The following is a 55,465-nucleotide window of genomic DNA, read 5'->3' on the forward strand; positions in this document are numbered from 1 at the left end:
ACGGTGAGCGGCACACTGAATCGCTGCCCGAGCTGGACACCCTGGGTCTTGGAGCCCTCGGTGAGCGACGCCTTGTAGACCTCGGGCGTGACCGTGCCGTCCTTGAGGACCTGGGGGAGGTACTGGTCGAGCCATTTCTGGTCGACTTCCTTGGAGAGGTCTTCCAGCAGCCCCGCCCCGCCGAACGCGAGGTCGTCGCCGTTGGAGTGCACTTCGAGCACATCGGGCAGATCGTTGGTGCGGGCCGCGGCCTGAACCTTGGTCAGAAAGGCATCATCCGGCGTCACCGCCTGAATGTTCACCTTTGTTCCGGTCTCGGCGGTGAATTTTTCCGCTGCCGCCTGCAAGGCGGCCACATGGGACTGCTTGAAGGTCCACATGGAGAGTTCGTCGCGTCCGGAACCGTCTCCGCCGTTCGAACCGCAACCCGCGATCAGCACACCCATGGCGGCGACCGAAGCGAGTATCGAGGTACGACGCGCGGCTGGGAGAAGTCGTATCACGTTCCCAGCGCCTTTCTTCGGGGCTGTTCGTCCAGCTCCTCTATGACGCAGCGAATCTAAATCGACTTGATGTACGGTGTCAACAGTTGTAACACCCGGAAAACACGGACGTGCCATCACCTCGGAGGGAACCCATGACGGCAGCGAAGACACGGGGTACGACGGAGAGCGCGGAGACGACGGAGAGCGCGGGGGCCGCGGAGGGTGCGGGGGCGGCGGACGGTGCGGGGGCCGCGGAGGTGCTGGCCCCGGCTCCCTGGGCACGACCCGGCTCCGACTCCCTGCGGGTGACGGCGGTCCGTACCTTCCTGTGCGCCCCGCAGGGCTGCCCGTACGTGATCGTGCGCGTGGAGACCAATCAGCCCGGGCTGTACGGGCTCGGCTGCGCCAGCGACCCGCAGCGCACCCTGGCGATCCGATCGGTCGTCGACGACTATTTCGGTCCGATGCTGCTGGGCCGCGACCCCCACGACATCGAGGACCTGCACCGACTGCTGCTCAACAGCGGCTACTGGCGGGGCGGTTCGATCGCGCAGAACGCCCTGGCGGGCGTCGACGTGGCGCTCTGGGACATCAAGGGCAAGGCGGCTGGACTGCCGGTGCACCAGCTGCTGGGCGGCCGGGCCCGGGAGGCCGCGGAGGCGTACACGCACGTGGACGGCCACGAGGCGGGCGAGATCGCCGAGCGGGTGCTCGCCGCCGCCGAGCGCGGCTACCGCCATGTCCGCGTCCAGGTCGCGGTCCCGGGTACGGACACCTACGGCACGGCCCCGCGCGACGAGGCCGAAGCCCGCCGGCGCCGGCTGCGCGCCGGGAGCTGGGACTCCCTGGGCTATCTGCGTCATGTCCCGCCCGTGCTGCGCGAGATCCGTGAGCGGGTCGGCACGGGAGTGGAACTGCTGCACGACGCGCACGAGCGGCTGACCCCCTCGCAGGCCCGTGAGCTGGTGCACGAGGTGGAGGACGCGCGGCTGTTCTTCCTGGAGGACGCCCTCGCCCCCGAGGACGCGGCCCACTTCGGGCAGCTACGGCAGGCCGGCTCGGTCCCGCTCGCGGTGGGCGAGCTGTACCACGACATCACGATGTACCTGCCGCTGCTGGAGCAGCGGGTCATCGACTTCGCCCGGATCCGTATCCCCACGCTGGGCGGCCTGACACCCACCCGCAAACTCGTCGCGGCCTGCGAACTGTTCGGCGTACGGACGGCGCCGCACGGCCCCGGCGATGTCAGCCCCGTCGGCATGGCCGCCAATGTGGCCCTCGACATCAGCTCGCCCGCGTTCGGCGTCCAGGAGGCCGCCGCCTTCAAGCAAGCGACCCTGGAGGTCTTCCCCGGTGCGCCCGTGCCGCGCGAGGGGCGGCTGTACCCCTCCGAACAGCCCGGCCTGGGAGTCGACTTCGACGAGTCGGCCGCACGCGGGTATCCGGTGACCGAGCCGCTGGAGCACGACCGCTGGGCGCTGCTGCGCAACACGGACGGCAGTGTGCAGCGGCCCTGACCATCGCCGTGGACGCGTGAGGCCCCGCCGACCGGCGGGGCCTCACCCGTGTCCGCGGCTCACCGCAGGGTCCGCGGTTCACCCCAGCAGCAGGGATTTCGGCTGCGCGGAGAGCGTACGGTCCAGCACCAGCGACGCCGCTCCCACGGCCGCGACGTTCTCGCCGACGGCGGTCGTGATGACCAGCGTGGGGTGGATCGGCTTCACGAACAGGGACTGCGCGACCATCGGCTCGATGAGGGCGAGGAGCCGGTCGGCGAGAAGGTGCCATATCGGTCCGCCGAAGACGATGGTGTCCACGTCCAGGAGCGTCGCCGCCGCGCAGACACCCCGGCCGATCCGGATGCCCCAGCGGTCGATGATGCTGCCGGCCCGCTCGTCGCCGCGTGCGGCGAGGGCGGCCAGCTGTTCAAGGCCGCGCTGGGCGTCCCCGGGATCCATGGGGGTGAACTCGCCGCCGAGCGCACCGAGCGCGATGGCCTCGTCGACCAGGACCCGGGTCGAGCAGGCCGCGCCGAGGCCGCCCACCTCGCCGACGTTGCCCGAGACGCCGCGCAGCACGGTGTCGTCGATGACCAGCCCCATGCCGGAGCCCGTGCCGAGGTAGAAGAAGAGGAAGTTACGGCTCTCGGTGGCCGCCCCGGACCAGCGCTCCGCGACGACGGCGGCGATCACGTCCTTGTCCAGCAGCGCCGGATAGCCGGTCGCCTCGCTGAGCTGGTCGCGCAGCGGAACGCTGCCCCAGCCGGGCAGTTCGGGCGGGTCCACGACCAGCCCGGCCGCCGCGTCGATCGGTCCTGGCGCGGCGATCCCCAGGCCCAGTACGCGGTCCCTGTCCACCCCCGACTCGGCCACCAGCGCGGTCACCGAGGCGGCCATGCCCGCCACGACCTCATCGGTGTCGCCGCCGCGCGGGGTCCGCTCGCTGCGCTGGGCGACGACCGTACCGAGCAGGTCGAGCAGTACGTAGGTGATGACGGCCGGGTCGAGATGCACACCCACGGCGTACCGGGCCCCGGGAGCGATCCGCAGGAGCGTACGGGGTTTGCCACTGCCGGTGCTCTGCTTCCCGGACTCGCGGGCCACGCCCTGGTCGAGCAGCCTGCGGGTGATGTTGGAGACGGTCTGCGCCGACAGTCCGGTGGCCTGGGCGAGTTCGACCCGGCTCAGGCCCGCGGAGTGGCGCCGGATCGCGTCCAGGACGACGGATTCGTTGAAGTCACCCATGCGAGGCAGGTTGGTGCCACGTCTGATCGACGCCTTCCCGGCGCTCGCCTTCTTGCTCGTCAAAGTCCTTCTCCCGGCCCCGGAAAGGGACGGCGGCCAGATGCCGCCGATCCCTGGGTGCGTCAAATCGATGGAATCGTACCGGCTGGGGTGTGTGCCGTGTCGGCGAAGCCCGCCCGCGCCGGTGTCAGCCCAACTGCTCGACGAGGACGAGCGACCAGGGACTGACGGCCGTATCGAGCCGCAGCACCCCGTCCGCACCGGCGGCGGCGGTCCGTACCTCGGTGGCACGGGCCAGCCGGTCGAGATGGGCGAGCTGTTCGCGGGTGGGCGCGGCCGGTGAGCCGAGGGCCCGCCAGCCCCCGATGGCGTCGCCGTGCGTGGAGTCCAGCACCTCGACGCGGAAGGGCGCGCCGGGCGCGAGCGCGCCGATCTCCAGCGTCAGCCGCCGGGGCCGGCCCTTGGCCTGGGTGGCCTCGGCCGTCGACCGGTCGTCGAAGGAGGCCGGTACGGACTTGGGCTCCTCCCGCGGGTAGTGGTGGACGAGAGCGGTGATCCGGCCGGTGGCGGCCGAGCGGGTCACGACATGGTCCTCGCCGCGCTCGATCAGCTCGTCACCGAGGGCGTGCAGCATGCGGTACGCGTGGAATGTCGGCTTCGGAATGCCGGGCAGCGTGATCATGCCGAAGCCGCCGTGGAACAGCTCGTCGCCGGCCCCGCCCTCCTCGAAGACATCCGTGAACGTCCAGTACGCGAGCGAGTCGACCGTACCGAGCGAGTGCAGGATGGAGCGCGTGACGTAGGTGGCGGCCGGCAGCGTGTCATGGGTGTGGTCGCGCGGCGAGGAGGACGAGGACCACTCGGTGAGATGGATCTCGGCGTCCGGAAACGGGCTCTTGGCGATCAGATCGCGCAGCAGGGCCAGGTCGACCGGGGTGGCGTCCTTGCCGCGGGTGAGCTTCTCGCCCTGTCCGTGCTCGTCCAGCGCCCAGTCCGTGGGGTACGGGTGGGTGGAGACGAAGTCGACGGGCAGCCCTTCCTCGGCGCAGTAGTCCAGGAAGGCCGCCATCCACACCGGGCGCCATTCCAGGTCGTCGATGTCGTCGCGGCCCGCGACGATGCGCCGGGAGACATCCTCGGACTCCCCGCCGAAGCGCTCGTCGGGGACGAAGTTGGAGGTGGCGGGTCCGCCGACGCGCAGCCGCTGGTCGACGTTCTTCACCGCGCCCGCCGTGACCTTGTACAGCTCGAAGTACTCGGAGCGGGTGCCGTGGAAGAAACCCCAGAGGTTGGCCTCGTTCCACACCTCGAAGTACCACCGGCGCACTTCCTCGATCCCGTACCGGGTGATCCAGTGGCGGGTGATGGCGTCGATCAGCGCGGCCCACTTGTCGAGGTCCACGGGCGGGGCTCCGTGCGCTCCCCACCAGAAGACGGTGTTGGTCTCCCGGGCGAGGGCACGCGGGCTGAAGCCGAACTCCACGAACGGCCGTACCCCGAGATCGAGGAGGAAGTCGAAGAGCGCGTCGACGTACTGGAAGTTGTGTACGGCGGTGCCGTCCGCACGCTCCGTGTACACGAACATGTCGTCGTGGAAGAGCCCGTGGAAGCGGATGTACTCGAAGCCGCACGCGTCGTGGGCCTCACGGAGCTGGCGCTGCCAGTCGGCGCGCAGCCCCTCGTTGGCGCGTCCCGCGCCGACGACGCGGCTCCAGAAGTGCGGCAGCGGGGTCGCGGGGGCGTTCGCGAGGGCGCTGACCAAGATGTCGCCCGACATGGTGGTTCCTTCCGTCCCGGTACGGCAGGCAGTGGTGCTGTGCGAGTGCTGTGGGACAGACGATAAATCAAAATGATTGATATATCCATCCCGTCTCGGGGAACCAGGACCAGGTCGCCGAATCTCGGCGTGCCACCACCGCCCCCACCGCGAAGGCCACCGGCGATACGTTGAGGGCCATGTATTCGACGCGAGTCTCCCGACGCGTGAACGCGCCCCGCGCCGCCGTCTACCGAGCGCTTCTCGACGCGGACGCGATCGCGCGATGGCGGGTGCCTGATGGCATGACCAGTCACGTACACACGTTCGATCCTCGCGAAGGCGGCACGTTCCGCGTCTCACTCACCTACGACGAGCCCACGGGGAGCGGCAAGTCGGGCGCGCACACCGATACGTACCACGGTCACTTCGCGCGGCTGGTGCCCGACGAGCGGGTGACCGAGGTGTTCGCGTTCGAGACGGCGGAGCCCGGCCTCGGCGGGACGATGACGATGACGACCACCCTCACCGACGCGGACGTGGACGGCGCGACGGATGTTCTGATCGTGCACGAGGGAATTCCCGACGATGTGCCCGCCGCCGACAACGAGCTGGGCACCCGCATGGCCTTGGCGAATCTCGCCCGGCTGGTCGAGACGGACGAGCGCCCGGAAGGCGGGAACGCGAGGCCCGAGTAGGCGGGCGGCGAGAGGTGATCGCGCTCGGGTCCGCGCCTCGCCGTCCCGCCCGTCCCGCGACCGCGCCTCGCCGGCCCGCGCCCGCCGCCTCACGGACGCGGCTCACGGGACTCGGCTCACGGACGCGGCTCATCGACTCGGGTCACCGGAGTCACCGCGCCAGGCAGGGACGCTTGCTGTCGAAGGTCCAGTCGCTCACCAGGTAGCGCATCCCGACGGCGTCGTCACGTCCCGAGAGCCCCTTCGCCAGGTAGAGCTCATGGGCAGCGAGCAGCCGGTCCATGTCGAGGCGGACACCGAGTCCCGGGGTGTCGTCGACGGTGACCGCGCCGTCGACGATCCGCGGGGCTTCGACGGTCAGGCGTTCCAGGCCCTCCTGCCAGATCCAGTGCGTGTCCAGCGCGTTGTAGTCACCGGGGGCCGCGGCTCCGCAGTGGGCCATCATGGCGAGGGAGATGTCGAAGTGGTTGTTGGAGTGGCACCCCCAGGTCAGCCCCGTCGCATCGCACAGCTGGGCCACCCGCACCGACCCCTGCATGGTCCAGAAGTGCGGGTCCGCGAGCGGGATGTCCACGGACCGGAGCGCCAGCGCGTGGCCGAGCTGGCGCCAGTCGGTCGCGATCATGTTGGTCGCGGTGGGCAGCGCGGTGGCGCGGCGGAACTCCGCGAGGATCTCCCGGCCCGAGTAGCCGCTCTCGGCTCCGCAGGGGTCCTCGGCGTAGGCGAGCGTCCCGACCAGGGGCCGGCACAGCTCGACGGCTTCCCGCAGTGACCAGGCTCCGTTGGGATCGAGGGTGATCCTCGCCTCGGGGAAGCGTTCCTTGAGCGCCCGTACCGCCTTGACCTCCTCCGCACCCGCCAGCACACCGCCCTTGAGCTTGAAGTCGCGAAAGCCGTAGCGCGCGTACGTGGCCTCCGCCTGGCGGACGATCGCTTCCGGGGTCAGCGCCTCCTCGCGGCGGATCCGGTACCACTCCACGGCGGATTCGGGCTCGCGGACGTACTCCAGGTCGGTCCGGCCGGGGTCGCCCACGTAGAACAGATAGCCGAGCACCCGCACGGAATCACGCTGCTTGCCATCGCCGAGCAGTGCGGCGACCGGTACGTCCAGGTGCTGGCCCAGCAGATCGAGCAGTCCGGATTCGACGGCCGTGACGGCGTGCACCGCGGTACGCAGGTCGAAGGTCTGCTCGCCTCGCCCGCGCTCGTCACGGCCGCCGAACCGCTCCCCCACGGCACGCAGGACGCGCTTGTAGTCGCCCACCCGGGCACCGACGACGAGGGACTCCGCCTCGCGCAGGGTCCGGGTGATCTCCTCGCCTCCCGGCACCTCGCCCAGCCCCGTCCGGCCCTGCGAGTCCTCGACGACCAGGACGTTCCGGGTGAAGTACGGGGCGTGCGCGCCGGAGAGATTGAGCAGCATGGAGTCACGGCCCGCCACCGGATACACGGAGAAGCGAGTGACGAAGGGTTGGCTCATGACATGAATCCTTCGTTGGTCGAGGGGCGTTGTCGCACGGATCGGGTGATGCGGTCTCCACATCAGAACGCCGTCTACGTATAGAGACGGAGACTAGATATGCGAACGCCGACGGGTCAATGGGGCCGACAGGTCCATGGCAGGGGCGAGTCACGGAACAGCGGATTCAACCGGCGGGAATCGGGCGGTGCCGTGGCCAGGCGAGCTCAGACGTGATCCGCGGACACGGTGAGCGCCTCGGCACACCACGGTGTTGCCGAGGCGACTACCCGGGCCGACAAACCCGCGCGTCAGGCGCCCTTCGCGACCGGCTCCAGAATCGCCACGCACTCCACGTGATGGGTCATCGGGAAGAAGTCGAAAGCCCGCAGCGTGCGCGGCCGGTAGCCGCCCTCTCGGAAGTACGCCAGGTCACGGGCGAGGGCCGCCGGGTCGCAGGCCACGTAGGCGATGCGGCGGGCGCCCAGGTCCGAGAGGTACGTGACCGTCTGCTTGCCCGCGCCCGCGCGGGGCGGGTCCAGGACGATGAGGTCCGTTTCGGTGATTCGGGTGCGCGGCAGGACCTGGTCGACCTTGCCCTGTTCGACGCGGACCCGGGGCATGTCCTGGAGGTTGTGCCTGGCGTCCTCGACCGCGCGTTTGCCGGATTCGATGCCGAGGACCGCGCCGGTCTCCCCGACGCGCTCCGCGATCGCCCCGGCGAAGAGGCCCACCCCGCAGTACAGGTCGAGTGCCGTCTCGCCCTTCCTCGGCATCAGGCCCTGCATCACGGCCTCCACCAGCAGTTGTGGCGCCTGTGGGTGGACCTGCCAGAAGCCGCCCATGCCGACGCGGTACGTACGGCCGTCGGCACGCTCGCGGACAAAGGCGCGGCCATGGACCCGGTGCACTCCTCCGTCGCGCTCGTCCACTCGCAGGACGGACACCGGCTTGTCCAGTTCCACCAGTGGCAGCCGGCCCCCCTCGCGCGGGGTGAGGATCACCTGTCGGTCGCCGGAGCCCGAGGCCGCGATCGCCTCGACCGTGGCGATCTGCGGCCACTCGCGCCGCTCCACACCCAGTTCGCTGACGCCTTCCGTGGCGATCATGCAGTGCTCGACCGGCTCCACCTCGTGCGACCGGTGCTTGCGCAGCCCCGCGCGACCGTCCTTGTCGATCGCGTACTGCACGCGCGAGCGCCAGGCCGGCACCTCGCCCGCGGGCAGCTTGTCGCCGGGTGCGGGCATGACCGTTCCGTCCCAGCCCGCCTCCTCCGGGGTGAGGCCCGCGAGCCGCTGGAGCTGTTCGGCGATGACCTCGCCCTTGAAACGCCGCTGCGCGCCCGGCTTGGCGTGCTGCCAGTCGCAGCCGCCGCACCGGCCGGGGCCCGCGTACGGGCACGGGGCCACGACCCGGTCCTTCGACGGCTCGATGATCTTCACCGCGTCGGCGCGGAGATAGCGGGAGTCCTCCTCGCCCTCCGTCACGCGCGCGACGATCTTCTCGCCGGGCAGGGCGTGCCGTACGAAGAGCACACGGCCCCCGGCGGTACGGGCGATGCAGTGGCCGCCATGGGCGACGGGGCCCACCTCGACCTCGTACTCCTCCCCGATCAGCGAAGCCTTCGGTTCTGTTGACATGGGAGGTGGCTCCAAAAGATCAGAGTTAACGAGGAAGGGGGGCAAGGGGGCAGGGGGGAAAGGGGGGCAGCGGGGGAAGGAGTGAGCAGAAGAGGGGGTAAGGGGACGGGGGCGGCGACAGCCCACCAGTCTACGTGCCCTTCCCGTCCGGCTCCTTCGGCCGCGAGTCCACCGGACCGCGCCTGACCGCGCCCGGCGCCACATACGCCGCGCGCCTCTTCGCCCGCTTCTTCGCCAGCTCCGAGGACTCCAGCTGGTACGGCACCGAGGTCACCATCACCCCTGGGGTGAAGAGCAGCCGCCCCTTGAGCCGCAGCGCGCTCTGGTTGTGCAGCAGATGCTCGTACCAGCGGCCGACCACATACTCCGGGATATAGACGCTCACCGCGTCGCGCGGGTTCTCCGAGCGCAGCCCGCGCACGTACTCGATCACCGGCCGGGTGATCTCGCGGTACGGGGAGTCGAGGATCTTCAGCGGTACGTTGATGCCGCGCCGCTCCCACTCCTCCCTGAGCTGCTTCGTCTCCGCCGGGTCGACATTGATGCTGAGCGCCTCCAGGGTGTCCGAGCGCATCAGCTTGGCGTAACCGAGGGCGCGCAGCGTGGGCTTGTGGACCTTGGAGACCAGCACGATCGAATGCACCCGGGACGGCCGGACGCTGTCGTCGGACGGTCCCTCGGCGGCGGCGATCTCCGCCGAGACCCGGTCGTAGTGCTTACGGATCGCGGTCATCGTCCCGTAGAAGATCACCATGCCGAGCAGCGCGACCCAGGCGCCATGGGTGAACTTGGTCGCCAGCACGACCACCAGCACCAGACCGGTGAAGAAGGCGCCGAAGGTGTTGATCGCGCGGGACCGGATCATATGGCGGCGCTTGGCCGGGTCCCGCTCGGTCCGCAGATGGCGGTTCCAGTGCCGGACCATGCCGGTCTGGCTGAGGGTGAAGGAGACGAAGACACCGACGATATAGAGCTGGATCAGCCGGGTGGAGTCCGCGCCGTAGAGGCCGACGAGCAGGGCCGCGGCGCCGGCCAGCACCACGATGCCGTTGGAGAAGGCCAGCCGGTCACCGCGGGTGAGCAGTTGGCGCGGCAGATAGCGGTCCTGGGCGAGGATCGAGCCGAGCACCGGGAAGCCGTTGTACGCGGTGTTGGCGGCGAGGAAGAGGACCAGCGCGGTGGCCGCGGCGAGCAGGACGAACAGGAACGTGTCGCTGCCGAAGACGGCGGCGGCGACCTGCGAGATGACGGGGTTCTGCACATAGCCCGAGCCGACCGGGACTCCGTCGCGGAGCAGGTCCGTGCCGGGCGACTCCGCCATCTTGACATCGGTGGCCATGGCCAGGCCGATGATGCCGCAGAACATCGTGACGGCGAGGCCGCCCATCAGGGCGAGGGTCGTCGCCGCGTTCCTGCTCTTCGGCTTGCGGAAGGCCGGGACGCCATTGCTGATCGCCTCGACACCGGTCAGCGCGGCGCAGCCGGAGGAGAAGGCCCGCAGCAGCAGGAAGACCAGCGCGAAGCCGGCCAGGCCCTGATGCTCGGCCTTGATCTCGAAGTCGGAGGTCGGGGCGCGCATGGTCTCGTTGAGTACGAGTCCCCGGAACGCGCCCCAGATGATCATGAGGAAGACCCCGCCGACGAAGACATACGTCGGGATCGCGAAGAGCTTGCCCGACTCCCTCACCCCGCGCAGATTCATCAGCGTGAGCAGCACGATTATCCCGATGGCGCAGAGAACCTTGTTCTCCACCACGAAGGGGATCGCGGACCCGAGGTTCTCCACACCGGAGGAGATCGACACCGCCACGGTCAGTACGTAGTCGACGAGCAGCGCGCTGGCGACGGTGAGGCCGGCCTTGGGGCCGAGGTTGGTGCCGGCGACCTCGTAGTCGCCGCCGCCGCTCGGATAGGCGTGCACGTTCTGCCGGTACGACGCGACGACCGTGAACATCAGGACCACGACGGCCAGCGCGATCCACGGGCTGAAGTGGTAGGCCGACACACCCGCGATGGACAGGACGAGGAGGACTTCTCCCGGCGCGTACGCCACCGAGGACAGCGGATCGGAGGCGAAGACGGGCAGGGCGATGCGCTTGGGGAGGAGAGTCTCCCCGAGCCTGTCGCTACGCAGCGCCCGCCCGATCAGGATCCGTTTGGGCACGTCGGTCAGTTTGGACACGAAGGGATCGTATGCGTTCGAACAAGACGGTGTGCGGGCACCACCCCCCACCTGCGGCCCGGCATGTCGACGGGCCGCGGGCGGGTGCTGTCACGGGGTGAGGGTGACGGTGCGCCGCGCGGTCGCTCCCGAGTTGTTCCGGGCTCAGACGTACGGGTCCGCGCAGTCGTACGGGATATAGGGGGAGACGAAGACATAGTCCGGCTCGTGGCCCGTGTCATGACCGGTGTGGCGGGCGACCACGAACTGGAAGCCCCGGGGCGGGGCGCCGTCACCCGTCGTCTCCCGAACGGACCGGGCCACCGCGTTCCGCAGCATCCGGTAGCCCGTCGTACGCGTCAGATCCCCGCCGGACTTCCGCATGACCGCGATCAGCTCATGACAGACGTCAAAGAGCGCCTTCTCCCGGCGACGGCCGGGAAACCACACCATCTGGACCGGACGGCGCGGTGTGATGGCCGACGCCTCCGCCCAGTCGGTCCCCCGCCCGTCGGCCGTCTCCGTCCGGAGCAGGACGTGGTAGTCGTGCTGGGCGGGTTCGGGAGCGAAGAAGCGCCAGTTCGGTACGGCGATACCCGACTTGTCGTACTCCGCGAGCCGGTCGAACTCCCGCTTGGGGTGCTGGCTCAGCACGGTGAGGGTGAACCAGGCGGCCAGACCGCCGATCGTCAGCGCGGTCACCGCGTCATGGCCGCCCGCCCCACGCGGTACGCCGCCCGCCCGGCGAAGTGCTCCGGCCACCCCGCGCGGTACGCCGGGCACGTGAACGTCAAAGCCGCGAACGGGCATCGGCCGTCTCCTCCTCGCGATCCGCGGCGCTGTCGTCCAGCCCGCCGATGAACTCGGACATCAGCTCCGCCACCCGGGTGGCCGAGGCCCGCTCACCGACCACGGCGTCGCGGTGGACGTCCACGACGTGCCGCACCGAGCGGGGCGCCACCTGGGCGTACTCGTCCTGGAGATCCTTCTGGGGCGCGGTCAGTTCGTTCGTCTTGGCGCAGGTGACCAGGCACACCGGTACGCCGGTGGCGGGCAGCGGTCCCTCGTACAGCCGGAACCGCGCGAGGCTGCCGCGCCACTCGCGCAGCGCCGCCGACCACACGGCCGGGTCCCGGTAGTGCGCCTCGGCCAGCTCGCGTACCTCGGGCGGCAGTTGACCCAGCCAGTCCGGGCTCTTGAGCAGCGGCCCCAGGCACAGGCGCAGGGATATCGCCATCTGGCTGAGGACATCGGTCACCCGCTGCCCGTCCGGATCCTGAGTGCCGGGGTTCTCGTTCATCTCGCCCGGGTGGCCGGGGTCGATCAGCCCGAGTCCGACGACCTGCCCGGGCAGCCTCGGGGCGGCCCTGGCCACCAGATAGCCGCCGAGGGAGTGACCGACGAGCACGACGGGCCGGTCGCCCGCCACATGGACGACGAGGTCGGCCAGATCGTCGGCGGCGGAGTCGATGTCGAAGTGTCCGGATCCCGCGTAGCCGCTCCGGCCGTAGCCCGCGCGCTGATACGTGACCACTGGATGGTGCTTCGAGAGTGCGGAGACGAGCCACTCGGCGCGTTCGGGGGTCGAGCTGAGCGCGTGCTCCAGGACGACGACCGGCGCGGTGGGGTCGATCGCCGCGGCCGGGTCCTCGGACCACCGGTACGACAGGGTGTTGCCCGACGCCGTTGTCATCTCCCGCTCGTCGCCCCGCCCGCGCAGCACGATCCGGCGTTGCCGGGTCCGGAAGACGATGCCCGCGGCGAGAGCGGCCGTCAGCAGACCACCGACGGCCACGGGAAAGGCGTCGTGACGCCGTTCCATCCGGCCGTCCGGCCAGGTCCTGACGCGCGGTCCCGCGACATAGAGCACGGCGGGGTGCAGGGAGCAGAAGGAAGTGAGGAACCGCCCCAGACCCATCACGCCCGCGTTGGCGAAATGGAAGCCGCCGACCGCGGCCACCAGCAGCGGGGCCGCCCGGCCCCTGGCCAGATGGACCGCGGGGAACGCGCACTCCAGCGCGAGCACACCGGTGCTCAGCGCTTGTGCGGCGCGCGGGTATTTCTTGAGCAGACGCCAAGTCGTGGCCTCGCCATAGGACTTGGTGCGCATCACCCCGGGCAGCGCCCGGCCGCCGCGCCAGGTCGGACTGGACACCTTGACCCAGCCGGACGTCGCGTACGACAGCACCGACTGAAGGCCGGCGAACCACAGGCAGGCGTCGACGGCCCGGGGCCTGTGCTCGACGGCCCGCGCGATGGTGGCGGTGGTCTGTACGAGGAACGACACCTGGTCGGAACCGTCGGTGCCGTAGTGGTTGCGCGGGTACATCGCCAGCGAGGTGGCCGACAGGACCAGATCGGCCGCGAGCCGGCCGCGTCGCGGGAGCGGAGCGAGGAGCGCCGCCGCCGCGACGACCCGCGCGCCGTGCAGCACCCGGCTGCCCCGGGGGCTCGACACCACGTCGAGCACCTTGCGGACCGGCGCGGGCCAGGCACGGAACTGTTCCCTGCCGACGCGCCAGTCGTTCATCCCGCCGGGCTGCCGGTCCTTCTCCGTGACCAGGTACTCCAGGCTCGACACCAGATGGGTCGTCGCGCTGAGCCGTTCCATGGTGGTGAGCGCCGAGGAGCGGCTCACCCTGGGCGGCGACACGGCGGCACGCAGCAGCCGCGGCAGTCTCGCCATAACAGATCTTCCCCTTCGTGCCGACTGGGCGTCGGATGCGGTCGGCGGTGCGCCGGGCCGAACAGCACGGCCCGGCGCACCGGTCGGGACGGGCGGCTCAGAGGTTGTAGCCGGCGACGAAGGCCGCCACCAGCGCGGCTCCGACCTGGACCCCGACGGCGGGGCAGCAGATGACGGAGTCGGGTACGTCGACCCTCTGCACCTCGGTGGTGTGCAGCGGAACGGTCGCGAGAGCGCTGCTCTCGTTCACCTGGTGGGCCAGTAGGGACATGCGGAGCTCCTGAGTATGTGGTCGGTGGAGGTGGTGCGGGCGAGCGAGGCGGCGAGGGTCACGGCTCCTCGGTGAAGCCACCGCCCAGCGCGTAGCCGAACGCGACACCGGCGGCGAAGGTGACAATCACGGCCGGGCAGCAGACGGCGGAGTCCGAGGGCTCCATCTGACGCACCTGGGTGGTGTGCAGGGGCACGGTGGCCAGAGCGCCGCTCGTGTTCACCTGACGGGACAGAACAGACATCGTGGTCTCCCTGGTTGGGGCGGGAACGCTGGGCCCGGGTCAGCCTGTGTAGGAGACCCCGAAGCTGATGCAGCCGGTCACGAGCACGATGCAGATGATCGGCTCGATCTCGGAGTCCGCCATCTTCCGCACCTCGGTGCTGCGCAGCGGAACGGCGGTCAGAGCGGCGCTGTCATTGACGCGCCGGGCAAGTGGGGACAAGGGAGATCTCCTTCACACATCGGGGTGAGGGGGCGGGCGCGGCAACGGCGGGTCAGCCCCCGCACACCGCGAAGGCGGCGTCGACCGAGGCGCCATTGGTGGCGGTGTTGGCGATACAGATCACGGGATCCGGCTCGGCCTGCCTCTGAACCGCCGTCACATGGAGGGGAACAGCGGCCAGCAGACCACTGCCGTTGGCGCTCCGCGCCAGATCGGACACGGAAATCAGCCGGTGTGACCGGCGACGTACCCCGCGGCGAAGGCGATCACCGTGGCGGCGGCCGTCGCCACCGGGCAGCAGATGACGGAGTCCGGGGACTCGGTCATCCGCACCTCGGTGGTGTGCAGGGGGATGGTGGCGAGGGAGTTGCTGTCATTGGCACGCTGAGCAAGAGCTGACACAGAAATCCTTCCGGAGACAGGGATCTCAACTGCCGCATGGAGCGCTTGAGTTGACCGGCTCATCATGTTGCGCGCCCGGGAGGTACGTCAACTGTTATGGATGTAACTTTGCATCTCATTCATCTCAGCTAACGAGCCTCGGGAACCTCCGCGCGGACCCGGCTGCGGACCGCACGGACCGCGGCGGATCGCCGGAAGGCAGCGGTCACCCGGAGCAGCCAGGCCGCCTCCGCCTCGACCGTCCCCGGCATCGGCGGCGGGGTGTGTGCGGCGTGGCCGCGCGGCGCCCCGTCCTGTCGCCGTCCGGCCCGTTTGTTCTCCAGCGCCGCGGCGATCACGGCGGCTTCGAGGATCGCGTCGTGATCACGCTCGTACGTCCGTCGTCCCAACTCCTCGGCCACCCAGCCTGCAACGCCCGGATGGACGTACGGGCGCAGCGCCAGATGACCGTCGCGTATCTCGATGACCCGGCGGTACAGCGCGAACTCCGCCCGTCGCGGACCGGAGCGGCGATCGGCCGCGGACGCGGGCAGCGCGATCTCCGGGAGTTCGGCGTACAGGGCCGCCCACAGCGGCTCCAGAGACCGGTACGTACGGTACGCGCGCAGCCATCTGCCCGGCGCCGCGAGCCGGTCGCCCCACAAGGTGGCGCTCGCGCCGCCGGTGGCCAGGACGGCGGTGATCGCGCCGAGCACACTGGACACCAGGTCCTCGCCCAGCCCCTGTCGCCCGTCGGTCAGATTGACGGCGATGTCGTGCAGGGCCCACGAGGTCCAGACCACGCCGGACACGGAGGCCAGCGTCATCAGCCGCAGCCCCGTGCGCAGCAACCCCGGTCCTGTCCCGCGCGCGTGACGGGCCAGTTCCCTCCCGAGCGCGTACAGACACCAGGAGCCGTACACCGCGAACAGGGCGTTGTACGCGGCGAGCAACGGCCCCCGCCCGGCCGGCACGACGAAGAAGTCGCCGACGACCACGGGGCCGGCGGCGACGAACAGGGTGACCGACACGCTCTGGACGGCGAGAGCCAGGAAGACCTGTCCACGTACGGCGGGGCGCGTGGACGCGGGCGTCCTGAGCGCCAGCGCGACGAAGACGAGAAAGCTGAAGGCCGCCGTCTTCAGCTGGTGGGTGAGCACCATGGCGGCTTCCGACGCCGGTAAGAGGCGGACCAGCGCGCCCAGCGTGGCCGGCGCGTTGAACAGCATCGCCATCCCCATGCACAGCGCGAAGCCGACGACATGGCGCTGCGCCGGATCGATCCCCTTGCGGCGGATGACCGCGAGCCGGTGCGCGGCGTACGCGAGGAAGACGCCGGCCGCCAGGTAGGCGGTGAGATCAGCCATCCGCGCGGGTCCGCTGCCCGTGCGCGCCGAACAACGTGTGCAGCGGGGAGCTCTCCGACTCCCCCGGCGGCGGTGCGGCGGCGCTCGCCCGGTCGAGACCGGCGGCGCGGGTGAGGATGAGGGAGGCGACGAGTTCCGCCTCCTGCTCCTGCGGTTCGGTATAGACACTGCGGCCGAGAACGCGCTGAACCAGCGAGGCGGGCAGATGCGGCAGCAGGACCTGGGCGGCGGCGGTCGCGGCGGGCGCGGTCTCGTGGTGGCCGCAGATGATGTGCGCGGCCTCGTGCAGCAGGATGTGCTGCTGGTGGAGCGGCGTGGTGTCGGCCGCGTAGAGGATGCAGTCCGCGCGGTCCGTGGTGACCAGCAGCCCACAGGGGGTGTGGGGGCGGGCGACGACCGGGACGAGATCGATGGGGCGCCCCCGCGTCCGCGCGAGCATGTCGATGAACACCCCGGCGTCGAACGGGCTGGGCAGCTCAAGCGCCTCGACGGTCCGCAGACAGTGCCGCCACTGCCGTCTGAGACCCCGGTCAGTCCTCACACACCGTTCCTCGTCCTCGGCATCCTCGGCATCTCGGCATCGCGCGTCCCGGCGTCGCGGCATCCTCGGCTCCGTCCGTCCGGACGTTCCGCCGCCCGGAGGTTCCGTCGCCCGGAGGTTCCGTCGCCCGGAGGGTCAGTCGCCGCCCCGCTCCGCGCCCTCCCGCCCCGGACCGCCCTGTTCACGACGGGTGATCACATCGATCAGATCACTGATCGTGCCGACGCTCTCGGGGGAGAGATTGACCGCTCGCAGGGCCACACTCCGCACTCCGGCGTCACGCAGCGCGGCGAGCAGTTCCAGCTCCCGGGCGATCGCGGCGCCCTGGTCACCGTCGAAGAAGTAGGCGACCGGAACGTCGAAGAACCGCGCCAGGGCTTCGAGATGCCGCTTCGTGGGGTTGTCCCGCCGCCCGGTGCGCAACTGCCACAGATAGGTGGCCGAAAAGCTGTCACCGGTCGCCTCCCGGCACGCGCGAGCCACTTCCTCGTGGCTGTACTGCTCACGGTTGGGCCGGCGCACGACCCTGAACAACCCGTCGATCTTGTCGGCCAACGAGGACTCCGGCGAGGACTCCGTGGACTCCGGCTCGGCCATCCTCTGCCTCTCACACGACGGATCAGCCCAGATGGAACCGGGCCACACGGCCCTTCATGCTAGCCGCCGACTGACACGGCCGGGTGAATCCCGTGAGGTTCCCGTCCCTCCGGCCGCGGACCGCGCGTCGCGGGGACAACCGACGGGGCACACGCCTGATCTCCCGTTCCTGGTAGCCGATACGGTGGGCGTGAGCGCGGACGAGGGCGACATCCCCGGCACCGCTCGGGCCCATGACCGGCTGGCGTCGGCGCATGGTGTCCCGCGGGCCGCCAAGTGCCCGCAACGTGTTGCCCGGCGAGCCGAGAGAAGAGACATGAGCAGGATGTATACGCAGTTCAGGTGGGGTATGAGGAGTGCGGGGTAGGGCCGTGCATATTGTCATCATGGGCTGCGGCCGGGTGGGTGCCGCACTCGCGCAGAACCTGGAGCAGCAGGGGCACACCGTCGCCGTCATCGACCAGGACCCCACCGCGTTCCGGCGGCTCGGCTCCAGTTTCGGCGGCCGTCGCGTCAGCGGCGTCGGGTTCGACCAGGACACCCTGCGGGACGCCGGTATCGAGGACGCCGGTGCCTTCGCCGCGGTGAGCAGCGGCGACAACTCCAACATCATCGCCGCCCGGGTGGCCCGCGAGATGTTCGGCATCGAGAACGTGGCCGCCCGTATCTACGACCCGAAGCGCGCCGAGGTCTACCAGCGGCTGGGCATCCCGACCGTGGCCACGGTCCGCTGGACCGCAGACCAGATGATGCGCCGGCTGCTGCCGTCCGGCGCGGAGCCGCTGTGGCGCGATCCGAGCGGTGGCGTACAACTCGCCGAGGTGCACACCGCGGAGAGCTGGATCGGCCACAAGATCAGCACGCTCCAGGAGGAGACGGGCGTCCGTGTCGCGTTTCTGACCCGACTGGGCGAGGCGATGCTGCCGACCTCCCAGACGGTGTTGCAGGAGGGCGATCTCGTCCACGTGATGATGCGTACGGACGACATCGAGAAGGTCGAGGCGGCATTCGCCGAGGGCCCGGACGGAGGCGGTCACTGATGCGTGTCGCGATTGCCGGGGCAGGCGCGGTGGGCCGCTCCATCGCGGGTGAGCTGCTGGAGAACGGACACGAGGTCCTGCTGATCGACAAGGCACCGTCCGCCATCTCGGTGGAGCGGGTGCCGCTGGCGGAATGGCTGCTGGCCGACGCCTGTGAGATCACCTCGCTGGACGAGGCGGCGCTCCAGCGCTGTCATGTCGTGATCGCCGCGACGGGCGACGACAAGGTCAATCTGGTCGTCTCGCTGCTCGCCAAGACCGAGTACGGCGTCCCGCGGGTGGTGGCCCGGGTCAACAACCCCAAGAACGAATGGCTCTTCAACGAGTCCTGGGGCGTGGATGTCGCGGTCTCGACGCCGCGTCTGATGTCCGCGCTGGTCGAGGAGGCGGTGAGCGTCGGCGATCTCGTACGGCTGCTGCGCTTCAGCCACGGGGACGCGAACCTGGTCGAGCTGACGCTGCCGCCGGAGTCGGCCGTGACGGGCACGCAGGTCGGTGATGTGAGCTGGCCCGAGGACACCTCGCTGGTCACGATCATCCGCGGGACCCGCGTCCTCACCCCGAACCCGGAGGAGACGCTGGAGGCAGGCGACGAACTGCTGTTCGTGGCGGCCCAGGCCCGCGAGGAGCAGTTGGAGGACTTGCTGTCGGTACGCCGCGAGGACGCGGCCGGCTGACGCCCTGACGCCGGACAGGCCGTACGGGAAAGCCTGCCCGTACGGCCTGTCCGGCGCCCAGAAACGCCCGGCGCCCGAGGACGCTCCCACGCTCCGGGATGGTTCAGCGGTTCGGTCGGCGACGATCGCCTACCGGCGGTGCCGCGGCCCCGACCCGTCCCCGGCGGTGGCGGCGACGGCGGCCGCGCGCTCCTTCTCGGCCCGCTCCTCCGCCTCCATCTCGGCGAACACATCGATCGGCGGCGGCGCCTTCGCCAGGAACACCCAGGTCAGATAGACCGCCAGCAGGAACGGCGGGATCTTGAGCGCGATCAGGACCCAGCCGAGCTGGGTGGTGTCCGCCCACCAGTAGAGCGGGAAGAGGATCGCGCACTTGGCGAGCAGGATCAGCCCCCAGGCCCAGCTGGCCTTGGCGTACGCCTTCTTGCGCCCCGGGTTACGGGTGCGCCAGGACAGGTTCTCCTTGAAGATCGGGCCGAGGATCAGCCCGATCAGCGGCACGCCGGCGAGCGTCGTGACGATGTACGCGACCGCCAGCCCCAGCGTGTAGATCATGCCGGGCAGATAGAAGTCCTTGGCGTCGCCGGTCATCATCGCGAAGACGACACCGAACGCGACGCCGAAGACCCCGCTGAAGGCGTGCTTGACGGTGTCCCGGCGGATCAGCCGGACCACGACGAGCAGCAGCGAGACGGCCAGCGCGGCGATCGCCGACGCGTGCAGATCCTTGTTGACCGTGAAGATCGTGACGAAGAGCAGGCCGGGGAGGACCGTCTCCACCATGCCGCGCAGTCCGCCGAAGGCCTCGAAAAGAGCCGCCTCGGTGACGGCTTTCACATCACCGTCCGAAGCGGCCGGGGTGTCGGAGGAGGCCGACGTCGAAGATGAGGCGGTGGGGGAAGCGTGTGAGGCGGCGGGCTTGTCGGGTGACGTCACCGGCTACTCCTGTCCGAGTGGTCGGAGTTCGTATTTGGGATTGAACAGCACCCGCCGGCCGTGGCTCAGGGAGATACGGCCGGAGGCGATCAGCTTGCGGCCCGGCTCTATGCCCACGATCGAGCGCCGGCCCAGCCACACCACGTCCAGCGGCGCGGTGCCGTCGAACAGCTCCGCCTCCAGCGCGGGCACTCCGGCCCGTGGACGCAAGGTGACCGTCCGCAACGTACCAGTCACCCGTACGATCTGGCGGTCGTTGCAGTCGGAGATCCGCGTACAGCCCGAAGCCTGCGCGTCCTCCTGCAGTTCCTCGGACTCCAGATCCTCCTGGGAGCTGGAGAGCCGGTCGAGCATCCGGCGGAAGCGGCCGGTCGGCTTCTCAGCACTCATGGAGAAAGCGTACCGGGGTATGGGCGCCCCGGATCAACGCTCGAACCGATAGCCCATACCCGGTTCGGTGACGAAGTGCCGGGGGTGCGACGGATCCGCCTCCAGTTTGCGGCGCAGTTGGGCCATGTACACCCGCAGATAGTTGGTCTCGGTGCCGTACGACGGGCCCCAGACCTCCTGGAGGAGCTGTTTCTGGCTGACCAGCCGGCCGGTGTTCCGGACAAGCACCTCCAGCAGATGCCACTCGGTCGGGGTGAGCCGTACGTCCCTGCCCTCGCGGTGGACCTTCTTGGCGGCCAGATCGACGGTGAACCCCTCGGTCTCCACGACCGAGACGGTCTCGTCGCCTTCGCCGCCGACCGGCTCGGCCCGCCGGACCGCGGCGCGCAGCCTGGCCAGCAGTTCGTCCATGCCGAAGGGCTTGGTGACATAGTCGTCGGCGCCCGCGTCCAGCGCCTCGACCTTCTCGTCGGAGGTGTGGCGCGCGGAGAGCACCAGGATCGGTACGCGAGTCCAGCCGCGCAGCCCCTTGATGACCTCGACGCCGTCCATGTCCGGGAGACCGAGGTCGAGCACGACGACATCGGGATGGCGGGCCGCGGCCAGTTCCAGGGCGCTCGCGCCGTCGGACGCCGCGTCGACCTCGTACTTGCGCGCTCTCAGATTGATCACCAGCGCGCGTACGATCTGCGGCTCGTCGTCGACCACGAGCACCCGGGTCATAGGGGCCTGCCTTTCTGCTGTCCCGGTCATGTGAGGTACCGGGCGGGTGGTTCGGGACGTACCGGCTCTCGTCCGGACGCCGCTGAGAGGGTGAGGACCATGGTCAGACCGCCGCCGGGGGTGTCCTCGGCGGCCAGCGTGCCACCCATCGCGTCCACGAAGCCACGGGCGACCGCGAGTCCGAGGCCGACTCCGGCCCCGCGCGGCGCGTCGCCGTGGCGCTGGAAGGGTTCGAAGATCCGGTCCTTGGCATCGTCGGGGACACCGGGGCCCCGGTCCACGACCCGTACCTCGACCCGCGCGCCCAGCGCGCTGGCCGCGACGGTGACGAGCCGTCCCTCGGGGCTGTACTTGACGGCGTTCTCGACGATATTGGCGACCGCGCGCTCCAGCAGACCGGGGTCCACGGCCACCATGGGCAGCGATTCGGGAATGTCCAGCTCCACGCTGTTCTCCGGTACGCCGCCGAGCGCCCACGGGACCACCTCATCGAGATCGATCTCACGCATCAGTGGGGTGACGGTTCCGGTCTGGAGCCGGGACATGTCGAGCAGATTTCCGACCAGATGATCCAGCCGGTCGGCGCCCTGCTCGATGCCCTCCAGCAGTTCGGCCTGGTCGTCCTCCGACCACTCGACATCGTCGGAACGCAGTGAGGTGACCGAGGCCTTGATACTGGCCAGCGGGGTCCGCAGATCGTGGCTGACGGCCGCGAGCAGCGCCGTACGGATGCGGTTGCCCTCGGCGAGCGCGCGGGCCTGTTCCGCCTCGCCCACCAGGCGCTGCCGGTCGAGCACGACGGCGGCCTGGGCGGCGAACGCGGCGAGCACCCGCCGGTCCTCGGCGGGCAGTACGCGGCCGGAGAGCGCCAGCGCCATGTGGTCGCCGACCGGCATGTCCACATCGGCGGACTCGGGGCGGTCGACGGGGTGCGGTCCGACGCTGCCCGCACAGGTCCAGGGCTCGACATCGCTCGTACGTTCGAGCAGCGCCACGGACTCCATGGCGAACGTCTCCCGTACGCGTTCGAGCAGCGCGTCCAGCGTGGTCTCCCCGCGCAGCACGCTGCCGGCCAGGAAGGAGAGGATCTCCGACTCCGCGCGCAATCGGGACGCCTGGTGGGTGCGGCGGGCCGCCAGATCCACCACGGACGCCACCGACACGGCCACCGCGAAGAAGATCACGATGGCGACCAGGTTCTTGGGGTCCGACACGGTCAGTGTGTGGGTGGGCGGCGTGAAGTAGAAGTTGAGCAGCAGCGAGCCCACGGCGGCCGACGCGAGCGCGGGCCGCAGCCCGCCGAGGAGCGCGGCCAGCACGGTCAGGAAGAGGAACAGCAGGACATCGTTGGCCAGCCCCGGCGTGTTGTTCAGCGCCGTCAGCAGCAGCGAGAGCAGTACGGGCGCGGCGACCCCGGCCAGCCAGCCCCAGACGATCCGGGAGCGGCCGAGTCTGGCCCCGCGCGCCACCGGCAGCCCGCGCCCCTTGGCGGCCTCCTCGTGCGTGACGATATGGACGTCCAGATCGGGTCCGGACTCCCGGGCGACGGTGGCGCCGACGCCGGGCCCGAAGATGTACTGCCAGGTCTTGCGCCGGCTGGAGCCCAGCACGATCTGGGTGGCGTTGACGCCGCGCGCGAATTCGAGCAGCGCGGAGGGGATGTCGTCGCCGATGACATGGTGGAAGGTGCCGCCCAGGTCCTCCACCAGGGTGCGCTGGACCGTCAGTTCCTTGGGCGAGGCGGCGGTCAGGCCGTCGCTCCTGGCTATGTAGACGGCCAGGATCTCGCTGCCGGACCCCTTCGCGGCCATCCGGGCGGCGCGGCGGATGAGCGTACGTCCCTCCGGGCCGCCGGTGAGGCCGACGACGATGCGTTCCCTGGCCTGCCAGGTGGAGCGGATGTTGTGCTCGCCGCGGTACTGCTGGAGGTATTCGTCCACCCGGTCGGCGACCCAGAGCAGCGCCAGCTCACGCAGCGCGGTGAGGTTGCCGGGGCGGAAGTAGTGCGAGAGCGCCGCGTCGACCTTGTCGGGCTTGTAGACATTGCCGTGCGCCATGCGCCGCCGCAGGGCCTGGGGCGACATGTCGACCAGCTCGATCTGGTCGGCGCGCCGCACCATCTCGTCGGGGACGGTCTCCTGCTGCCGTACGCCCGTTATCGACTCGACGACATCGCCGAGCGACTCCAGATGCTGGATATTGACCGTGGACACGACCTCGATCCCCGCCTTGAGCAGTTCCTCGACGTCCTGCCAGCGCTTGGCGTTGCGGGAGCCCGGCACATTGGTGTGGGCCAGTTCGTCGACCAGGGCGACGGTGGGACGGCGCTCCAGCACCGCGTCGATGTCCATCTCCGTGAAGACCGTCCCGCGGTACTCCAGCTCGCGCCGGCGGACCGCTTCGAGCCCGTGCAGCATCACTTCCGTACGCGGCCGGTCGTGATGCTCGACGAACGCCACGACACAGTCCGTGCCGCGTTCCACCCGGCGATGCGCCTCGGAGAGCATCGCGTATGTCTTGCCGACGCCCGGTGCCGCGCCCAGATAGATACGAAGCTTGCCGCGTCCCATGGCCCCATTGTCTTCCAGAAGAGCCACCGCGCCCGACGCGCCGGCCGAGTAGAAGCTACAGCCGGGGATGCGGACAAAAGGGGCGGCACCGGTCTCGTGAGTCGGTCTTGACACGATTCTGATGGTCAGCCGATCAACTCCCGCAGCGCGACGTTCAGCGCGAGGACATTCACCCGGGGTTCCCCGACGAAGCCGAGAACGCGCTGCTGGGTGTGTTCCTCGACCAGCTTCTCCACGCGCTGGACGGAGAGGTGGTTGCGCTCGGCCACCCGGTGGACCTGGAGCCGCGCGTACGCCGGCGAGATGTCCGGGTCGAGGCCGGAGCCCGAGGAGGTCACGGCGTCCGGCGGCACGGCGGAGGCCGGGACCCGGTAACCGGGCGTCGAGTTGTCCTTGATGACCGCGGCCTTGGCGTCCTTGACCCACTTGATCAGCTCTTCGTTGTCGCCCGCCCGGTTGGTCGCGCCCGAGAGGATCAGCTTGTACTGGGTGTTGACGCTGTTGCTGCCCAGACCGTTGGACGGGCGCGGCTGGAACCACTTCAGATCGGGCCGCGGGGTCTCCTGGCCCTTCTTCAGCGGCAGGTCGTAGCGCTGGCCGATGAGCGAGGAGCCGACGACCTTGCCGGCCTCCTTGACCTCGGACCCGTTCGCCTGGTGGGGGAAGAGGCCCTGCGCCACGCCGGTGACGGCCAGCGGGTAGAGCACCCCGCACAGGATGGTGAGGACGAGGAGAGCGCGCGCCCCGGCCCCGAGGAGCCGTGCGGTGTTGCGTATCGAGCTGTTCATGGATGTCATGCCGTTCACCCGATGCCGGGGATGAGGGAGAGGAGCAGATCGATGATCTTGATGCCGATGAAGGGGGCGATCAGTCCGCCGAGGCCGTAGATCCCCAGATTCCTGCGGAGCATCCGGTCCGCGCTCATCGGCCGGTAGCGCACGCCTCTGAGGGCGAGCGGTACGAGCGCGACGATGATCAGCGCGTTGAAGATGACCGCGGAGAGGATCGCCGACTCCGGCGAGGACAGCCGCATGATGTTGAGCTTGTCCAGGCTCGGATAGACGACCGCGAACATCGCGGGGATGATCGCGAAGTACTTCGCGACGTCGTTGGCGATGGAGAAGGTCGTCAGCGCGCCACGGGTGATGAGCAGTTGCTTGCCGATGCCGACGATCTCGATGAGCTTGGTCGGGTTGGAGTCCAGATCCACCATGTTCCCGGCCTCCTTGGCGGCCGACGTACCGGTGTTCATGGCCACGCCGACATCCGCCTGCGCGAGCGCCGGGGCGTCGTTCGTCCCGTCGCCGGTCATCGCGACGAGCTTGCCGCCCGCCTGCTCACCGCGGATCAGGGCCATCTTGTCCTCGGGGGTGGCCTCGGCGAGGAAGTCGTCCACGCCCGCCTCCTCCGCGATCGCCCGTGCGGTCAGCGGGTTGTCACCGGTGATCATGATGGTCTTGATGCCCATCCGGCGCAGCTCGTCGAACCGCTCCCGCATCCCCTCCTTGACCACGTCCTTGAGGTGGATGACGCCGAGCACCCGGGCCCCGTTGGTGTCCTCCAGGGCGACCAGCAGTGGCGTACCACCGGCCTCCGAGATCGCCTCGGTGAGTTCCCGGGTGTCCTCGGCCACCTGACCGCCGCGCTCCCGGACCCAGGCGGCGACCGAACCGGCCGCTCCCTTGCGGACCCTGCGCCGTACCCCGTTCTCATCGAGGTCGACACCGGACATCCGGGTCTGGGCGGTGAAGGCGGCCCACTCGGCGCCGGCCAGCTCGCCCTGGTGACGCTCGCGCAGTCCGTACTTCTCCTTGGCCAGCACCACGATGGAGCGGCCTTCGGGGGTCTCGTCGGCGAGGGAGGAGAGCTGCGCCGCGTCGGCGAGTTCGGCCTCCGTCACGCCTCTGACCGGAACGAACTCGGCGGCCTGCCGGTTGCCGAGGGTGATCGTGCCGGTCTTGTCGAGCAGCAGGGTCGAGACATCGCCCGCGGCCTCGACCGCGCGCCCCGACATGGCGAGCACATTGCGCTGGACGAGCCGGTCCATGCCCGCGATACCGATCGCGGAGAGCAGCGCGCCGATGGTGGTCGGGATCAGACAGACCAGCAGCGCGATCAGCACGATCACCGGCTGGCGCTGACCCGCGTAGACGGCGAACGGCTGAAGCGTGACGACCGCGAGCAGAAAGACGATCGTCAAGGAGGCGAGCAGGATGTTCAGCGCGATCTCGTTGGGGGTCTTCTGCCGGGCCGCGCCCTCCACCAGAGCGATCATCCGGTCGATGAAGGTCTCGCCGGGCTTGGTGGTGATCTTGATGACGATACGGTCGGAGAGGACCTTCGTACCGCCGGTGACGGCGGAGCGGTCGCCGCCCGACTCCCGGATGACGGGCGCCGACTCACCGGTGATGGCCGACTCGTCGACGGAGGCGACGCCTTCGACCACATCGCCGTCGCCGGGAATGATGTCGCCGGCCTCACAGACGACCAGATCACCGACGTGCAGCTCCGTACCGGGCACCCGCTCCTCATGGGCGCCGATGACCCGGCGGGCGATGGTGTCGGTCTTGGCCTTGCGCAGGGTGTCCGCCTGCGCCTTGCCGCGTCCCTCGGCGACCGCCTCGGCCAGATTGGCGAAGACGGTGGTCAGCCAGAGCCAGGCGGCCACGGCCCAGCCGAACCAGTCGCCCGGGCTCAGCGCGGCGAAGACCGTACTCATCACGGAACCGATGAGCACCACGAACATCACGGGTGACTTCGCCATCGACCGCGGGTCGAGCTTCCTCAGCGCGTCCGGGAAGGAGCGCAGCAACTGCTTGGGGTCGAACAGGCCCCCGCCGACGCGTCCGTCATCGGGTTTGTGACCGGTGGGGACGTCGCTGTGCGGCGCACGGGTCGGAGTGGTACTGGACATCTCGTCCTCTTGCTTCGAGAGAGTGTTCATGACGCCAGCCCCTCGGCCAGCGGCCCCAGCGCCAGCGCCGGGAAGTAGGTGAGCCCGGCGACGATCACGATCGTGCCCACGAGCACCCCGCTGAACAGCGGTTTCTCCGTGCGGAGCGTGCCCGCGGTCTTGGGTACGGGACTCTGCTCGGCAAGCGATCCCGCCAGCGCGAGAACGAACACCATGGGCACGAAGCGGCCGAGCAGCATCGCCAGCCCGATGGTGGTGTTGAACCACTGGGTGTCGGCGTTGAGCCCGGCGAAGGCCGAACCGTTGTTGTTGGCACCCGAGGTGTACGCGTACAGGATCTCGGAGAAGCCGTGCGGCCCCGAGTTGGTCAGGGAGTTGGTCGGGGTGGGCAGCGCCATGGCCACGGCGGTGAAGCAGAGCACCAGCGCCGGGGTGATCAGGATGTAGCAGGCGGCGAACTTGATCTGGCGGGTGCCGATCTTCTTGCCCAGATACTCGGGCGTGCGTCCGACCATCAGCCCGGCGATGAACACCGCGATCACGGCCATGATCAGGATGCCGTAGAGACCGGAGCCGACCCCGCCGGGCGCGATCTCACCGAGCTGCATGCCCAGCATCGCGATACCGCCGCCGAACCCGGTGAACGAGGAGAGGAAGGAGTTGACCGCACCGGTCGAGGTGAGGGTGGTGGCCACCGCGAAGATCGACGAGCCGCCGACCCCGAAGCGGGTCTCCTTGCCCTCCAGGGCGCCGCCGGCGATCTGGAACGCCGGGCCGCCGTGGTGGAACTCGGTCCACATCATCAGCGCGGTGAAGCCGAGCCAGATCACCAGCATCGCGGCGAGGATCGCGTACCCCTGCCGGAGGCTGCCCACCATCCGGCCGAAGGTGCGGGTCATCGCGAACGGGATGAGCAGGATCAGGAAGATCTCGAAGAGGTTCGAGACCGGGTTGGGGTTCTCGAAGGGGTGGGCGGAGTTGGCGTTGAAGTAACCGCCGCCGTTGGTGCCCAGCTCCTTGATGACCTCCTGGGAGGCGACGGCGCCGCCGTTCCACTGCCGCGAGCCGCCCATGAACTGGCCGACCTCGTGGATGCCCGCGAAGTTCTGGATGGCGCCGCAGGCGACCAGGACGAGCGCGCCGATGACGGCGATCGGCAGCAGGATCCGGACGGTGCCGCGCACCAGGTCCGACCAGAAGTTGCCCAGCTCACCGGTGCGGGAGCGGGCGAAACCGCGCACCAGCGCCACCGCGACGGCCATGCCGACGGCAGCCGACAGGAAGTTCTGCACCGCCAGTCCGCCGGTCTGTACGACATGGCCCATGGCCTGTTCGCCGTAGTAGGACTGCCAGTTGGTGTTCGAGACGAAGGACGCGGCGGTGTTGAACGCCTGGTCGGGGTCGATCGACGCGAAGCCGAGCGAGCCCGGCAGACCGCCCTGGACCCGCTGGAGCAGATACAGGAACAGGACACTGACCGCGGAGAAGGCGAGGACGCCGCGCAGATAGGCGGGCCAGCGCATCTCGGTGGCGGGATTGGCGCCAATGGCGCGGTAGATCCACTTCTCGGCCCGCAGATGCCTGGGCGAGGAGTAGACACGGGCCATGTAGTCACCGAGCGGGCGGTACGCCAGAGCGAGCGCCACCATCAGGGCGAGCAGCTGGAGCACACCGGCGAGGACGGGGCTCATCACTCAGAACCTCTCCGGGAAGAGGAGGGCGAGGACGAGATAGCCCAGCAGGGCGACGGCCACGACCAGGCCGACGATGTTCTCCGCGGTCACAGCTTCGTCACCCCCTTGGCGACGAGGGCCACCAGCGCGAAGACCGCGATCGTGGTGACGACGAAGGCCAGGTCGGCCATCGGGTGCTCCTGAATGAGTGCGGAAGATCTGACCCCCTGAGGAAACCCGCTGATCCGGCACGCTCCGCGTCCGTTGACGGGTCTCATACGGATGAGGGCCCCCGCTTGACGAACTTCCTACGGTCACGGCCGTGACCTGTGAAAAGGCTGGTGGAAACAACAGTGGGCCGCACCCCATGCAGGGGTGCGGCCCACGCTATTTCCGATCAGGTGTCAGCGCACTTCGGTGATCTCAGGACCACGCTGGAGCTGTCCCATACCGCCGGAGAAGCGGGATCCCTCCTGCTCCTCCTGCTGGACACCCTCGGCGACCATCTGCGCGTCGTCCGGCAGCTTGAGGACGATGGGGTCGCGGGGCGCCATCGGTCCCTCGCCGCGTACCACGACGGTGTCCCGGAAGATCTGCTCAAGCAGCCCGGCGGCCTCGGGCTGTACCGCGCCCTGGCCGGAGATCACCCCGCGCAGGAACCAGCGCGGTCCGTCGACCCCGATGAAGCGCACGAGCTGTACGCCTCCGGTGCCGTCCGGCAGCTGCACGGGGACCTGGGCGCGCAGCTCCCAGCCCAGCGGGCCCTCGACCTCGTCGATGATGCCGCCCTGCTGGGTGATGCCGGAGGCGATCTCCTCGCGGACCTCGCCCCAGATACCTTCCTTCTTGGGCGCCGCGAAGGCCTGGAGCTGTACGGCGCTGTCGCGCACGACGACGGTGGCGGCGACGATCGCGTCACCGGCGACCTCTACCCGCAGCTCCATGCCGTCGACCGCGGGGACATAGACGCCCCCCAGATCAACCCGGCCCTCTTCGGGCTTGGAGACCTCGGAGATGTCCCAGGGACCGTCGGGCCTGGGCGCCGGCGGAAGGTTCGCCCGGCGGGGTGCTTCCGCCGCCTCGCTGTCATCGGCGTCCGTGCCGGCGCCGTCGGTGAACTGCCCGGCCTCGCCCGCTGCGTCCGCCGTGCCCTCTGCGGAACCACTCTTCTTGCGACGTCCGAACACGTCACTGTCCTTCCCGGTCGGATACGACCGAAGCGTATCGATTCCCACCCTGTACCCCGCCCACAGCGGAATGACCACCGGTGGAGCCGAAGCCCCCCTCGGCCCGCGCGGAGCCGGGAAGTTCCGCCACCTCGTGGAAGCGCACCTTCTCGACCCGCTGGACGATCAGTTGGGCAATCCGGTCGAACCGCTCGAACCGAACGCTCTCGCGCGGGTCCAGATTGACCACGATCACCTTGATCTCTCCACGGTACCCGGCATCCACCGTCCCGGGGGCATTCACCAGAGCGACACCGCAGCGGGCGGCGAGCCCGGAGCGGGGATGCACGAAGGCCGCGTAGCCGTCGGGCAGGGCGATGGCCACGCCCGTCGGCAGGACCGTCCGCTCACCGGGGGCGAGCTCGGCGGCCTCGGTGGTGACCAGATCGACTCCCGCGTCGCCGGGGTGCGCATACGCCGGAAGCGGAGCCTCCGGATCGACGCGGCGGATCAGCACGTCGAGAGGGCCGGCAGGGGCAGGGCTCATGGGTTCACCTCGAAGGCGCGGGCGCGCTTGATCTGGTCGGGATCGGCCATGGCCGCCCGGATCTCCTCCTGGCGGCCGTTGTCGATGAAATGGTCGATCTTGACCTCGATGAAAAGGGCGTCGGCACGGACGGCGACGGGTCCCTCGGGGCCGCCGAGCCTGCCGGTGGCGGTGCAGTAGATCTTCCGCCCGTGGACGGCCGTGGTCTCGGCCTCCAGATAGAGCGACGTACCCACGGGTACGGGCCGCAGGAACTCGGTCTGGAGCCGGCCGGTGACGGCGACCACGCGCAGCAGCCAATTCAGCGAGCCGAGCGTCTCGTCCAGCGCGGTGGCCAGCACACCGCCGTGCGCGAGCCCCGGGGCGCCCTGGTGGGCGGGCTTGACCGTGAACTCGGCGATGACGCGGACGCCCTCACCGGCACGTGCCAGCAACTGGAGTCCGTGGGGCTGTGCCTCGCCGCAACCGAAACAATGTTCGTAGTGCGCCCCCAGCGGCTCACCGGGAGCGGGGGCGTCGGGGTGCCGTACCGGCGGTACGGCACCGGCCGGCGGTGTCAGGGGCCCCGGCCCCGCAGGGGATCCGGGGGGCGTTCCCCGGGATGGCACGTTACTCACAGGCGCAGACCTTACCCGCGCGGTCGCCCGGGAACCGCACCGTGCCAAGCTTGGCTCCATGGAGCCTTCCGCCGCGCGCTACGACGAACGCCTGACCGCCCCCCCGTCCTGGTGGGGGATCGCCGCCCTGATCGCCGTCGCGGGAGGTCTGATCACGCTGCCGATGGGGGTGCTGCCGATGCTCGGCGGGGTGATCGGCGCGGGCGCGCTGGCGGCGGCGGGGGTGAGTGCGTACGGCTCGGCGCGGATCCGGGTGGTGGCGGACTCGCTGGTCGCGGGCACGGCGAGGATCCCGGTCGCGGCGCTCGGTGAGGCGCGGGTGCTGGACGCCGAGGAGGCGCGGGCCTGGCGGCTGCACAAGGCCGACCCGCGCGCCTTCATGCTGCTGCGCAGCTATGTGCCCACGGCGCTGCGTGTGGAGATCACGGACCCGGAGGACCCGACGCCATACGTCTATGTGTCGACGCGGGACCCGAAGGCGCTGGCGGCGGCGTTGAAGGCGGTACGGGCCGCCTGAGAGCCCGCCTGGGGGCCAGGGGCAGCCCTTAGTGGCCCAGTTCCTTCGGCAGCTCGACGGGAAGCTCGACGGGCCGCTCCAGCGGGGGCAGCGCGGGCAGCGCGTGCCAGGGGATCTGGCGGGCCCGCAGGTCCTTGCGGATGCGCTCGGCGACCTTCTTGGTGTCGCGCCTGTTCATCATCGCGCCGACGGCCGCCCCGATCATGAACGGAACGAGATTCGGCAGGCTGCGGACCGTACGCTTCATGATCTGCTGCCGCAGCTCACGCTTCATCCGGCCGCTGAGCGCGCCGTTGAAGGTCGACGGTCTGGTGATGTCGACCCCGCGCTCCTCCGTCCAGGACGCCAGATACGCGGCGCTGCGCTCCCTGAGCGTGCCGGACGGGCGCAGTCCGTAGACCTCGTGCAGCTCCGCGATGAGCTTCAGCTCGATCGCGGCGACGGCGGTGATCTCGGCCGCCAGCTCGGCCGGCATCGCGGGCGGTACGGGCAGCATCGCGGCCGCGCCGATACCCGCGCCGACGGTGGAGGTGCTGTTCGCGGCGCCCGCGACCAGCTTGTCCGCCAGCTCCTCCGGGCCCAGGCCCGGGAACTGCTTGCGGAGGGTGGCGAGATCGCGGACCGGGACCCGAGGAGCGTTCTCGATGATCCGGTCGGCGAGATGGGCCAGCGCCGCCTTGGCGCTGTCGCCGCCCCTCCGTACACCCCGTTTTACGGTGTCCAGCCGCCGGCCCCTGGTCTTGGGGCCGCCGTGGTCCACCCGGTCCGCTTCGAGCGAGGCCGGCAGGCCTCGCTCGTCGTCTCCCGTGCCGTAACGGAGCGAGAGGGCGGAGTGCTCGGCAGCGGGCTGAACGCCTTCCGCCGGGCCTGTGCCGCCCTCGTACACCTCCGGTGAACCCTTACGCCGGAAGCGCCGTTTCCGGAACGGTGTGTCGCCTGCCACGGCCGGCCTGACCTCAGTCGCAGTCGCGGCAGATGGGCTGACCGTTCTTCTCCCTGGCGAGCTGGGAGCGGTGGTGCACCAGGAAGCAGCTCATGCAGGTGAACTCATCCGCCTGCCTGGGCAGCACCCGGACGGACAGCTCCTCGTTGGAGAGATCCGCGCCGGGCAGTTCCAGGCCCTCGGCCTGCTCGAACTCGTCGACGTCGACCGCTGACGTGGACTTGTCGTTCCGACGGGCCTTCAGCTCTTCAAGGCTGTCCTGATCGACGTCGTCATCGGTCTTGCGTGGGGTGTCGTAATCCGTTGCCATGTCGCTCTCCCCCTCTGGGTGTCTGTGGTGTCTCAGCGCGGGTAACGCGTGAGAGGCCGGACTTGTGCCCGACCTGAGGCGGAGATTTTGCCTCACATCAAGGTCTGTTACTCAATCGACACCCAACCGGACTCACGTGGAGTGATCGGCTTCGGGTGCGAAGGGGACCGTACACGGTCCCAATGTCGTACTTCACGGGCGCCACCCCGTGTACTTCCCGTGATCCCGACCCCTGGAAACCCGGACTTTACCGGCTTTCCATTGAGGGCTTGATCACGCAGAGTGGATGGGCGGGAATTCGACCCTGTGATCGATCACACATGGGTCCGCCGGGAACTGACGCCGAGAATTCCGCGCAAAGCGAACAAAGCAATCTTCCGCCTGAACACTCCGCGCAGTCTCTCAGACCGGGAGAGTGACACGCATCACGAGCCCACCGCCTTCACGAGGTTCGGCGTGAATTCGTCCGCCGTGAGCGCGCGCGACGGATCTCGCGATCGAAAGACCGAGGCCAACACCCTTGTCACTGCCGGTGCGCTCCGTCCGCAGCCGCCGGAATGGTTCGAAGAGATTGTCGATCTCGTACGCGGGAACCACGGGACCGGTGTTCGATACCACCAGGACCGCCTGTCCCTGCTCGATCGCGGTGGTGACCTCTACCCAGCCGCCCTGCGGGATGTTGTACCGGACGGCGTTCTGCACCAGATTCAGCGCGATCCTTTCGAGCAGGACACCGTTCCCCTGCACGACGGCGGGCACACGTTCACCACGGATCTCCACCCCCTTCGTCTCCGCCTCGGAGAGCGTCTGATCCACCGCACGGGTCGCGACCTCACCAAGATCGACCGGTTTTCGCTCCACGATCTCGTTGTCGCTGCGGGCGAGCAGCAGCAGCCCCTCCACCAGCTGCTCGCTGCGCTCGTTGGTGGCCAGCAGGGTTCTGCCGAGCTGCTGGAGCTCCACGGGCGCCCCCGGATCGGAGAGATGGACCTCCAGCAGGGTGCGGTTGATCGCGAGCGGTGTCCGCAGCTCGTGCGAGGCGTTCGCGACGAACCGCTGCTGCGCACTGAACGCCCGCTCCAGCCGGTCCAGCATCTCGTCGAAGGTGTCGGCCAGCTCCTTGAGCTCGTCGTCGGGACCGTCCAGCTCGATGCGCCGGGACAGGTCGGAGCCGACCACGCGACGCGCGGTACGGGTGATCCGGCCCAGCGGCGAGAGGACCCGGCCGGCCATCGCGTATCCGAAGGCGAACGCGATGACGCTGAGGCCGACCAGCGCGAAGAGCGAGCGGCTGAGCAGATCGTCGAGCGCCTGCTGGCGCTGGTGGTTGACGCAGCTGTTCATCGCCGCGTTGAACTCCTCCGGGGGCGCCTGGTCCGGGAAGTTGCAGACGTCGCTGCTCACCTTGCCCGACACGATCTTGAACGGCAGCTCGCTGCCCACATGCAGGGCCTGTGCGGCCAGCAGATAGATGATCGAGAGCAGCAGGATGCCGGCGATCAGGAACATTCCGCCGTAGAGCAGCGTGAGCCGTATCCGGATGGTCGGGCGCACCCAGGGCAGCGACTGGTCCGGGCGCCTGGGGTCCCAGGTCGGTTTCGGCGGCGCCGGGGGCGGCGCGGAGGGCGCGGGTGTGCTGGTCACGGACATCAGATCCGGTAACCGGAGCCGGGCACCGTGACGATCACGGGCGGCTCACCGAGCTTGCGGCGCAGCGTCATGACGGTCACGCGCACGACATTGGTGAACGGGTCGGTGTTCTCGTCCCACGCCTTCTCCAGCAGTTGTTCGGCCGAGACGACCGCGCCCTCGCTGCGCATGAGGACTTCGAGCACCGCGAACTCCTTGGGGGCGAGCTGGATCTCCCGGCCGTCGCGGAAGACCTCGCGGCGGTTGGGGTCGAGCTTGATCCCGGAGCGCTCCAGCACGGGCGGCAGCGGTACGGTCGTACGGCGGCCCAGCGCCCGTACCCGCGCGGTCAGCTCGCTGAACGCGAAGGGCTTGGGCAGATAGTCGTCCGCGCCCAGCTCCAGCCCCTCGACCCGGTCGCTGACATCGCCCGAGGCCGTGAGCATGAGGACCCGGGTGGGCATGCCCAGCTCGACGATCTTGCGGCACACGTCGTCGCCGTGGACGACCGGCAGGTCACGGTCGAGCACCACCACGTCGTAGTCGTTCACCCCGATGCGCTCCAGGGCCGCCGCTCCGTCGTACACGACGTCGACGGCCATGGCCTCCCGGCGCAGTCCGGTGGCCACCGCATCGGCGAGCAGTTGCTCGTCCTCGACGACGAGTACGCGCACGTCGCTGTTCCTTCCTCTGGGCCCATCACCCGTGATCAGGGCAGGTTGTATCACTGGCTGTGCGGGCCCATCCTGCCTTTAACGGCCGTAAACCGGCGGTAAGACGATGCCGGATGACCTGGCACATCCGGGAATGGACGGGATTCGTTGATGCGTTGAGGTTTCTCGGCGGCGGACCGTGGGGAAGACGATTTCACACCCGAGATCACGCCCTGTTTGTGGCATGCCACACCCTTATCTGTCATCCAGAGGCAGTGGGTGCGTGATCTTCCCGCCGTCGGCACACCCCCGTGCCACCGACCACGTCGGCACACCCCCGTGCCACTGACCCACGACGAGGGGGCGCAATGGACGCGTTCACCGCCGGGCTTCTCCAGCGTATAAAGGCCACGGAAACGGATCTCACCCATGCCCGTGAAACGGGCGACGACTTCCTCGCGGATGTCGAACAGGAAGAGCTGGACGACCTTCGCCGGCTTGCCGCCGAGCACGGCGTGGATGTGGAGGTCGGCGCCCCCAGTGGCGTCTGACCTGCACCGCGGTCGCACAGACACCGGTCGTACAGCCATAGCCGTACAGACATACTGATTCACGACACTTACAGAGCCGTAGATACCTACAGAGAAGGGCCCCGGCGCCGAGGGGAACGGTGCCGGGGCCCTTCCGTGTGCCCGCTGTCCGGACCTGGGGACCTAGTCGTGCCAGGCGCCGTACTCGTCGAGCAGCGCCTGAAGGGGCTCGAAGACACCCGGGGTGGCGGCCACCGTCAGGTCATAGCCCGGCCGGGTGCCGGGACGGCCGCCCGTGAGGGCGCCCGCCTCGCGGGCGATGAGATCGCCGGCCGCCAGGTCCCAGGGGTGCAGTCCGCGCTCGTAGTAGCCGTCGAGCCGCCCCGCCGCGACATCGCAGAGGTCGGAGGCCGCCGAGCCGCCCCGGCGGATGTCGCGCAGCTGGGGGATCAGCCGCCGCGCGATCTCCGCCTGATGGGCGCGGACGGCGGTGACGTAGTTGAAGCCGGTCGACACCAGGGCACGCTCCAACGGCGGAGCGGGACGGCAGCCGATCGGGCGGTCATTGAGGAACGCTCCACCGCCGCGCACGGCGCGGAAGATCTCGCGGCGCAGCGGGATCGCGACGACTCCGGCCAGCGTCTCGCCGTCGCGTTCGGCGGCGATGGAGACGGCCCAGGTGGGCAGCCCGTAAAGGTAGTTGACCGTGCCGTCCAGCGGATCGATGACCCAGCGGACCCCGCTGCTGCCCGCCGAACTGGCGCCTTCCTCGCCGAGGAAGCCGTCGTCGGGGCGGTGTTCTGAGAGATAGCCGGTGATCAGTTTCTCGGCCGCGATGTCCATCTCGGTGACCACGTCGATGGGGCTGGACTTGGTGGCGGCGACGGCCAGGTCGTCGGGGCGGCCGTCACGCAGCAGCGCACCGGCCCGGCTCGCCGCCTCCAGTGCGAGTGCGAGCAGTTCCCCGGTCAGGGCGTCCTCGTTCGGGGCGTCGGTCACAGCGGGCTCCTTCAGGCGTAAGGGCTGTCGGCGCCCGCCGCGGCGGGCCTGGGGGCACGGGCGGGGCAGCAGCCGACCGGGCAGAGGTCATGGCTCGGACCGAGCGCGCCCAGGGAGCAGCGTTCGACCGCGCTTCCCCGCTCGGCGGCCGCGCGTTCCAGGAGAAGATCGCGTACGGCCGCGGCGAAGCGCGGATCCGCCCCCACCGTCGCCGAGCGGCGTACCGGAAGCCCCAGCTCGGCGGCCTTGGCGGTGGCCTCGGTGTCGAGGTCGTACAGGACCTCCATGTGGTCGGAGACGAAGCCGATGGGGGCCATCACGACGGCCGGGACGCCCTCGCCGTGCAGGGTCTCCAGGTGGTCGCAGATGTCCGGCTCCAGCCACGGGATGTGGGGGGCGCCGCTGCGCGACTGGTAGACGAGCCGCCAGGGGTGCTCGACGCCGGTCTCCTCGCGGACCGCGGCCGCGATCAGCCGGGCGACATCGAGATGCTCCGCCACATAGGCGCCGCCCTCGCCGTGTGCCTCGACGGGCCCCGAGGTGTCGGCGGCGGCGTCGGGGATGGAGTGGGTGGTGAAGGCGAGATGCGCGCCCGCGCGTACGTCCTCGGGCAGATCCGCGAGTGAGGCGAGCACGCCGTCGACCATGGGGCGTACGAAGCCGGGGTGGTTGAAGTAGTGGCGGAGTTTGTCCACCCGGGGCACCGCGAGCCCCTCGTCGGCCAGGGTGGCGAGCGCGTCCGCGAGGTTCTCGCGGTACTGGCGGCAGCCCGAGTACGAGGCGTACGCGCTCGTGGCGAGGACGGCGATACGGCGCCGGCCGTCCGCGACCATGTCGCGCAGGGTGTCGGTCAGATACGGCGCCCAGTTGCGGTTGCCCCAGTAGACCGGCACGTTCACGCCGTGCTCGGCGAAGTCCTTGCGCAGGGCGTCCAGCAGGGCGCGGTTCTGTTCATTGATCGGGCTGACCCCGCCGAACAGGAAGTAGTGCTTGCCCACTTCCTTCAGCCGTTCCTCGGGGATGCCACGGCCCCGGGTCACGTTCGCCAGGAACGGAACCACATCGTCCGGGCCCTCGGGACCGCCGAAGGACAGCAGAAGCAGAGCGTCGTAGGGGGAAGTCGCGAGCTGTTCTGGCATGGGTCCGATCCTCCCACCCGGCTCTCCGGGCCCGGCAACCGCGCCCCGCCCGGTGTCGGCCGAGGGCGCTCCGTACCACCCGGTCCGAAAATCGGGGCGCGTACGAGGGACCCGCGACCGTAAGCTGTATCGCCAGATTCATTGCTTACCGGAGCGTCCGTTGCCCAGTTCCTACCACGCGATATTCGCCGCTCCCGGTACCAAGGGATTCAGTGCGGCCGGTCTGATCGGCAGAATGCCGCTCGCCATGATGGGCATCGGCATCGTGACGATGGTCTCCCAGCTCACGGGGCGTTACGGGCTGGCCGGGGCGCTCTCCGCGACGCTGGCGATGTCCGCCGCGCTGCTCGGTCCACAGATCTCCCGGCTCGTCGACCGGCACGGCCAGGCGCGGATCCTGCGGCCGGCCACCCTGGTCGCGGTCACGTCCGTGGCGGGGCTGCTGGTCTGCGCCCAGCAGTCCGCCCCCGACTGGACCTTGTTCGTCTTCGCCGCGGGCGCCGGGTGTGTGCCGAGCCTCGGCGCGATGGTGCGGGCGCGCTGGGCCGCGATCTACCGGGGCTCACCGCGCGAGCTGCACACCGCGTACGCGTGGGAGTCGATCATCGACGAGGTCTGCTTCATCTTCGGGCCGATCGTCTCGATCGGGCTCTCCACCGCCTGGTTCCCGGAGGCGGGCCCGCTGCTCGCGGCCGTCTTCCTGGTCGTCGGTGTCGTCTGGCTGACCGCGCAGCGCGCCACCGAGCCCGTACCGGGGCCGCGCGAGCAGCACACCGGGGGTTCGGCGCTCCGCTCCCCCGGGCTGCGCGTCCTGGTGGCGACCTTCGTCGCGACCGGCGCGATCTTCGGCGCGGTCGATGTGGTGACGGTCGCCTTCGCGGAGGAGCGGGGCCACAAGTCGGCCGCGAGTCTGGTGCTGGCCGTGTACGCGCTCGGATCCTGTCTCGCCGGGGTGGTGTTCGGGCTGCTGCATCTCACCGGTCCCCCCGCGCGGAGGTGGCTGGTGGGTATCTGTGTGATGGCCGTGAGTATGATCCCCCTCCAACTGGCCGGGAACCTGCCGTTTCTGGCCGTGGCGCTCTTTGTCGCGGGCCTCTCCGTCGCACCGACGATGGTGACGACCATGGCCCTCGTCGAAGCACACGTACCGCGCGCCAAACTGACCGAGGGCATGACCTGGACCAGCACCGGGCTCGCGGTCGGCGTGGCGCTCGGCTCGTCGGCCGCCGGCTGGGTGGTCGACGCGGCCGGGGCCGAGGCGGGGTACGGGGTGCCCGTCGCGGCGGGCGCGGCCGCGGCCGTGGTGGCGTTTCTGGGGTATCGCCGGCTGCGCGGGCCGGTGCCGAGTCGGGGAGGGCGCGGGGCGGATGACCAGGAACCGTACGACGGCCACAAGAGTGTGGCGTAACTGGGCGGGGACCGTTACGGCCCGTCCGGCCCGTGTGGTGACCCCGGCCTCCGTCGAGGAGCTGACCGGGGCCGTACGCCGGGCGGCGGCGGAAGGGCTCAGGGTCAAGGCCGTCGGTACGGGCCACTCCTTCACCGCGGCCGCCGCCACCGACGGCGTGCTGATCCGCCCCGATCTGCTCACCGGCATCCGGGAGATCGACCGGACGGCGGGCACCGTCACCGTGGCGGCGGGCACCCCGCTGAAACGGCTCAACACGGCGCTGGCCAGGGAGGGACTGTCGCTCACCAATATGGGCGACATCATGGAGCAGACCGTCGCCGGCGCGACCTCCACCGGCACCCATGGCACCGGCCGCGACTCGGCCTCCCTAGCCACCCAGATCCGGGCCCTGGAACTCGTCACGGCCGACGGCTCGCTGCTGCGCTGCTCGGCCGACGAGAACCCGGAGGTCTTCGCCGCCGCCCGGATCGGGCTCGGCGCGCTGGGTGTGGTCACCGCGGTCACCCTGGCGGTGGAGCCGGTCTTCCTGCTGACGGCCCGTGAGGAGCCGATGACCTTCGACCGGGTCACGGCCGAGTTCGACCGGCATGTCGCGGAGAACGAGCACTTCGAGTTCTATTGGTTCCCGCACACCGGCAACTGCAACACCAAGCGCAACAACCGGAGCGCGGGTCACCCGGCGCCGCCCGGCCGGCTCAGCGGCTGGATCGACGACGAACTCCTCTCCAACGGGGCGTTCCAGGTGGCCTGTTCGCTCGGCCGCGCGGTACCCGCGACCATCCCCGCCCTCGCCAAGATCTCCAGCCGCGCTCTCTCCGCCCGTATGTACACGGACATCCCTTACAAGGTCTTCACTTCCCCGCGCCGGGTGCGCTTCGTGGAGATGGAGTACGCGCTGCCGCGCGAAGCGGCGATCGGAGCGCTGCGCGAGGTCAAGGCGATGATCGAACGTTCCCCGCTGCGGGTGAGTTTCCCGGTGGAGATACGGACGGCTCCGGCGGACGACATCACGCTCTCGACGGCGTCGGGCCGGGAGAGCGCGTACATCGCGGTGCATCTGTACCGGGGCACGCCGTACCGCTCCTACTTCACCGCGGTGGAACGGATCATGACCGGGCACGGCGGCCGGCCGCACTGGGGGAAGATCCACACCAGGGACGCGGCCTATCTGTCCGGGATATATCCGCGCTTCGACGAGTTCACGGCGGTACGGGACCGGCTGGATCCGGACCGGCGGTTCGGCAACGACTATCTGCGGCGGGTTCTCGGGGACTGAGGGCTGTCCCTCAGGGCGTGTCCCGCGACGTGCTGGAGTCGGCCGTTCCGGTGTCACTCGTTCCGGTGCCGCCGGTGCCGTTGGAGGGAGTTGGCGCCGGACTGGATCCGCCGGAACCGGAGGGAGTGGTGGAGGGCGTGGTGGACGGGGCGGGCGATGGATCCGTACTGCCGCCCTGTCCGCTGTCCGTACCCGTACCCGAACCCGCGCTCGGTCCGGTGCCGGGCGGGCCGCTCGGGTCCGTACCTCCGGTGCCGCCCGACGACCGCCCGTCCGGTGCCCCGCTCGGATCCCCGCTGGGGCCGGGGGAGTTGGCGGGGTCCTTCGACGGGGTGGTATCGCCGCCACCGCCGCGTACGACGTATCCGACGGTCGTCCCCTTGCCTCCGTTCAGATCCCGCCCGGCGGCGAGTTCGAACCCGGTGATGCCGACCATCGCCACCACGAAGACGACAACGGCCGCGCGGAGCGGGCGCTTCCAGCCCCGTACCCGGGTGCCATGGGTCGTGGCCTCCCCGAACTCCCCGTCCGGCACAGGCGGATTGCCGGAATCGTTCCGTACCGGCACCTGCCGGCCCCCCGGCTTCGCCTGGACGGTGACCTCGCGTATCTGCTCACCGGTGCGCCGGAACAGATGCTGGAAGACCGGGCCGCCGCAGGTGGCGACCAGGCTGACCACACCGGCGCCGACGATCGTCCCGTACACGCCGAGCCGGGAGGCGAGCACGGCCGCCGCGACCGTCGCGAGCGTGCTGCCGGCGACCTGCGCGACGCTCAGATCGAGCCGCTGTTCCCGCCCGTTCCCGGATACCTCGCTCCCGCCCCGCCGCGTACCGCTGCCCGACCGCTGATCCATCTACCGTCCCTGATCGCCCATCTGTCCCACCTTGCACCAGGAAAGGACAACTGGGCGAAACGGATAGTTCCGATTTCGGGGATTCTGTGAAGCAGGACACCCGTTCGGGATCGTCACCGGGACCCAACTCCCCTACCCTGGGAGAACTTGGGCGGCGCGCCGGTCCACCCCCGTGGCCCGAATGGAGTACTGTGGCGAGCCCTGGGGCCGGACTCCCTCATGGGCGTCCGGGACCTACGGGAAGGGGGCCGAAGGTGGCACTCGATCCGGCGGAGCCTTGGCACCGTACGGGCACCTGCTGCAGAGAGTGACCGAGTCCGTCACTCTGCGTCGCAAACAGGTAACCGTGCCATCGGCGATCCAGGACCCATGCCCGACACGCCGGGCAGCAGCACGGAAAGGTTGTGGCAGGCTGCACCCGGGCAGGCCACACTCGACTAGCGGAAGCAGCGACGCACGTGACGTCGGCAGGCACCACCCGGGAGGTCCCCATGCCCGAACTGCGTGTCGTGGCCGTCTCCAACGACGGCACACGACTGGTGCTCAAAGCTGCCGACAGCACGGAATACACGCTTCCGATTGACGAGCGGCTACGCGCCGCCGTGCGCAATGACCGCGCCCGTCTCGGCCAGATCGAGATCGAGGTGGAGAGCCACCTCAGACCGCGTGACATCCAGGCCCGGATACGAGCCGGTGCCTCCGCCGAGGAGGTCGCGCAGCACGCCGGAATCCCGGTGGACCGGGTCCGCCGCTTCGAGGGCCCGGTGCTCGCCGAGCGCGCCTTCATGGCGGAGCGGGCCAGGAAGACGGCCGTGCGCCGGCCCGGCGAGAACACCGGGCCCCAGCTCGGTGAGGCCGTGCAGGAGCGGCTGACGCTGCGCGGCGCCGACAAGGAGACCGTGCAGTGGGACTCCTGGCGCCGCGACGACGGCACCTGGGAAGTCCTGCTGGTCTATCTGGTCGCGGGCGAGCCGCACTCCGCGAGCTGGACGTACGACCCGCCCCGGCGGCTCGTGCAGGCCGTGGACGACGAGGCTCGGGCGCTGATCGGTGACACCGACGACACGGTCGCCGCGAAGGAGCCGAGCTTCCCGTTCGTGCCCCGGATCGCGCGGCTGCCGCGCGATCGGCCGCTGGATCGTTCCCTCGATCGGCAGCTGGAGCGGCCGGTCGCGCCCGAGCCGGACGACACGAGTGAACGCGACTCGCTGACCAGTCTGCTGGAGGCGGTGCCGAGCTTCCGCGGCGACATGGTGGTGCCCGAGCAGCCCGTGGGCCCGGCCGCCGACCAGGAGGAAGAGCCGGACGCCGAGGAGCCGGTGGCGCCCGCCGCCTCCGCCGGTGCCGGATCGGCGTACGCGGATGTGCTGATGCCGCGTTCGGTGGCCGGTCACCGGGACCGGCTCACGGGTACGACGGACCGCCAGGCGGAGGCGGACGGCGTACGTCCGGGCCGGCGGGCCGCGGTGCCGAGCTGGGACGAGATCGTGTTCGGTACGCGCCGCAAGAAGCAGGATTAGCAAGGACGTACGCATGAAGCGGAAGGGGTCGGTGCTCACCACGACTGGTGAGCACCGACCCCTTCGGCGCGCTCGGGATCTGCCGGGGTGCCCAGGGGATCCGCCTACTGGGGATCCGGCCCCTTGGCGACCGGACGCGACGCGTCGCTGGACCACTCGGACCAGGAACCCGCGTACAGCGCCGCGGGGATACCCGCGATCTCCAGGGCCAGCACCTCATGGGCGGCCGAAACACCCGAGCCGCAGTAGACACCTACCTTCGAATCGCCGGTGACCCCCAGTGCCGCGAAGCGCGCCGCGAGGTCCTCGGCCGGGAGAAACCCACCGTTTTCAGCCACATTCTCAGTGGTCGGCGCCGACAGCGCGCCGGGGATATGGCCGCCGACGCGGTCGATCGGCTCGACGTCGCCGCGGTAGCGCTCGGCCGCCCGCGCGTCCAGCAGCAGCCCCTCACGGGCCAGGGCCGCCGCGCCGTCCGCGTCCAGCAGTCCGAGCGCGCCGGGCGCCGGGATGAAGTCGCCCTCCTCCGGTGCCGGGATCTCGGTGGTGACGGGACCGGTCCAGCCGGCCAGTCCGCCGTCCAGGACGCGGACGTCCGGGTGGCCCGCCCAGCGCAGCAGCCACCAGGCGCGGGCCGCCGCCCAGGACTGCCCGCCGTCGTACACGACGACCGGCCTGTCCTGCGAGACTCCGGCCCGGCGCATCGCCGCGCCGAAGGCCGCCGCCTCGGGCAGCGGGTGCCGGCCGGCCGCGCCGGGCGGGCCCGCCAGCTCCTGGTCGAGGTCGACATAGACGGCGCCGGGCAGATGGCCGGCCTCGTACTGCGCGCGGCCGGGCGGACCGCCGAGCTGCCAGCGGGCGTCGAGCAGGACGGGCGGGCGCGGCCCGGCCGACTCGCAGGCGAGTTCTGCTGCGGTGATGATGGCTGTCATGGGCGCCATCCTCCCGCACGATTCGGGCCGCTCGTAACGGTGCAGAAACGGGGGGTAAACAGCGAATCGAGATCCCGCCAAATGCGGCGCGGTCATCCGGCGCGGGATGCGGCTGGGTGACAGCATCTCCACGGCCGTACGGCCATGACACGGCGGCTCGCGTTCGGCACGGGGCCGCCACCACGAAGGTCCGAGGAGAGAGTGACGATGACCGAGGCAGCGATCCGGCGCACACCCGGCACGCCCTGCTGGGTGAGTCTGATGGTGCACGGCCTTGCCGCGACCGAGGAGTTCTACGGAGCGCTGTTCGGCTGGGAGTTCCAGCCGGGACCGCAGCAGCTCGGACCGTATGTCCGCGGACTGCTCGACGGCAAGGAGATCGCGGGCATCGGCCAGCTCCCGCCGGACCGGCAGCTGCCCATCGCCTGGATGACCTATCTGGCCACGGACGACGCCGATCTGACGGCCGAGACGATCAGGAGCTGCGGCGGCACCGTCGGCGTCGGGCCGCTGGACGCGGCCGAGGCCGGCCGGATGGCCATAGCCGCGGACCCGTCGGGGGCGGTCTTCGGGATCTGGCAGGCGGCGGCGCATATCGGCACGGCCGTCGCGGGGGCCCATGGCACACCGATCTGGAACGAACTGATCACGCGTGAGACATCCACGGTCGGAAAGTTCTACGAAGCACTCTTCGCTTATGACGTCGAGTCGGTCGTCTCGGCCGACTTCGACTTCCTGACGCTGCGTCTGGAGGGCAGGCCCGTCGCCTCGCTGCACGGCGTCGGCCGGTCGCTCAGCCGCGTTCTGGGCTCGCACTGGATGACGTACTTCGAGGTGGACGACACGGACGCCGCGGCGGGGCTGGTGACCGAACTGGGCGGGCGGGTGATCACGCCACCACGCGAGAGCGAGTACGGGCGGCTCGCGACGGTCGCGGACCCGGAGGGCGCGGTCTTCACGATCGTGCGGTCGGCCAGGCACTGACCCGTGTGTACCGGCGGCTCCCGATGACGTGAGCGGCCGGGCACCCAAGCGGCGGCTCGAACCGGATTACGTCCGGGGTCAGACCGGGAGTACGTCCGGGGTCAGACCGGCAGTACGTCCGGGGAGAGGGCGGCCGCCCGCGCGGTGGCCGCGGTCATCCGGCGGCGGTGATGGCGCCGGCACAGCACCTCGTACCCCACCTCGTTCCCGTTCTGGTGGACATCCCCGACCACCACCTGCGCTCCCTCGACGACCATGGCGCCGCCGACCGTCCGCGCGTTGTGCGTGGCCCGCGCGCCGCACCAGCAGAGCGCCTCGACCTGAAGGACCTCGACCCGGTCGGCCAGCTCCACCAGCCGCTGTGATCCGGGGAAGAGCTTGGAGCGGAAGTCGGTGGTGATGCCGAAGGCGAAGACGTCCAGTTCCAGATCGTCCACCACGCGCGCGAGCTGGTCGACCTGCTCGGGGGCGAGGAACTGGGCCTCGTCGGCGATGACATAGTCGCACCGGCCGCCCCTGGAGAGCCGGTCCACCAGATACGCGTAGAAGTCGAAGCCCTCGGCGGCCTCGACGGCGTCGGTCACCAGGCCCAGCCGGGAGGAGAGCTTGCCCTCGCCCGCGCGGTCGTCTCGGGTGAAGATCATGCCCTGGAGCCCGCGCGCGGAACGGTTGTGCTCGATCTGAAGAGCGAGGGTGCTCTTTCCGCAGTCCATCGTTCCGGAGAAGAACACCAGCTCTGGCATGAGGGGGTGACGGCCTTTCGGTGACAGGAGGAGGGCCCGGAAGCGACGGGGAGCGGTCCTTCAGGCGCTAAGAGCGTACTTCGAGGAGCGGGACGAGCTGCTCGACGGGGGTCATGGAACCGTGCATCCCGACCATCGCCGACTCGTGCGGCTCCTGTACGGAGGCGGTGATCACCACATCGTCGTGAGCCGCCGCGACGACATCGCCGATCCGGCCGTGCACCCGCTCGTCCATCGCGCCGGGAGGTCCGAACCAGCCCGCCGCGATCGCCTCGTCCCGGCTCGCCACCCAGAAGCGATCGCCGAGAACTTCGCGCCAGACGGTGAGCACATCGGTCTCGGCGCCCGGTACGGCGTAGACATGGCGGGCCCGGCCCTCGCCGCCGAGCAGCGCGACTCCGGCGCGCAGCTCCCAGTCCTCGTCGAAGTCGATGCGCGACTCCTCGTCGAAGGGGATGTCGATCATGCCGTGGTCGGCGGTCACATAGAGGGCGGCCCGGGGCGGCAGTTGCTCGGCGAGACGCTGGACGAGCCGGTCGACATACATCAACTGGCCGCGCCAGGCGTCGGAGTCGACGCCGAAGCGGTGCCCCTTGCCGTCGACCTCGCTGTAGTACGTGTAGACCAGCGAGCGGTCCCCCGCGGCGAGTTGCTCGGCGGCCAGATCCATCCGCTCCTCGCCGGAGAGCCGGCCGAGGAAGGTCCCGCCGCTGAGCGCGACCTTGGTGAGCGGGGTGTGGGCGAAGGTCGGCGACGACACCTGGGCGGTGTGGACGCCGGCGGCGTCGGCGAGCTGGAAGACGGTGGGATACGGCTGCCAGACATACGGATCCGTCCAGGGCTTCCAGCGGAGCTGGTTCATCAGCGCGCCGGTCGCGGGGTCGCGGACCGTGTAGCCGGGCAGGCCGTGGACGGCGGGCGGCAGACCCGTACCGACGGAGGCGAGAGAGGTCGCGGTGGTGGCCGGGAAGCCCGCGGTGAGCGGGCGCCCCGTGTTGCCGCGCGAGCTGCCGAGCAGCGAGGCGAGATAGGGCGCTTCGTCCGGATGTGCCGTGATCTGTTCCCAGCCAAGGCCATCGATCAGAAAGACGCAGTTCCGGTCGGCGGGGGTCAGTTCGGAGATGGCCGCGGTCAGGTTCGGTACGCCCTGGCCGGCCGCGAGCGTGGGCAGCAGATCGGCGAGCGAGCCGCTGCCGTACTCGGGCAGCGGCGCGGAGTCGAGCGCGAGCGGAACGGGGTCCTGCCAGAGGGCTTCGGCGGCCATCAGCGGCCGGGCGCCGTGCCGGCGGCGGTGGCTTCGGAGAGGGCCTGGGCGAACGCGAGCGTCTGGCGCACGGTGTCCGGGCCGTCCCCGGCCTCGCTGACGCGCAGGCTCAGATCGTCGGCCGTGGAGCTGCCCGTGTAGCCGTGGTCCGCCTCGCAGTTGGGGTCGCCGCAGGCGGCGGGCTCCAGATCGATCCGGGAGACGGCGCCCCAGCCGATGGTGAGGACCACTTCACGCGGCGGGGTGCCGGGGGTGTACGACTCCGGGTTGGCGACGACGCGGCTGACCACGACCGACGAGATGCGGTCGAGCTTGACCGACTCGGTGGAGGTGGTGGCGTACGGGGTCGGGGAGCCTGCGTCGGCGGTCTGCTCGTCGGTGTGGCTCACGATGAAGCGGTGGGCGGTCAGGACGAGGACGGTGACATGCCTGCGTACCTCATTGGCGTCGAAGGTGGTCTCCTGATGCACCACGTACGACGCGATCGGCTCGCCACCGACGGCGGCCTCCACCGCCTCGGCCACGAGAGCCGGGTAGTAGCCGCTGCGCTCGATCGCCGTGCGCAGCCCCTGGGTCGTCGTACCGGTCTTCGCCATGGGCTCCATCCTACGGTGGCCGGATGGCTGCCGGAGACGCTCCGTACCGGCCTCATCCGGCCGGAACCTCCAGGTTTCGACCGGCGGCCGATCAGTAGCTGGGGAGCCGGCGCGGGCCGAGGTCGTCGCGGGCGGGCGGCGGTGCGAGCCGGACGTTCGCGCCGAGAACGGTGAGTCCCCGGGTGGCGACGACCACGGGCTCCAGGGTGACGGAGACGATCTCGGGGTGGTCGTCGACCAGCCGGGAGACTCGCAGAAGCAGTTCTTCCAGGGCCGGGGTGTCGACCGGTGTGGAGCCGCGCCAGCCGAACAGGAGGGGCGCCGAGCGGATGGATCTGATCTGTTCGGCGACATCGCGGTCGGTGGCCGGTACGAGCCGGTGGGCGAGATCGCCGAGCAGTTCGGAGGGCGCTCCGGCGAGCCCGAAGGAGAGCACGGCTCCGGCGGCGGCGTCGATGGCGGCCCGTACGACGGTGTCCACGCCGCGCGGGGCCATGGCCTGGACGACGGGCCTCAGCTCGGCGGGGCCGCCGAGCGTCTCGGTCAGCTCGCGGTGGGCGAGGCGCAGTTGTGCCTCGTCGGCGAGGTCGAGCCGGACGCCCCCGAGGTCGGAGCGGTGGCGCAGATGGGGTGCGGTGGTCTTCAGCGCGACGGGGTAGCCGAGCCTGTCCGCCGCGGCGACGGCGTCGTCGGGGCCGGGCGCGGGGAGGGTGGGGCGTACCGGGATGCCGTACAGCCCGAGCAGTTCCCCTGTGTCGGCGGCGTCGAGCGATACGCCGTGGCGGTCGGGGGTCTCACCGAGCAGCCGCTCGATGAGGAGGGCGGCCGCGCTCTGGTCGATGGTCTCGTCGAGGGATTCCGGCACCTTGCCGGGCTCGGCGCTCTGCCGTCGCCACTGCGCGTAGCGGACGGCTTCGGCGAGCGCGCGGACGGCGCGTTCCGCGGCGGGGTAGGCGGGGATCCGGCCGGAGGCGGTGGGTGCGGGGGCGGGCGGTTCGGTGGGGGCGGCGGTTTCGGGCGTGGGGGCGGGCGGTCCGGTGGGTGTGACGGGTGCGGCGGCTTCGTCGGCTTCGTCCGCCGTTCGCGTGCTGGGGATCGTCGTCCCGGGGGCGTCCGCGGCCGGGCCTCGCGCGCTGCCCTCCACCGCCGCCAGCGCCTCCGCCAGACCGCCGATCTCCACATGGACCACCGCGACCGGCTTCCCCGGCGCGCTCGCCACGGCCTCGCGCAGCGCGGTGCCCACGGCGCCGCCATTGGCGGGATCCGCCGTGCCCGTCTCCCCCACGTGCGGGATCGCGGTCACCACGACCGCGTCGAAGGCCGGGTCCGACAGGGCTGTCGTGAGGGCGGCGCGGAAGTCCTCCGGGGTCGCGGCGGTGGTGAGGTCGCGTGGCGGCGAGGGGCGCAGGCCCTCCGTCAGACAGGCGTCATACGTGAGCAGGCCGAGGGATTCGGAGTTGCCGAGGATCGCGACGCGCGGTCCGGCCGGCAGGGGCTGGGAGGCGAGCAGGAGTCCGGCGTCGACCAGTTCGGTGACCGTGTCGACCCGGATCACCCCGGCCTGCCGCAGCAGCGCCGAGACCGTCGCGTCGGGGATACGAGTGACCGGGACCGCGTGTCCGGGGGGCGCGCTGCCGCTGTGGCGCGCCCCCTTGACGACCACGACCGGCTTCAGCGCCGCCGTACGCCGGGCGAGCCGGGTGAACTTCCGCGGATTGCCGATGGATTCGAGGTAGAGGAGGGCGACATCGGTGTCCGGGTCCTCGTACCAGTACTGGAGGATGTCGTTGCCTGAGACGTCCGCGCGGTTGCCCGCGGAGATGAAGGACGACAGGCCCGCGCCGCGCCGGTGGAGCCCGGAGAGCAGGGCGATGCCGATGGCTCCCGACTGGGTGAACAGTCCGATTCGGCCCCGTTGGGGCGGCTCGGGCGCGAGCGAGGCGTTCAGCCGGACGGCGTCGGCGGTGTTGATGATCCCGAACGCGTTGGGGCCGATGATGCGCATCCCGTACGAGCGGGCGTGCCGCACCAGTTCGCGCTGGCGCTCCAGGCCCTCGGCGCCGCTCTCCGCGTAACCGGCGGAGAGGACCACCAGGCCCCGGACGCCGTGCCGGCCGCAGTCTGCGACCGCTTCCGGCACCCGGACCGCCGGTACGGCGAGGACCGCGAGGTCGACCGGGTCACCGATCGCCGCGACGGACCGGAAGGCGGGGACGCCGTCCAGCTCGCGCAGGTCCTCGGCGAAGGCGTGGTTCACCGCGTACGCGCGTCCGGTGAAGCCCGCTCCGAGCAGATTGCGCAGGACGGTTCGGCCGACGCCGCCGGGCGCGCGTCCGGTGCCGACGACGGCGACCGAGCCCGGCGTGAGCAGGCGCTGCACCGAGCGTGCCTCGGCGCGCTGCTCACGGCCGCGCTGCACGGCGAGGGATTCGGCGGTGGGTTCGAGGTCCAGGGTGAGGCGTACGGAGCCGTCCTCGAAGCTGCGCTTCTGCGTGTATCCGGCGTCCCGGAACACCTTGATCATCTTGCTGTTGGCGGGGAGCACCTCCGCGGCGAAGCGCCGGATGCCCCGTTCGCGGGCGACCGCCGCGATGTGTTCCAGCAGGGCCGAGGCGACACCGCGCCCCTGATGCGCGTCCTGGACGAGGAAGGCGACCTCGGCCTCGTCGGCGGGCGCGCTCGCCGGGAGCCCCCGCTCGTCGATGCGGTCGTACCGTACGGTCGCGATGAACTCGCCGCCCACCGTCACGGCGAGCCCCACCCGGTCCACGTAGTCGTGGTGGGTGAAGCGGTGCACGTCCCGGTCGGAGAGGCGTGGGTAGGGGGCGAAGAACCGGTAGTACTTCGACTCGTCGGAGACCTGTTCGTAGAAGCTGACCAGCCGTTGCGCGTCCGCGGTGGTGATGGGCCTGATCCGCGCGGTGCCTCCGTCGCGCAGCACCACGTCCGCTTCCCAGTGATCGGGGTACGCGTGGTCCGACGGCGTCTCCATGGGCAAAGCCTACGGTGCGGGCCGCTCCACGGCCCGGGCTCCGGGGGCGGTGACGGGGGCGGATCCGAGGTCCGTCCAAGGTCTGTCCAAGGTCCGTCCGGGGTCGGCACCGGAGCAATTCGTGGCACATGAGACGCTGGTCTAGACATCGTTTTTGAGACTTGAAGGGCAACACCATGGCTGAGCGCCGCGTCAATGTCGGCTGGGCCGAGGGCCTGCACGCCCGTCCCGCCTCCATCTTCGTCCGCGCCGCCACGGCCGCCGGCGTCCCGGTGACGATCGCGAAGGCCGACGGCAGCCCCGTCAACGCCGCGTCGATGCTCGCGGTGCTCGGTCTGGGCGCGCAGGGTGGCGAGGAGGTCGTGCTCGCTTCCGAGGCGGAGGGCGCCGACGCCGCGCTGGACCGGCTGGCGAAGCTGGTCGCCGAAGGACTCGACGAGCTGCCCGAGACGGTCTGAGCACTGCCGGGGACGATCCCCGACTTCCCGGACGCCGGAGTGTATTTCCACGACGGAGCCGCGGTTCGCTGAATTCAGCGGACCGCGGTTCCGTTTTTCGTGCGGGCACCAAAAAAGGCGCCCCACCCTTTTCTCTTCTTTGTATACGGCGTGAATGTTAATCGCGGACACCCGCGGTGTTTACGGTATGTTGCGAAGCCCTCACCTTTTCCCGGCCGCGCTCCGGCCGCTTCAAGCGGTGGACCGCCGCGGTGCGCTCCGCGTGCAGCGCCGTCAGTGCCCGCGCCCGCTCCGCGTCGCCGCGCGCCACCGCGTCCACGATCGCGCCGTGCTCCGCCCAGGACTCCACGGGGCTGGCGGGCCGGTCGACCACATACATCCAGGCGATTTTGTGCCGGAGCTGGGTGAGCGGGGCGGTGAGCGCCGGACTGCCCGACGCCTGGGCGAGCGTCTCGTGGAACCAGCCGCCGAGCGAGCGCAGATCCTCGCCCTGGCCTCTGCGGGCCCGCTCCTGCCCCAGTCTGACCAGGCCGCGCAGGACCTTGAGATGGGCTTCCGTACGGCGCTGGGCGGCGCGCGCGGCGCCCAGCGGCTCCAGCAGCAGCCGCACCTCAAGAAGGTCCGCCGCCTCCTGCTCCGTGGGCTCGGCCACACAGGCGCCGACATGGCGGCGGGTGGTCACGAAGCCCTCGGACTCCAGGGTGCGCAGGGCCTCGCGCACCGGGACGCGGGAGACGCCGTAGCGCCGCGCCAGCTGCTCCTCCGTGAGCCGGCCGCCACGTTCGAATACGCCGGAGACGATGTCGTCGCGAATCGCCGTGCATACCGAGTGCGCGGGAATGCGCATGTCCGAACCTCCGCCTTAATACGCGCGAAACGCAGCCGATCGACGCCTGTTCCGTGACTCTATTGCAATCATCGAGAATTTCCGATGGGTGCCCGTAATCCATGGATATCTTTTGGCCAGCGGAGGGCGGCGGACACGGGTGGAACACCGAAGGCCCCGGCGTGCGCCGGGGCCTTCGGGTGGCGGAGTGGTCAGACGTTCACGCCGTGCGCGCGCAGATACGCGACGGGGTCGATGTCCGAGCCGTAGTCGGGGCCCGTCCTGGCCTCGAAGTGGAGGTGCGGCCCGGTGGCGTTGCCGGTCGCGCCGGAGAGGCCGATCAGCCGGCCCGGGGTGACGCTCTGGCCGACGGCGACACCGATCGACGAGAGGTGGCCGTACTGGGTGTACGTGCCGTCGCTCATCCGCAGCACGATGTTGTTGCCGTAGGAGCCGCCCCAGCCCGCCTCGACCACGGTGCCCGTCCCCACGGCGACGACAGGCGTGCCGGAGGCCGCGCGGAAGTCGACGCCCGAGTGGCTGCCGGAGGACCAGAGCGAGCCGCCCGCCCGGTATCCGGTGGTGACGTACGAGCCGGCGATGGGGAGCTGGAAGGCGTTGAGGCGTTCGCGCTCCGCGGCCCGCGCCGCGCGCTCCTTCTCGGCACGGATCTCCTTGGCGCGGGCCTCCGCCTCGCGTGCCGCCTTCGCCTTCGCCGCGGCTTCCGCCTCGGCCTCGGCGGCGGCCCGGGCCTGCGCGTCGGCCTGGGCGTCGATGACGCCGGCGAGGGAGTCGTTGATGACCAGGGCCTGCGCCAGTCCGGTCCCCCGGGCGGCGGCCACGTCGGTGTCGGCGGCGAGCGCCGGGGAAGCGGCGAGGGTGCCGATGACGCCGGTGGCGGTGAGAGTCGCGGCGCCCGCGACGTGCGCGCTCCTGCGGATCGTACGGCCGCGGGCACGATGCTTCCCGGTGGCACGGGTGAACGCCATGGAATGGCTGGTCCTTTCCTTCCTTCTCGCCTACCGGGTTAGCTGACGGGTTCGGAGCAGGAAGGTCTCCTACGGACCCCTCCGCGTGATCGAGCCGCGAAGGCCGTCCGATTCACCCCAGGGACTTCATGGGTCCCCGGCTCCCCGGGCTCGCGCCTGACGGGGACTCGGCGATGACTGTCCGATGCCGCGGACGCGGCGTAACTGGCGAACAGCCGGACCGACGTTAAGCGGGTCGTCTTTCAATCACCAAACAGACAGGCCCCTTTGTAGCGCACACCACAGGGCAGACAGCCATTCTCACCAACAAAGAGGGACATAAAGGGAAACCCCGGCGGCCGAAGCCGCCGGGGTTCCCTGGAGAGGCCGGATCAGCCGGTGACGACCGTCACTTCACCGATCCCCAGGGCCGTGACCGGCTCCTTGATCTGGGCGGCGTCACCGACGAGCACGGTGACGAGCCGGTCCACCGGGAAGGCGTTGACGGCCGCGGCCGTCGCCTCGACGGTGCCGGTCTCGGCCAGCCGCGCGTACAGCCGCGCCTGGAAGTCGTCCGGGAGGAACTGCTCGACCTGGTCGGCCAGCGTGCCCGCCACGGAGGCCGCCGTCTCGTACTTCAGCGGGGCCACCCCCACCAGGTTCTGGACGGCCACATCGCGCTCGGCGTCGGTCAGCCCCTCGGCCGCGAGGGTGCGCAGCACCGTCCAGAGGTCGTCCAGCGCGGGGCCGGTGGACGCGGTGTCGACGGAGCCGCTGATGGCGAGCATCGCCGCGCCGGTCGCGCCGCCCGGGGCGTCGGGCGCGGAGGAGCGCAGCACCTGGCCGAAGGCCCGGACACCGTAGGTGTAGCCCTTCTCCTCGCGCAGCACGCGGTCGAGCCGGGAGGTGAGCGTGCCGCCCAGGCAGTACGTGCCGAGGACCTGGGCGGGCCAGACCCGGTCGTGCCGGTCGGCGCCGACGCGGCCGATCAGCAGCTGGGTCTGCACGGCGCCCGGCCGGTCCACGATCACCACGCGGCCCGTGTCGTCGGCGGTCACGGGCGGTACGGGACGGGGTGCGACGGTGTCGCCCGTCCAGGCGCCGAGAGTGTCGGCGAGGACCTCGTCCAGATCGACTCCGGTGAGATCACCGACGATCACGGCGGTGGCGGTGGCCGGGCGTACATGCGCCTCGTAGAAGGCGCGCACGCCCGCGGAGTCGATGCGCTCCACCGTCTCCTCGGTGCCCTGGCGCGGCCGTGACATGCGCGAGGACGCGGGGAACAGCTCCTTGGCGAGCTGCTTGGCGGCACGGCGGGCCGGGTTGGCGGTCTCGTGCGGGATCTCGTCGAGGCGGTTGCGTACGAGCCGCTCGATCTCGCTGTCCGCGAAGGCGGGGGCCCGCAGCGCCTCGGCGAGCAGGCCGAGCGCCTTGGGCAGCCGGGAGACCGGCACCTCCAGGGAGAGCCGTACGCCCGGGTGGTCGGCGTGCGAGTCGAGCGTGGCGCCGCAGCGCTCCAGCTCGGCGGCGAACTCCTCGGCACTGTGCTTGTCGGTGCCCTCGGAGAACGCCCGCGCCATGATCGTGGCGATGCCGTCGAGCCCGTCGGGCTCGGCGTCCAGCGGGGCGTCGAGACTGATCTCGACCGCCACCACCTGCTGCCCGGGACGGTCGCAGCGCAGCACCGTCAGGCCATTGTCGAGAGCGCCGCGCCCGGGGGCGGGGAAGGCCCAGGGGCGAGCCTCGCCCGCCGTCGGGCGCGGGTGGAATTCCATGGTCACGGCAGCGTCGGTCACTGGTCCGCCCCCTCGTGCTCGTCGGTCTCGTCTTCATCGGCGGAGGCGTCGTCGCCGTCGGCGGTGACCGGCTCGTAGACCAGCACCGCGCGGTTGTCGGGGCGCAGCCGCGCCGCGGCGACGGCGCGTACCTCTTCGGCGGTGACGTCCAGCACGCGGGTCACGGCGGTCAGCGCCAGCTGCGGGTCGCCGAAGAGCACGGCGAACCGGCACAGCTCGTCGGCGCGGCCGGCGACCGTACCGAGCCGGTCCAGCCACTCGCGCTCCAGCTGGGCCTGGGCCCGCTCCATCTCCTCCGCGGTGGGGCCCTCGGCGGCGAAGCGTGCCAGCTCCTCGTCGACCGCGGCCTCGATCTCCGGGACCTCGACACCGCCGGACGTCTTCACGTCCAGCCAGCCGAGGGAGGGGGCGCCCGCCAGGCGCAGCAGCCCGAAGCCCGCCGCGACCGCGGTCCGGTCACGGCGCACCAGCCGGTTGTGGAGCCGGGAGGACTCGCCACCACCGAGGACGGTCAGCGCCAGATCCGCGGCGTCGCACTCGCGGGTGCCGTCGTGCGGCAGCCGGTAGGCGGCCATCAGCGCGCGCGCCGGGACCTCCTCGTGGACCTCCTCGCGCAGCTGCTCACCGATGGTGTCGGGGAGCGAGCCGTCGCGCGGCGGCTGCTTGCCGTCGTGGGACGGGATCGAGCCGAAGTACTTCTCGATCCAGGCGAGTGTCCGCTCGGGGTCGATGTCGCCGACGACCGAGAGCACCGCGTTGTTGGGCGCGTAGTTCGTACGGAAGAAGGCGCGGGCGTCCTCCAGGGTCGCCGCGTCCAGGTCGGCCATCGAGCCGATCGGGGTGTGGTGGTACGGGTGGCCCTCGGGGTACGCGAGCGCGGTCAGCCGCTCGAAGGCCGTACCGTAGGGCACATTGTCGTACCGCTGGCGGCGCTCGTTCTTGACGACGTCCCGCTGGTTCTCCATGGACTCGTCGTCGAGCGCGGCGAGCAGTGAGCCCATCCGGTCGGCTTCCAGCCAGAGCGCCAGCTCCAGCTGGTGGGTGGGCATCGTCTCGAAATAGTTGGTGCGCTCGAAGCTGGTGGTGCCGTTCAGGGAGCCGCCCGCCCCCTGCACCAGCTCGAAGTGGCCGTTCCCCTTCACCTGTGCCGAGCCCTGGAACATCAGGTGCTCGAAGAGGTGGGCGAGTCCCGTACGGCCCTTGACCTCGTGGCGTGAGCCGACGTCGTACCAGAGGCACACCGCGGCGACCGGGGTCAGGTGGTCCTCGGAGAGCACCACGCGCAGGCCGTTGGCCAGGCGGTGCTCGGTCGCTGTCAGGCCGCCGGAACCGGCCTGCGCTGTGGCCGTGTGACCCATGGGCATGTACGTCCCTTCGATCGCGATATGGAGAAGTCCTGCCACTGTATGCAAGCGTGCTCGCACCTGGCGAAGTTCCCGGTGCCGGGCACCCCCCGACGCGTGCTCAACGACGGGTCGAGGTCGGGGTTGTCAGCGGCGCGGTCCACAATGGTCCGCGTCAGTCAGAGAAGTTGCCGTTCAGAACTGTGAAGGAGCCGCAGCCGCGATGGCCCGCCGCAGCACGAAGACCCCGCCGCCGGAGGACTTCGAGGAGAAGATCCTCGACATCGACGTGGTCG

Annotated in this window: 56 protein-coding genes and 1 riboswitch (2 of these 57 only partly in view); of the genes, 12 read left to right on the forward strand and 44 right to left on the reverse strand. The window is 70.5% G+C overall.

From position 1 onward, the window contains the following. Positions 1-446 carry the 5' portion of an ABC transporter substrate-binding protein gene (locus tag ABTZ59_RS04715; protein ID WP_351390557.1) on the reverse strand. It extends 880 nt beyond the left edge of the window, so 446 of the gene's 1,326 nt are visible here — the first part of the coding sequence; it begins with the start codon at positions 444-446; its stop codon lies off the left edge, out of view. Positions 447-637: 191 nt separating this feature from the next. On the opposite strand from ABTZ59_RS04715, the gene ABTZ59_RS04720 reads away from it, so the two are divergent. Beyond that, positions 638-2,002, forward strand: coding sequence for an enolase C-terminal domain-like protein (locus ABTZ59_RS04720; protein ID WP_351390562.1), 1,365 nt, complete (start codon positions 638-640; stop codon positions 2,000-2,002). Between the two features lie 78 nt (positions 2,003-2,080). On the opposite strand, the gene ABTZ59_RS04725 is transcribed toward ABTZ59_RS04720, so the two are convergent. Together ABTZ59_RS04725 and ABTZ59_RS04730 are read right to left on the reverse strand one after the other, a co-directional pair. Next, complete coding sequence (locus tag ABTZ59_RS04725; protein WP_351390566.1) at positions 2,081-3,292, reverse strand: ROK family protein; 1,212 nt, start codon at positions 3,290-3,292, stop codon at positions 2,081-2,083. A gap of 124 nt (positions 3,293-3,416) precedes the next feature. Then, a complete protein-coding gene (locus ABTZ59_RS04730) occupies positions 3,417-5,006 on the reverse strand; it encodes a GH39 family glycosyl hydrolase (RefSeq protein WP_351390568.1) in 1,590 nt (529 codons plus the stop codon). 179 nt (positions 5,007-5,185) lie between these two features. Here ABTZ59_RS04730 and ABTZ59_RS04735 point away from each other — a divergent pair, with 179 nt between their 5' ends. Next, complete coding sequence (locus tag ABTZ59_RS04735; protein ID WP_351390572.1) at positions 5,186-5,683, forward strand: SRPBCC domain-containing protein; 498 nt, start codon at positions 5,186-5,188, stop codon at positions 5,681-5,683. Between the two features lie 151 nt (positions 5,684-5,834). Here the strand turns inward: ABTZ59_RS04735 and ABTZ59_RS04740 are convergent, their stop codons facing one another. The 13 genes from ABTZ59_RS04740 to ABTZ59_RS04800 form a co-directional block, all read right to left on the reverse strand. After that, on the reverse strand, positions 5,835-7,163 hold the full coding sequence (locus tag ABTZ59_RS04740; RefSeq protein WP_351390576.1) for an enolase C-terminal domain-like protein: 1,329 nt from the start codon (positions 7,161-7,163) through the stop codon (positions 5,835-5,837). A 290-nt stretch (positions 7,164-7,453) separates the two neighbouring features. Then, on the reverse strand, positions 7,454-8,782 hold the full coding sequence (locus ABTZ59_RS04745) for a class I SAM-dependent RNA methyltransferase (RefSeq protein WP_351390578.1): 1,329 nt from the start codon (positions 8,780-8,782) through the stop codon (positions 7,454-7,456). Between the two features lie 130 nt (positions 8,783-8,912). Then, positions 8,913-10,964, reverse strand: a complete 2,052-nt coding sequence (locus ABTZ59_RS04750; RefSeq protein ID WP_351390581.1) for an APC family permease — start codon at positions 10,962-10,964, stop codon at positions 8,913-8,915. 144 nt (positions 10,965-11,108) lie between these two features. Continuing rightward, positions 11,109-11,753, reverse strand: coding sequence for a DUF5819 family protein (locus tag ABTZ59_RS04755; RefSeq protein WP_351390585.1), 645 nt, complete (start codon positions 11,751-11,753; stop codon positions 11,109-11,111). Then, entirely contained in the window at positions 11,734-13,629 is a 1,896-nt protein-coding gene (locus ABTZ59_RS04760) for an alpha/beta fold hydrolase (protein ID WP_351390588.1), read from the reverse strand. Before ABTZ59_RS04760 ends, ABTZ59_RS04755 begins: the two co-directional genes overlap by 20 nt. A 97-nt stretch (positions 13,630-13,726) precedes the next feature. Next, positions 13,727-13,900 carry a hypothetical protein gene (locus ABTZ59_RS04765; protein WP_351390590.1) on the reverse strand — a complete coding sequence of 58 codons (174 nt, stop codon included), beginning with the start codon at positions 13,898-13,900 and terminating at the stop codon, positions 13,727-13,729. Positions 13,901-13,958: 58 nt separating this feature from the next. After that, positions 13,959-14,144, reverse strand: a complete 186-nt coding sequence (locus ABTZ59_RS04770) for a hypothetical protein (protein WP_351390593.1) — start codon at positions 14,142-14,144, stop codon at positions 13,959-13,961. A 39-nt stretch (positions 14,145-14,183) separates the two neighbouring features. Beyond that, on the reverse strand, positions 14,184-14,345 hold the full coding sequence (locus ABTZ59_RS04775; RefSeq protein ID WP_351390595.1) for a hypothetical protein: 162 nt from the start codon (positions 14,343-14,345) through the stop codon (positions 14,184-14,186). A 52-nt stretch (positions 14,346-14,397) separates the two neighbouring features. Beyond that, complete coding sequence (locus ABTZ59_RS04780) at positions 14,398-14,565, reverse strand: hypothetical protein (protein ID WP_351390598.1); 168 nt, start codon at positions 14,563-14,565, stop codon at positions 14,398-14,400. A 5-nt stretch (positions 14,566-14,570) separates the two neighbouring features. After that, positions 14,571-14,747, reverse strand: coding sequence for a hypothetical protein (locus tag ABTZ59_RS04785; RefSeq protein ID WP_351390601.1), 177 nt, complete (start codon positions 14,745-14,747; stop codon positions 14,571-14,573). 128 nt (positions 14,748-14,875) lie between these two features. Further along, complete coding sequence (locus ABTZ59_RS04790; RefSeq protein WP_351390605.1) at positions 14,876-16,093, reverse strand: MAB_1171c family putative transporter; 1,218 nt, start codon at positions 16,091-16,093, stop codon at positions 14,876-14,878. Beyond that, positions 16,086-16,634, reverse strand: coding sequence for a ParH-like protein (locus tag ABTZ59_RS04795; RefSeq protein WP_351390608.1), 549 nt, complete (start codon positions 16,632-16,634; stop codon positions 16,086-16,088). The genes ABTZ59_RS04790 and ABTZ59_RS04795 overlap by 8 nt, the downstream gene beginning before the upstream one ends. 135 nt (positions 16,635-16,769) lie before the next feature. Further along, entirely contained in the window at positions 16,770-17,231 is a 462-nt protein-coding gene (locus ABTZ59_RS04800) for an XRE family transcriptional regulator (RefSeq protein ID WP_351390611.1), read from the reverse strand. 371 nt (positions 17,232-17,602) lie between these two features. Here ABTZ59_RS04800 and ABTZ59_RS04805 point away from each other — a divergent pair, with 371 nt between their 5' ends. Together ABTZ59_RS04805 and ABTZ59_RS04810 are read left to right on the forward strand one after the other, a co-directional pair. After that, entirely contained in the window at positions 17,603-18,271 is a 669-nt protein-coding gene (locus ABTZ59_RS04805) for a potassium channel family protein (RefSeq protein WP_351390614.1), read from the forward strand. Further along, positions 18,271-18,948, forward strand: a complete 678-nt coding sequence (locus ABTZ59_RS04810) for a potassium channel family protein (RefSeq protein WP_249953002.1) — start codon at positions 18,271-18,273, stop codon at positions 18,946-18,948. Before ABTZ59_RS04805 ends, ABTZ59_RS04810 begins: the two co-directional genes overlap by 1 nt. Before the next feature lie 129 nt (positions 18,949-19,077). On the opposite strand, the gene ABTZ59_RS04815 is transcribed toward ABTZ59_RS04810, so the two are convergent. The 12 genes from ABTZ59_RS04815 to ABTZ59_RS04870 form a co-directional block, all read right to left on the reverse strand. Next, on the reverse strand, positions 19,078-19,884 hold the full coding sequence (locus tag ABTZ59_RS04815) for a DUF3159 domain-containing protein (protein ID WP_503002055.1): 807 nt from the start codon (positions 19,882-19,884) through the stop codon (positions 19,078-19,080). A gap of 3 nt (positions 19,885-19,887) precedes the next feature. Further along, positions 19,888-20,274: an OB-fold nucleic acid binding domain-containing protein gene (locus tag ABTZ59_RS04820; RefSeq protein ID WP_165372066.1), complete on the reverse strand. Its 387-nt coding sequence runs from the start codon at positions 20,272-20,274 to the stop codon at positions 19,888-19,890. A 33-nt stretch (positions 20,275-20,307) separates the two neighbouring features. Further along, complete coding sequence (locus tag ABTZ59_RS04825; RefSeq protein ID WP_351390618.1) at positions 20,308-20,997, reverse strand: response regulator; 690 nt, start codon at positions 20,995-20,997, stop codon at positions 20,308-20,310. Between the two features lie 26 nt (positions 20,998-21,023). Further along, positions 21,024-23,567, reverse strand: coding sequence for a DUF4118 domain-containing protein (locus tag ABTZ59_RS04830; protein ID WP_351390621.1), 2,544 nt, complete (start codon positions 23,565-23,567; stop codon positions 21,024-21,026). A 125-nt stretch (positions 23,568-23,692) separates the two neighbouring features. Then, positions 23,693-24,355, reverse strand: coding sequence for a potassium-transporting ATPase subunit C (locus tag ABTZ59_RS04835; protein ID WP_351390960.1), 663 nt, complete (start codon positions 24,353-24,355; stop codon positions 23,693-23,695). A 14-nt stretch (positions 24,356-24,369) separates the two neighbouring features. Then, positions 24,370-26,481 (reverse strand): potassium-transporting ATPase subunit KdpB, encoded by a 2,112-nt coding sequence (gene kdpB, locus ABTZ59_RS04840; RefSeq protein ID WP_503002108.1) that lies wholly within the window; start codon positions 26,479-26,481, stop codon positions 24,370-24,372. A 26-nt stretch (positions 26,482-26,507) separates the two neighbouring features. Beyond that, positions 26,508-28,172 carry a potassium-transporting ATPase subunit KdpA gene (gene kdpA / locus ABTZ59_RS04845; protein ID WP_351390629.1) on the reverse strand — a complete coding sequence of 555 codons (1,665 nt, stop codon included), beginning with the start codon at positions 28,170-28,172 and terminating at the stop codon, positions 26,508-26,510. 3 nt (positions 28,173-28,175) lie between these two features. Next, positions 28,176-28,265: a K(+)-transporting ATPase subunit F gene (kdpF, locus tag ABTZ59_RS04850; RefSeq protein WP_037727062.1), complete on the reverse strand. Its 90-nt coding sequence runs from the start codon at positions 28,263-28,265 to the stop codon at positions 28,176-28,178. After that, positions 28,262-28,432 (reverse strand): hypothetical protein, encoded by a 171-nt coding sequence (locus ABTZ59_RS04855; protein ID WP_249953008.1) that lies wholly within the window; start codon positions 28,430-28,432, stop codon positions 28,262-28,264. Before ABTZ59_RS04855 ends, kdpF begins: the two co-directional genes overlap by 4 nt. A 126-nt stretch (positions 28,433-28,558) precedes the next feature. After that, a complete protein-coding gene (locus ABTZ59_RS04860; RefSeq protein ID WP_351390636.1) occupies positions 28,559-29,341 on the reverse strand; it encodes a DUF3710 domain-containing protein in 783 nt (260 codons plus the stop codon). Between the two features lies 1 nt (position 29,342). Then, positions 29,343-29,867: a dUTP diphosphatase gene (gene dut, locus ABTZ59_RS04865; protein ID WP_249953010.1), complete on the reverse strand. Its 525-nt coding sequence runs from the start codon at positions 29,865-29,867 to the stop codon at positions 29,343-29,345. After that, entirely contained in the window at positions 29,864-30,484 is a 621-nt protein-coding gene (locus ABTZ59_RS04870; protein WP_351390641.1) for a PaaI family thioesterase, read from the reverse strand. Before ABTZ59_RS04870 ends, dut begins: the two co-directional genes overlap by 4 nt. A gap of 58 nt (positions 30,485-30,542) precedes the next feature. Here ABTZ59_RS04870 and ABTZ59_RS04875 point away from each other — a divergent pair, with 58 nt between their 5' ends. After that, a complete protein-coding gene (locus ABTZ59_RS04875) occupies positions 30,543-31,001 on the forward strand; it encodes a DUF3093 domain-containing protein (RefSeq protein WP_351390643.1) in 459 nt (152 codons plus the stop codon). Positions 31,002-31,029: 28 nt separating this feature from the next. Here ABTZ59_RS04875 and ABTZ59_RS04880 read toward each other — a convergent pair whose 3' ends face one another. From ABTZ59_RS04880 to ABTZ59_RS04895, 4 genes are all read right to left on the reverse strand, one after another. Further along, positions 31,030-31,944 carry a hypothetical protein gene (locus ABTZ59_RS04880; RefSeq protein ID WP_351390646.1) on the reverse strand — a complete coding sequence of 305 codons (915 nt, stop codon included), beginning with the start codon at positions 31,942-31,944 and terminating at the stop codon, positions 31,030-31,032. Between the two features lie 13 nt (positions 31,945-31,957). Next, positions 31,958-32,254, reverse strand: a complete 297-nt coding sequence (locus ABTZ59_RS04885; protein WP_030350183.1) for a DUF4193 domain-containing protein — start codon at positions 32,252-32,254, stop codon at positions 31,958-31,960. Between the two features lie 402 nt (positions 32,255-32,656). Then, positions 32,657-33,898 carry a sensor histidine kinase gene (locus ABTZ59_RS04890; RefSeq protein ID WP_503002062.1) on the reverse strand — a complete coding sequence of 414 codons (1,242 nt, stop codon included), beginning with the start codon at positions 33,896-33,898 and terminating at the stop codon, positions 32,657-32,659. Between the two features lie 5 nt (positions 33,899-33,903). Continuing rightward, positions 33,904-34,557, reverse strand: coding sequence for a response regulator transcription factor (locus ABTZ59_RS04895; RefSeq protein WP_030350181.1), 654 nt, complete (start codon positions 34,555-34,557; stop codon positions 33,904-33,906). A gap of 347 nt (positions 34,558-34,904) precedes the next feature. On the opposite strand from ABTZ59_RS04895, the gene ABTZ59_RS04900 reads away from it, so the two are divergent. Beyond that, positions 34,905-35,087: a hypothetical protein gene (locus ABTZ59_RS04900; protein ID WP_351390653.1), complete on the forward strand. Its 183-nt coding sequence runs from the start codon at positions 34,905-34,907 to the stop codon at positions 35,085-35,087. Between the two features lie 162 nt (positions 35,088-35,249). Here the strand turns inward: ABTZ59_RS04900 and ABTZ59_RS04905 are convergent, their stop codons facing one another. Both ABTZ59_RS04905 and ABTZ59_RS04910 read right to left on the reverse strand, forming a co-directional pair. Continuing rightward, positions 35,250-36,065, reverse strand: a complete 816-nt coding sequence (locus tag ABTZ59_RS04905) for an inositol monophosphatase family protein (RefSeq protein WP_351390656.1) — start codon at positions 36,063-36,065, stop codon at positions 35,250-35,252. Positions 36,066-36,076: 11 nt separating this feature from the next. Then, a complete protein-coding gene (locus ABTZ59_RS04910) occupies positions 36,077-37,204 on the reverse strand; it encodes a ferrochelatase (protein ID WP_351390659.1) in 1,128 nt (375 codons plus the stop codon). A gap of 160 nt (positions 37,205-37,364) precedes the next feature. Between ABTZ59_RS04910 and ABTZ59_RS04915 the strand changes: the two genes are divergently transcribed. Further along, on the forward strand, positions 37,365-38,612 hold the full coding sequence (locus tag ABTZ59_RS04915; protein WP_351390661.1) for an MFS transporter: 1,248 nt from the start codon (positions 37,365-37,367) through the stop codon (positions 38,610-38,612). Continuing rightward, positions 38,572-39,891 (forward strand): D-arabinono-1,4-lactone oxidase, encoded by a 1,320-nt coding sequence (locus ABTZ59_RS04920; protein WP_351390663.1) that lies wholly within the window; start codon positions 38,572-38,574, stop codon positions 39,889-39,891. Before ABTZ59_RS04915 ends, ABTZ59_RS04920 begins: the two co-directional genes overlap by 41 nt. Positions 39,892-39,901: 10 nt before the next feature. Here the strand turns inward: ABTZ59_RS04920 and ABTZ59_RS04925 are convergent, their stop codons facing one another. Beyond that, positions 39,902-40,747: a hypothetical protein gene (locus ABTZ59_RS04925; protein WP_351390666.1), complete on the reverse strand. Its 846-nt coding sequence runs from the start codon at positions 40,745-40,747 to the stop codon at positions 39,902-39,904. Between the two features lie 458 nt (positions 40,748-41,205). On the opposite strand from ABTZ59_RS04925, the gene sepH reads away from it, so the two are divergent. After that, positions 41,206-42,267 carry a septation protein SepH gene (gene sepH, locus ABTZ59_RS04930; protein ID WP_351390669.1) on the forward strand — a complete coding sequence of 354 codons (1,062 nt, stop codon included), beginning with the start codon at positions 41,206-41,208 and terminating at the stop codon, positions 42,265-42,267. Positions 42,268-42,371: 104 nt separating this feature from the next. On the opposite strand, the gene ABTZ59_RS04935 is transcribed toward sepH, so the two are convergent. Continuing rightward, complete coding sequence (locus tag ABTZ59_RS04935) at positions 42,372-43,199, reverse strand: sulfurtransferase (RefSeq protein ID WP_351390672.1); 828 nt, start codon at positions 43,197-43,199, stop codon at positions 42,372-42,374. A gap of 207 nt (positions 43,200-43,406) precedes the next feature. On the opposite strand from ABTZ59_RS04935, the gene ABTZ59_RS04940 reads away from it, so the two are divergent. Then, complete coding sequence (locus ABTZ59_RS04940; RefSeq protein WP_351390675.1) at positions 43,407-44,183, forward strand: VOC family protein; 777 nt, start codon at positions 43,407-43,409, stop codon at positions 44,181-44,183. Between the two features lie 101 nt (positions 44,184-44,284). Here the strand turns inward: ABTZ59_RS04940 and ABTZ59_RS04945 are convergent, their stop codons facing one another. From ABTZ59_RS04945 to ABTZ59_RS04960, 4 genes are all read right to left on the reverse strand, one after another. Next, positions 44,285-44,926 carry a thymidine kinase gene (locus tag ABTZ59_RS04945; RefSeq protein WP_351390678.1) on the reverse strand — a complete coding sequence of 214 codons (642 nt, stop codon included), beginning with the start codon at positions 44,924-44,926 and terminating at the stop codon, positions 44,285-44,287. Positions 44,927-44,993: 67 nt separating this feature from the next. Continuing rightward, on the reverse strand, positions 44,994-46,190 hold the full coding sequence (locus tag ABTZ59_RS04950) for an alkaline phosphatase family protein (RefSeq protein ID WP_351390681.1): 1,197 nt from the start codon (positions 46,188-46,190) through the stop codon (positions 44,994-44,996). Next, positions 46,190-46,786, reverse strand: coding sequence for a DUF5998 family protein (locus ABTZ59_RS04955; RefSeq protein ID WP_249953025.1), 597 nt, complete (start codon positions 46,784-46,786; stop codon positions 46,190-46,192). The genes ABTZ59_RS04950 and ABTZ59_RS04955 overlap by 1 nt, the downstream gene beginning before the upstream one ends. Positions 46,787-46,877: 91 nt before the next feature. Beyond that, positions 46,878-49,778 carry a bifunctional acetate--CoA ligase family protein/GNAT family N-acetyltransferase gene (locus ABTZ59_RS04960; RefSeq protein ID WP_351390686.1) on the reverse strand — a complete coding sequence of 967 codons (2,901 nt, stop codon included), beginning with the start codon at positions 49,776-49,778 and terminating at the stop codon, positions 46,878-46,880. Between the two features lie 176 nt (positions 49,779-49,954). Here ABTZ59_RS04960 and ABTZ59_RS04965 point away from each other — a divergent pair, with 176 nt between their 5' ends. Continuing rightward, positions 49,955-50,236, forward strand: a complete 282-nt coding sequence (locus tag ABTZ59_RS04965; RefSeq protein WP_351390690.1) for an HPr family phosphocarrier protein — start codon at positions 49,955-49,957, stop codon at positions 50,234-50,236. Between the two features lie 157 nt (positions 50,237-50,393). Here ABTZ59_RS04965 and ABTZ59_RS04970 read toward each other — a convergent pair whose 3' ends face one another. From ABTZ59_RS04970 to ABTZ59_RS04985, 4 genes are all read right to left on the reverse strand, one after another. Further along, positions 50,394-51,083, reverse strand: coding sequence for a GntR family transcriptional regulator (locus ABTZ59_RS04970; protein ID WP_249953028.1), 690 nt, complete (start codon positions 51,081-51,083; stop codon positions 50,394-50,396). 191 nt (positions 51,084-51,274) lie between these two features. Continuing rightward, on the reverse strand, positions 51,275-52,051 hold the full coding sequence (locus ABTZ59_RS04975; protein WP_351390695.1) for a M23 family metallopeptidase: 777 nt from the start codon (positions 52,049-52,051) through the stop codon (positions 51,275-51,277). A gap of 13 nt (positions 52,052-52,064) precedes the next feature. Beyond that, a riboswitch (cyclic di-AMP (ydaO/yuaA leader) is annotated at positions 52,065-52,234 on the reverse strand. 188 nt (positions 52,235-52,422) lie between these two features. Then, a complete protein-coding gene (locus tag ABTZ59_RS04980; protein ID WP_351390963.1) occupies positions 52,423-53,805 on the reverse strand; it encodes a M16 family metallopeptidase in 1,383 nt (460 codons plus the stop codon). 17 nt (positions 53,806-53,822) lie between these two features. Then, on the reverse strand, positions 53,823-55,190 hold the full coding sequence (locus ABTZ59_RS04985; protein ID WP_351390966.1) for a M16 family metallopeptidase: 1,368 nt from the start codon (positions 55,188-55,190) through the stop codon (positions 53,823-53,825). A gap of 202 nt (positions 55,191-55,392) precedes the next feature. Here ABTZ59_RS04985 and ABTZ59_RS04990 point away from each other — a divergent pair, with 202 nt between their 5' ends. Then, a protein-coding gene (locus ABTZ59_RS04990) for a DNA gyrase/topoisomerase IV subunit A (RefSeq protein ID WP_351390698.1) crosses the window boundary here: on the forward strand, positions 55,393-55,465 show its start. The gene runs 2,378 nt beyond the window's last position; the window shows 73 of its 2,451 coding nt (coding positions 1-73); the start codon lies at positions 55,393-55,395; the stop codon falls past the right edge of the window.

Origin of the sequence: Streptomyces sp. NPDC094034 (assembly GCF_040303865.1) — a bacterium.
In the GTDB taxonomy this organism is placed as follows: Bacteria; Actinomycetota; Actinomycetes; order Streptomycetales; family Streptomycetaceae; genus Streptomyces.

What these genes read in the sequence shown, in the direction of transcription:
- ABTZ59_RS04720 (WP_351390562.1), top strand. Translation starts at nt 638, where the DNA reads ATGACGGCAGCGAAGACACGGGGTACGACGGAGAGCGCGGAGACGACG.
- ABTZ59_RS04730 (WP_351390568.1), bottom strand. Translation starts at nt 5,006, where the DNA reads ATGTCGGGCGACATCTTGGTCAGCGCCCTCGCGAACGCCCCCGCGACC.
- ABTZ59_RS04735 (WP_351390572.1), top strand. Translation starts at nt 5,186, where the DNA reads ATGTATTCGACGCGAGTCTCCCGACGCGTGAACGCGCCCCGCGCCGCC.
- ABTZ59_RS04740 (WP_351390576.1), bottom strand. Translation starts at nt 7,163, where the DNA reads ATGAGCCAACCCTTCGTCACTCGCTTCTCCGTGTATCCGGTGGCGGGC.
- ABTZ59_RS04745 (WP_351390578.1), bottom strand. Translation starts at nt 8,782, where the DNA reads ATGTCAACAGAACCGAAGGCTTCGCTGATCGGGGAGGAGTACGAGGTC.
- ABTZ59_RS04755 (WP_351390585.1), bottom strand. Translation starts at nt 11,753, where the DNA reads ATGCCCGTTCGCGGCTTTGACGTTCACGTGCCCGGCGTACCGCGCGGG.
- ABTZ59_RS04760 (WP_351390588.1), bottom strand. Translation starts at nt 13,629, where the DNA reads ATGGCGAGACTGCCGCGGCTGCTGCGTGCCGCCGTGTCGCCGCCCAGG.
- ABTZ59_RS04765 (WP_351390590.1), bottom strand. Translation starts at nt 13,900, where the DNA reads ATGTCCCTACTGGCCCACCAGGTGAACGAGAGCAGCGCTCTCGCGACC.
- ABTZ59_RS04770 (WP_351390593.1), bottom strand. Translation starts at nt 14,144, where the DNA reads ATGTCTGTTCTGTCCCGTCAGGTGAACACGAGCGGCGCTCTGGCCACC.
- ABTZ59_RS04790 (WP_351390605.1), bottom strand. Translation starts at nt 16,093, where the DNA reads ATGGCTGATCTCACCGCCTACCTGGCGGCCGGCGTCTTCCTCGCGTAC.
- ABTZ59_RS04800 (WP_351390611.1), bottom strand. Translation starts at nt 17,231, where the DNA reads ATGGCCGAGCCGGAGTCCACGGAGTCCTCGCCGGAGTCCTCGTTGGCC.
- ABTZ59_RS04810 (WP_249953002.1), top strand. Translation starts at nt 18,271, where the DNA reads ATGCGTGTCGCGATTGCCGGGGCAGGCGCGGTGGGCCGCTCCATCGCG.
- ABTZ59_RS04820 (WP_165372066.1), bottom strand. Translation starts at nt 20,274, where the DNA reads ATGAGTGCTGAGAAGCCGACCGGCCGCTTCCGCCGGATGCTCGACCGG.
- ABTZ59_RS04825 (WP_351390618.1), bottom strand. Translation starts at nt 20,997, where the DNA reads ATGACCCGGGTGCTCGTGGTCGACGACGAGCCGCAGATCGTACGCGCG.
- ABTZ59_RS04830 (WP_351390621.1), bottom strand. Translation starts at nt 23,567, where the DNA reads ATGGGACGCGGCAAGCTTCGTATCTATCTGGGCGCGGCACCGGGCGTC.
- ABTZ59_RS04835 (WP_351390960.1), bottom strand. Translation starts at nt 24,355, where the DNA reads ATGAACAGCTCGATACGCAACACCGCACGGCTCCTCGGGGCCGGGGCG.
- kdpB (WP_503002108.1), bottom strand. Translation starts at nt 26,481, where the DNA reads ATGTCCAGTACCACTCCGACCCGTGCGCCGCACAGCGACGTCCCCACC.
- kdpA (WP_351390629.1), bottom strand. Translation starts at nt 28,172, where the DNA reads ATGAGCCCCGTCCTCGCCGGTGTGCTCCAGCTGCTCGCCCTGATGGTG.
- ABTZ59_RS04855 (WP_249953008.1), bottom strand. Translation starts at nt 28,432, where the DNA reads ATGAGACCCGTCAACGGACGCGGAGCGTGCCGGATCAGCGGGTTTCCT.
- dut (WP_249953010.1), bottom strand. Translation starts at nt 29,867, where the DNA reads ATGAGCCCTGCCCCTGCCGGCCCTCTCGACGTGCTGATCCGCCGCGTC.
- ABTZ59_RS04875 (WP_351390643.1), top strand. Translation starts at nt 30,543, where the DNA reads ATGGAGCCTTCCGCCGCGCGCTACGACGAACGCCTGACCGCCCCCCCG.
- ABTZ59_RS04885 (WP_030350183.1), bottom strand. Translation starts at nt 32,254, where the DNA reads ATGGCAACGGATTACGACACCCCACGCAAGACCGATGACGACGTCGAT.
- ABTZ59_RS04900 (WP_351390653.1), top strand. Translation starts at nt 34,905, where the DNA reads ATGGACGCGTTCACCGCCGGGCTTCTCCAGCGTATAAAGGCCACGGAA.
- ABTZ59_RS04910 (WP_351390659.1), bottom strand. Translation starts at nt 37,204, where the DNA reads ATGCCAGAACAGCTCGCGACTTCCCCCTACGACGCTCTGCTTCTGCTG.
- ABTZ59_RS04920 (WP_351390663.1), top strand. Translation starts at nt 38,572, where the DNA reads ATGACCAGGAACCGTACGACGGCCACAAGAGTGTGGCGTAACTGGGCG.
- ABTZ59_RS04925 (WP_351390666.1), bottom strand. Translation starts at nt 40,747, where the DNA reads ATGGATCAGCGGTCGGGCAGCGGTACGCGGCGGGGCGGGAGCGAGGTA.
- ABTZ59_RS04935 (WP_351390672.1), bottom strand. Translation starts at nt 43,199, where the DNA reads ATGACAGCCATCATCACCGCAGCAGAACTCGCCTGCGAGTCGGCCGGG.
- ABTZ59_RS04940 (WP_351390675.1), top strand. Translation starts at nt 43,407, where the DNA reads ATGACCGAGGCAGCGATCCGGCGCACACCCGGCACGCCCTGCTGGGTG.
- ABTZ59_RS04945 (WP_351390678.1), bottom strand. Translation starts at nt 44,926, where the DNA reads ATGCCAGAGCTGGTGTTCTTCTCCGGAACGATGGACTGCGGAAAGAGC.
- ABTZ59_RS04950 (WP_351390681.1), bottom strand. Translation starts at nt 46,190, where the DNA reads ATGGCCGCCGAAGCCCTCTGGCAGGACCCCGTTCCGCTCGCGCTCGAC.
- ABTZ59_RS04955 (WP_249953025.1), bottom strand. Translation starts at nt 46,786, where the DNA reads ATGGCGAAGACCGGTACGACGACCCAGGGGCTGCGCACGGCGATCGAG.
- ABTZ59_RS04960 (WP_351390686.1), bottom strand. Translation starts at nt 49,778, where the DNA reads ATGGAGACGCCGTCGGACCACGCGTACCCCGATCACTGGGAAGCGGAC.
- ABTZ59_RS04965 (WP_351390690.1), top strand. Translation starts at nt 49,955, where the DNA reads ATGGCTGAGCGCCGCGTCAATGTCGGCTGGGCCGAGGGCCTGCACGCC.
- ABTZ59_RS04970 (WP_249953028.1), bottom strand. Translation starts at nt 51,083, where the DNA reads ATGCGCATTCCCGCGCACTCGGTATGCACGGCGATTCGCGACGACATC.
- ABTZ59_RS04975 (WP_351390695.1), bottom strand. Translation starts at nt 52,051, where the DNA reads ATGGCGTTCACCCGTGCCACCGGGAAGCATCGTGCCCGCGGCCGTACG.
- ABTZ59_RS04980 (WP_351390963.1), bottom strand. Translation starts at nt 53,805, where the DNA reads ATGGAATTCCACCCGCGCCCGACGGCGGGCGAGGCTCGCCCCTGGGCC.
- ABTZ59_RS04985 (WP_351390966.1), bottom strand. Translation starts at nt 55,190, where the DNA reads ATGCCCATGGGTCACACGGCCACAGCGCAGGCCGGTTCCGGCGGCCTG.